The organism is Streptomyces sp. NPDC093109, from assembly GCF_040701725.1.
Lineage (GTDB): Bacteria > Actinomycetota > Actinomycetes > Streptomycetales > Streptomycetaceae > Streptomyces.
In genome coordinates this window covers 1-45,729 of the sequence record NZ_JBFBEZ010000055.1, presented here as the reverse complement: position 1 = coordinate 45,729, position 45,729 = coordinate 1, and the positions used below count along the sequence as shown (strand labels likewise).

The window sequence follows — 45,729 nt, the reverse complement described above, 5'->3', positions numbered from 1 at the left end:
CGAGCGCGTGCACACTTCAGGGATACCCGGGCGTCTCGCTCCTCGCGGGCGCCGGCGGGTATCTCCGCCGGCCGCCCGTCGGTCGTGGTCTGAGACCGACCGGCCTAAGCCGCTTCCATGACCGGCGCCGTCTCCGTCCCGTTCGCTGCCTCCGTCGCTGCCTCCGTCGCCGCCTCCGACTCCGCCTCCGACTCCGCCTCCGTCTCCGCCTTCGGCCACGGCGCGCCGGCCCCGATGGCCTGGCGCCACAGGCGGATCGCCTTGGGCGGCATCCCGATCGCGAGGGCCCCGGTCACCCGGTCCCCGGTGCGGTAGACGGCCACGAACCGGCGCTCCGCCAGGTCCCCGGCCACGACGGCCACCTCGTCATGGCCGCGGAGACAGCCGTACGCCTGGATCTTCATGTCGTACTGGTCCGACCAGAAGTACGGCACGGGCGCGAACGGCTTGCGCGCGTCCGGGCGCAGCAGGTTGCGGGCGGCGGCCATGCCCTGCTCGGCCGCGTGCGTACGGTGCTCGATGCGCATGTCCACGCCGAACAGCGGGTTGTACCAGCGGGCCACGTCGCCCGCCCCGTACACGCCGGGGCCCGCGGCACAGTACGCGTCGCACACCAGCCCGTTGTCGACGGTGAGTCCGCTGTCCGCCAGCCACTCCGTGTTGGGCAGCGACCCGACGGCGACCAGGATCTCGTCGGCCTCGACCAGGCTCCCGTCGGCGAGGAGCACGCCGTCCCCGGTGATCTCCCGGACCCGGACGCCGGTGCGCAGATCCACCCCGTTCTGAAGGTGGGCCCGTGCCAGCACCTCCCCGACCTCCGCGCCGACCGCGTGCGCCAGCGGTACGGGCGCGGGGTCGATCAGGGTCACCCGCGCGCCGAGCTGCCGCGCCACCGCGGCGACCTCCGCGCCGAGGAACCCGGCGCCGACCACGGCCAGCCGCCGCCCGGGACCGAGCCGGTCCCGCAGCGCGACGGCGTCGTCCACGGTACGCAGGACATGCGCGCGGCCCGTGCGGCCCGCGCAGTCCGCGCCGTCCGCGCCCTCCGCGCCCGGCAGCCGCCGGGGGCGTACGCCGGTGGCCACGATCAGCCCGTCGTACGGCACCCGCGCCCCGTCCGTGAGCCGCACCGTACGGGCCGCCGTGTCCAGCCCGGTCGCCGCCACGCCCAGCCGCAGGTCGAGGCCGAGGGCGTCGAGATCGGCGTACGGGCGGAGCGGAAGCCGCTTGGGGCCCCACTCGCCGGACAGGATCTGCTTCGAGAGCGGGGGCCGGTCGTACGGGGCGTGCGGCTCGTCGCCGATCAGGGTGAGAGCGCCGTCGTACCCTTCCCGCCGCAGGGTCTCGGCCGCCGCGAGCCCGGCGGCCGAGGCGCCCACGACCACCACGCGCTTCAGCGGCTCCGCCGGACTCACCGGACTCACCGGACTCACCGGCTCCGTCGCGCTCATCGCTCCACCAGCCGGATCGCGGCGGCCGGGCAGATCGCCACCGCTTCGCGCACGCCGTCGAGGAGGTCCTCGTCAGGGTGCTTCTCCAGCAGGATCGCGACGCCGTCGTCGTCCCGCTGGTCGAAGACCTCGGGGGAGGCCATCACGCACTGACCCGAAGCCACGCATTTCGGTACGTCCAGCTCTACTTCTGCTCGCATGGGGGTTCGCCTCTGTTCCTTCGTGGGGGGTATGTGCTGGGAGGGGGGAGCGTTACCAGGCGACCGGGAGGCTCTGTACGCCGTACGTCGTCCCCGTGTGGTCGAACTCCAGCTCCTCGACGGCCGCGGCCAGACGCAGCGTCGGAATCCGGCGGTAGAGCGTGCTGTAGACGACCTGGAGCTCCAGCCGGGCCAGGTTCTGCCCGAGGCACTGGTGCGGCCCGTACCCGAAGGCCTGGTGCATCCGCGCCGGCCTGGTGACATCCAGCCGGTCGGCCTCCGGGAACGCCTCCGGGTCCCAGTTCGCGGCGTGCAGATCGAAGATGATCCCGTCGCCCGCCTCGATGACCGTGCCGCCGATCTCGATGTCCTCCTTGGCGACCCGCCGGACACCGGTCTGGAGGATCGTCAGGTAGCGCAGCATCTCGTCCACCGCGTTCGCGATGACCTTCGGATCGTCGCTCTCACGCACCACGGCGAGCTGGTCCGGGTGGAGCAGGAACGCCAGCGTGCCCAGGCTGATCATCGTCGCGGTGGTCTCGTGCCCGGCGATCAGCATGGCCACGCCCATGTGCACGGCCTCGGTCCTGCTCATCTCGCCGGCCGTGACCCGCGCGCCCATCTCCGAGAGCACGTCCTCGCCGGGGGCGGCCATCTTCTCGCCGAGCAGGTTGTCCAGATACGCGGCCAGCGCGTCGCTGACCTCGCGCGCCTTCTCCGGCGCCACCGTGCTGTCCAGCACCAGACCGCTGCTGCGCTGGAAGAAGTCGTGGTCCTTGTACGGGACGCCGAGCAGCTCCGCGATGACCAGCGACGGCACCGGCAGCGCGAACGCCTGGAGCAGGTCCACCGGGTTCGGGCCCGCCAGCATGGTGTCGATCAGACCGTCGACGATCTTCTGCACCGGCTCGCGCATCTTCTCGATCCGCTTGACCACGAACGGCCCGTTGACCGTCCTGCGCAGCCGTGTGTGCTCCGGCGCGTCCGTGTTCGTGATCAGCCGCGGTGTGTACGGCGCCACCTCGGCGCGGTGGGCGTTCACATACGGGAACCCTGGGTCGAGATCGTCGTCGCTCACCCGGGGGTCGGCCATCAGTGCCCGCTGGTCGGCGTGGCGCGTGATCAGCCAGGGCGTGCCGCCGTTCCAGATGCGCACTTTCGTGATCGGTTTCTTTTCCCGCAGTTCCTGTACGGCAGGAGCCGGAGCCAGCGGGCATTCGGCGGCCCGCGGCAGTGGATATGCCAGTGGCTGTTCCGCCGCGCCACCGGCGGGGCAGGTCAGGGTATTGGTCATGGTCCCTCCTCGGAACGACGAGTCGAATTCACGGTGTTCCCCCTCAGTTACGAGGATCGAGAACTTCCGAGATCAACCATCACATCGCCCACCTGCCGCCGCGAGGGAGCTTTCTCCCGAACGCATGGTGTAGCGCTCTACACCCCTCGCCCGCACCCCTCGCCCACGCCCCGGGCGTACAACGGGCGCACCCCGGGCGCGTCCATGGGCGCACACCTCACGCACCCTTCGCGCGCTCATTCGTTCGAATTTCACGGCCCCCTGGCCCATTGGCCGTAAACCGGCTGCTTCGGGACTCGACTGCGAGTCTTTCGGCCGTTCCGCGTAATCGTGGCGACTGAAGAAGCGATTCTGCCTAGGTTGCCTGAGGCGCGCCGTCGTGTTTGTTCTCTTGTCGATCAATGGCGCGCCAGGATTTGTTCAGGAGGAATTCTCGGATGTCACTCTCCCCCGAAGGCAATGGCACTCCGTCCGCGCTGCGCGAGCAATTCACGGACTCCGGATTCATCGTCCTGCCCGGGCTCATTCCCGAGTCGTTACGGACGCGGCTCACGCCCGAAGTGGATCACTGGGTGGACGGCGGGCTGCGCTCACGCTCCATAGCCGCCTGCGTCGACCCCGCCCCCGGCCCCGGCCCCGGCCCCGGCCCCGGTAACGGCACCCGCCCCGACGCCGACCCGGGCCCCGAGCTCGACGGTCCCCCGCCGCTCATGGAGCTGGAGCTGCCCGCGCACGGTGAACTCCTCACCCACGAGCCGCTGTTGAGGATGATCGCGGACCTCATGGACGCGCCGTTCGTCTTCCACCATCTGCACAGCGACCGGCACGGCCCCGGGATCCCCGGCAAATCGTGGCACCACGACCGCGAGCCGAACGACCAGGACGATCCGAAGCTGCTGATGGTCCACGCGCTGCACTATCTCGGGGGCCTCGACGGCACGATCGGCAGCCTCGTGGTGGTGCCCGGTTCCCACCGGGAGCCCTGGGGCAAGTCCGCGCTCTCCCACCTCGGCAGCGCCGAGCTGCCCGGCGAGGTGGTGGTCGACGCGCTGCCGCCCGGCTCGACCGTACTCGTCAACTCCGGCCTGCTGCACGCCCGCAGGCCCGCGCCGAGCCCGCCCGGCGCCTCTCCCCGCTACTTCGTCGACGCGTGCTACTGCCAGACCGGGGCGCGCTGGCGGCCCGTGAAGCCGTACTGGCGGCACATGCTCGCCAGAGCCCGGGCTCTCGGCCTCGACGGCGGACGGTGGCCGGAGCTGTTCGCGGAGCGGCACTTCAGCCCGTACGCCCGGTAGGCCCGTACAACCGCTCATCGCGAGACGAAGCGCGAGACCGCCTGTGACAAGGAGTGGCGTTGGTACAGATCATCGGTCCGGTCACCTTCGACGAGGTGCTCACCGCCTTCCGCCGGGACCACCCCGCGGCGCGCGACCACGAGGCGAACACCAACCAGGAGGCGGAGAACATGCTGTCCCTGGCCGACCAGATCTTCGGCACCTGGTCGAAGGCGCGGCTGTCCCGCGCCGAGATCCGCGCGGTGATACTGCCGTGGCACCTCAGCGAGGGCGGTGCGTACGCGCTCGTACCGCGCACCGGGCTGACCATCGGCCAGGCCGCCGACCTGCTGCGCTCGCGCGCGGCGGAGCTGGCCGCGGCCAACCCCCGCTGCACGGCGAAGATCGACAGGTTCCGCGACTCCCCGTTCACCTCCGTCTACTTCAGCCGGGAGCCGGTGCCGCACAGCGACTACGCGGATCTCCGTACCGGCGAGGGCCTCGTCCACCTCGACGGCCTGCACCGGCTGCTCGCCTGGGAGCTGGCCGGGCGGCTCGGCGGGCGGCTGTCCGGGCGGCTGTCACGCGACGACGACGGGCCGATCGCGTTCATCGCCGGTACTCCCGCCCCGCATGCACCGTCCGGAGGTCGACGAACATGACGCAGCCGAACACGGATCACGCGACGCGCCCCCTCACCTCACTGCCCGAACTGCTCATACGCAACGCCCTCGCCCACCCCGGCCGCCCCGCCCTCGGCGACGGCACGCGCACCCTCGACCACCGCACCCTCGACACCGTCGCCCGCCGCGTCGCGGCCCGCCTCGCCGGCCTGGGCACCGGCCGCGGTGACCGGGTGGCGCTGCTCGGCGCCAGGGACGCCCGGGTCTGCGCGGTGCTGCACGGCATCCTGCGCTCGGGAGCCGCCGTCGTACCGGTCGATCCCGGGTGGAGCCCGGACGACGTACGGCGGCGGCTGGACGCCGTCGAGGTGGGCCGCGTGCTCAGTACGACCCCGGGGACGCACGCCCCCGCGCCGTACCGCACCGAGTTCGTCGATGTCGACGCGCTCGCCGCCGGAGCCGGTCCCTCCGTCGTACCCGCCGACGTACCTGCCGATATACCCGCCGATGTACCTGTCGGCGCATGGGCGCCCGACGATCTCGCGTATCTCTCCTTCACCTCCGGGTCGAGCGGGGAGCCGAAGGCCGTCGCCGTCACCCACGCCAACGCCGTGCACTACGCGCTCGCGCTGCGCGACCGGCTCGGCCTCACCGCCGCCGACGCGCCCCGCGTCGCCCACGTCACCACGCTCGCCGCGGACCTCGGGCACACCGCCTGGCTGCTCGCGCTGGCGACCGCCGGATCGGTGCACGTCGTCACCGACGACCGGACGCGCGACCCGGAGGCGTTCTGGGCCTCGCTGTACGACGCCGGGGTGACGGTGCTCAAGACCACCCCCTCGCACCTGACCGCGCTGCTGGCCGGCCGGCCCGCGCACGGCGGCGCCCTCGGCACCGTCATCCTCGGCGGCGAGGCGCTGCCCAGGTCGCTCGCCGCGGGCCTGCTGCGGGACGGTGTCGCCACGCGCGTCGCCAACCACTACGGACCGACCGAGACCACCGTCGGCGCGACCTGCTTCCTCGCCTCCCGCGTGGCCGAACTGCCCGCGGACGAGGCCACCGTGCCCATCGGCACCGCCCTCGGCGACGTACGGCTGCGCCTGGCGCCCGGCACGGACGAGGGCGAACTCCACATCGGCGGCGCGGGCGTGAGCGCCGGGTACTTCGGCCGGCCGTCGGAGACCGCGCACCGGTTCGTCACCCACGAGGGCGTACGGGAGTACCGGACGGGCGACGTGTGCCGCCGCCGGCCGGACGGCGACCTCGTCTACGTCGGCCGGTCCGACCGCCAGGCCAAGATCAGGGGCTTCCGTGTCGACCCGGTCGAGATCGAGCACATCATCGAGAAGTTCCCCGGCGTCCGCCAGTGCGCGGTGATCGTGCGCGCCACCCCGTCGGGCAGCCAACTGGTCGCCGCCGTACGGCTGGACGACCCGTACGAGGCCGGGTCCGAGGAAGCGGAGAAGACGCTCGCCGCGCTCCGCCCGTACCTCCGCGACCGGCTGCCGGGCCACTCCGTACCGCAGCCGCTCCTCGCGCTGCCCGACTTCCCTTACGGAGCGAACGGGAAGCTCGACCGCGAGCGGCTCGGCGCCACGGTCTCCGGCCTCATCCAGTCCCGCGCGCGTACGGCACAGCAACGCAGCACACCGTCAGCCCCCACCCGGACCCCGACCGGAACCCCGCACGGGAGCGCCACGGCGTCGCTGGCGCGCACCATCGCCAAGCTGTGGGCGGACGCGCTGGGCCTGCCGCTGGTCGATCAGCACGCCAACGTACTGGAGTTGGGCGGCGAGTCGATTCTCGCCATGCGCACCATCGCGTCCCTGCGCCGGCACGGCCACCGCGTCGCGTTCGAGGACTTCTACGAGCACCCGACACCCGCCCTGCTGGCAGCGGCGGCCACGGCACCGGCGCGGCACCTCCCGCACTTCCCGGACCTTCCGCGTACGCGCCCGCACACCGAGACTCCCCCTCCGGGCCGGCTCGCCCCCGCGCAGCGCTGGCTCCTCCGGCAGCCCCTCGACGCACCACGCCACTGGAACCAGTCCGTCCTGCTGCGCTGCCGGGTCCGCGTGGACGCCGGGGCCCTCGCGGCGGCGGTCCGAGCCGTCCTGCACCGGCACACGGCGCTGCGCCGGCCGCTCGGCCCGGGCGGCCCCGGAGCGCTCAGGCCCGCGGACGACCTGGACGCGGTGAGCCACTCCCGGCTGCCCGCGGGCCCCGCCGGTTCCTCGTCCGAGACGATCGGCGCGCTCTGCACCGAACTGCACCGCGGTCTCGACCCGGAGGCCGGACGGCTGCTGAGGGTGCACCTCTTCTCCGCAGGGCCCGGCGGGGACGACCGGCTCGCGCTGATCGCCCATCACCTCGTCGTCGACGGGCTGTCGTGGCGCATCCTCCTCGACGACCTCGCCGCCGCCTACCGGGCCGCTCTCGCCGACCGGCCCGCCGACCTCCCGCCGACCGCCGACTTCTATACGTGGGCCGCCGCCGCGCCCCCGCCCGGCAGCGCCGCACACCCGGCGGTCGCGCCCCGGCTCCCGGTGGACGACGCGGCCGGGCGTACGGAGCCGACGGCCCTCACCTGGTGTCTCGACGAGCGCGCTACCGGCCGCCTCCTCGCCCGCCACGGCCGGGCCCAGCGCCTCGAAGCCGTCCTGCTCGCGGCGTTCGCCGGGGCCACCCTGGCCTGGAGCGGTCAGCGGCGCCTCGGGGTGGAGGTGGAGACCCACGGCCGCGCCACCGAACGCGCCGGGACCGACGGCGGACCGGACCGCGACGGCGGGCAGTACCTGGACACCGTGGGCTGGTTCACCGCCGTCAAGTGGCTTGCCATCAACGCCACCGACGCGGCGGACGGCACACCGCGCGTGTCCGGGACCGAGGTCGAGGATCTCGTACGGCGGACGCCCCAGCTGCCGATGGACGCCGAAGGCCCGCGCCCCGAGGCCGCGTTCAACTTCCTGGGTACGTTCCGGCTGCCCGACGAACCGTCCCTGGGCTGGACGGTCGCGGACGAACAGGCCGGTACGGCCCGCTGTACCGACGGCGACACGCTCTACCGGCTCCGCCTCACCGCCCGGATCGTCGACGACAGGCTGGTGACCGACCTGGTGTACGCGTGGCCCCGGCTCTCCCACCGTACGGCGGAGCGGATCTTCACCGCCTTCTCCCGGGCGGTGTCCGATGCCGCGGGCACCGTCGCTGTCCCCCACTCCAGGGCAGCGGTGTCCACCTCCGGCCAGCTCCTGCACCGCGGCGCCGCCCCGTTCCGCGGCGGCCGGCTCGTGGTGCGCGAGCCCGCCCCCGTACTCCTGACCGGGGCGACCGGCTATCTGGGCCGCCATCTGCTCGCCGAACTGACCGGCCGGGGCGCGCGCGTGACCTGTCTGGTGCGCGGGGGAAGCGACGCCGAGGCGGCCCGGCGGCTCGCGGGCGCCGATGCCGAGACCGTCGTCGGCGACATCACCCAGGAGGGCCTCGGCCTCTCCCCCGCCGGTCTCGCCCGCGCCCGTACCGCCCGGATCGTCGTCCACGCCGCCGCGGACGTGCGGCTGGTGGGCTCCCCCGCCGAGCTGGAGCGCACCAACAACGCCGCCGTACGGCGGCTGCTCGACTGGATCGACGCCCACGCCCCCGGCGCCCGGCTGCACCACATCTCCACGCTGGCCGTCGCGGGCGGTGTCGCCGGGCCCGTACGCCGGTTCAGCGAGGCGGACCTCCGGATCGGCCAGAGCTTCCGCACCCCGTACGAGAAGGCGAAGTTCCGGGCGGAGGAGACCGTACGCGCCTGGGCCGCCTCCGGGCGCCAGGCCGCTGTCCACCGCAGCGGCCATATCGCGGCGCACAGCCTGACCGGGGCGTTCCAGCAGAACATCGCGGACAACCGGATCTACCAGACGGTACGGGGCTACGTCCTGGCCGGAGCGGCGCCGAGCCGGCCGTCGACCACGTTCGCGTTCTCCCACGTGGACACGGTGGCGGCGGGCATCGCGGCGATCGCGGACTGTCCGTACGCGGCGCCGGGCGTCTACCACGTCGAGTCGCCGCACACCGTCGCCCACGACGAGCTGGTGGGGTGGATCAACCGCCACGGCTATCCCGTCCGGCTGACGGACGACGCCACGTTCGCCACCGCGCTGGCCCGTGCCGAGCGGCACCATCCGGACATGGCGCGGCTCGCCTCGGCCTGGGCCCAGCTCGGCGACCGCAACGTCGCCGTCGACAGCGCGTGGACCCACGCGGTGCTCGACCGGCTCGGGGTGCGGTTCGCCGAGCCGACCGCCCGCTGGTGGTCGGCCGCGCTGTCCTGGGCGACCGGCACCGGCTTCCTCCCGGCGGCCGTCGCCTCCCCCAACGGCCCCGGCCCACAGGCCGGTTCACCGTGCCCGTCCCCCAGCCGCCCCTGACCGCGACACCATTCTCACGACACGAAGGGAAGCCATGACCCAGCTCTCCCCGGCCCTCAGACAGGCCACCCCCGTCATCGCCACCAGAGGCGAGGGCATGTATCTGTACGACGCCGACGACCGCCGCTACCTCGACTTCACCGCCGGCGTCGGGGTGACCGGCACCGGCCACTGCCATCCCCGGGTCGTCGAAGCCGTGCAGCGGCAGGCCGGCCGGCTGATCCACGGGCAGTACACCACCGTGCTGCACGACCAACTCCTCACGCTCACCGCGCGGTTGGGCGAGGTGTTGCCCGCCGGTCTGGACTCGCTCTTCTATCTGAACTCGGGCAGCGAGGCGGTGGAGGCGGCGCTGCGGCTCGCCCGGCAGGCCACCGGCCGGCAGAACGTGATCGTGTTCGACGGCTCCTTCCACGGCCGCACCATGGGCGCGGCGGCGATGAGTACGGCGGGCACCCGCTTCCGTGCCGGGATCGGCCCGCTGATGCCGGGCGTCGCGGTGGCGCCCTTCCCGTACGCCTTCCGGCTCGGCATGAGCGAGGAGGCGGCCGTCGCGCACGCGCTGCGCGGCCTCGACCACGTACTGGCCACCGTCAGCGCACCGGCCGAGACGGCGGCGATGTTCGTCGAACCGGTGCTGGGCGAGGGCGGGTTCGTGCCCGCACCGCCCGGCTTCCTGGCGGGGCTGCGGGAGCGCGCCGACCGGCACGGGATCCTGCTGGTGGCCGACGAGATCCAGGCCGGCTTCGGCAGGACCGGCGCGTTCTGGGCGCACCAGCACGCGCCCGGCGTCGTACCGGACATGGTGATCACGGCGAAGGGCCTGGCCAGCGGCTTCCCGCTGTCGGCGCTCGCCGCGCCCACCGAGCTGATGAGCCGCGCCTGGCCGGGCTCGCAGGGCGGTACGTACGGCGGCAACGCCGTGGCCTGTGCCGCCGCCCTCGCCACGCTCGATGTGATCCGCGACGAGGACCTGGTGGCGAACGCCGCCGTACAGGGCGGTCTGCTGGCGGACGGCCTGCGCAAGACCGCCGCCGACTGCCCGGCCATCGCCGATGTCAGGGGGGTGGGTCTGATGGCGGGCAACGAGTTCTGCCGGCCCGACGGCTCCCCCGACCCCGCGACCGCCCAGCGCGCCCAGCGGGCCGCCGCTGATCTCGGACTGCTGCTGCTCACCTGCGGGGTGCACGGCAATGTCGTACGGATGCTGCCGGCGCTGATCGTCACGGCGGAGCAGATCGACGAGGCGCTCGCGCTGTGGGCGGAAGCGGTCGCCACAGCAACCCGGTGAAACCCCCGAAAGGACTGATCACGCCATGACCGGATCAACAACGGGCACCACGACCGGCGATGTCGGCTGGACCAGCGAGTACCTCGAATCCGCCCGCGAGGTGTGGTCGATGTCGATCTCCGACGAGGACCGCCGGCTGCTGTGGACCGACGCCCTGGCCGAGCGCTGGGGCGGCGGCGAGGCCGAGAAGGCGTACGCGGCCGTGCGCGCGTTCATCGGGCGGAGCCTGGACGCCGTGGGCTTTGTGAACGTCCGCAACCTGCTCTCCCCGGCCGCGTCCGACGCCGACCTCATCACCGCCCTCTCCTTCCTCCTGACCGAGGTGGGCGGTGCCGTACCGCAGAACGCCCAGGGCGGCCTGTGGACCGTCCTGCGCGACCGCGACGGCGACGGGGCGACCGAGCTGGGCTTCCACTGCGACACCTGTGACCTGCTCGTCCTCCTCTGTCTCCAGCCGGCGGCCGACGGCGGCGGCAACACCAAGCTGGCCAGCGCCCGGCACGTCCACGACATCATCGAGCGGGAGCGGCCGGACGTGCTCGCCCTGCTCAAGGAGGAGTGGAGGTACGACAGGACCGGCCGCGCGGGGCAGCAGATCCTCGTCACGCCGATCCTCTTCACGCAGGACGACGGGACGGTCGGCTGCTACTACCAGACCCGGACGGTACGGGCGTCCGCCGACCTCGACGCCCGCCGCCTCGACGCCCTCGACTACCTCGACGCGGTGCTCTACCGCCCGGAGATCGCCTTCGGGCTGCGGCTGGCCGCCGGTGATCTGCTGATGATCCGCAACAGCCGTGTGCTGCACGGCCGTTCCCCGTACATCGACTCGCCGGGCCCTGACGCCCGCCGGATCCTGCGCGCGTGGATGAACGAACGGTGACCGGCGACGCTCTCCCCGAGACCGGGATGAGGATCGGGGTCGTCACCGGCGGCGGCAGCGGCCTCGGCCGGGCCGCCGCGCTGGCGCTGCTGGACCGGGGCTGGTCGCTCGCGCTGGCCGGCCGGCGCGCGAAGGCCCTCGACGAGACCGCCGAACTGTCGGGCGCGGGCCCTGACCGGGTGATCTCCGTACCCACCGACATCAGCAGCCCTGACGGGGTCGCGGCGCTCTTCGCGACCGTACGCGACCACTTCGGCCGGCTGGACCTGCTGTTCAACAACGCGGGCGCGGCCGTACCGCGCCGGCCGGTCGCGGAGGTGCCGTACGAGGAGTGGAGCCGGGTGATGGACACCACCGTCACGGGCACGTTCCTCTGCGCGCAGGAGGCGTTCCGCACCATGCGCGACCAGTCCCCGCAGGGCGGCCGGATCATCAACAACGGCGCTCCGTCCGCCCATTCACCCCGCCCGAACGCGATCGCCTACACCGCCGCCAAGCACGCGGTCCTCGGTCTGACCAGGGCGCTGTCGCTCGACGGCCGCCCGTACAACATCTCCTGCGGGCAGCTCGACGTGGGCAATGTGGCCCCGGTGGACGGCAGCCCGCAGCCGCCCGCGATGCAGGCCGACGGCACGATGGCGGTGGAGGCGACCCTCCCCGTGGCGCGCTTCACCGAGGCGCTGCTGCTGATGGCGTCGATGCCGCTGGACACCAATGTGCAGTTCCTGACGGTCCTGCCGACGACGATGCCGTACATCGGACGGGGGTGACGCGATGCTGGTCAGCGCACGCTCCTTCGACGAGTACCGGGCGATGTTCGCGCTCTCGGACGACGATCTCGCCCTGCGCGTGCTGGACTGCCCGGCCGGAGCGGCGAGCTTCGCGGCGGAGGCGGGGGCCCGGGGGACGGATGTCGTAGCGGTGGATCCTCAATACGGTCCACAGGCGGACCAGTTGGGGAAACTGGCGCTGCACGAGATCGAGCACAAGCACCGGGACGTGGCGGACCACGCGTCGCGGTACGAGTGGAGCTGGTTCGGCGGTCCGGAGCGGTACACGCGGCTGCGTGCCGGGTCCGCGCGCGCCTTCGCCGCCGATATCGAGGCCCGCCCGGAGCGTTACGTCGAGGCCGCCCTGCCCCACCTGCCGTTCGCCGACCGCTCCTTCGACCTCGTCCTCAGCTCGCACCTGCTGTTCTCGTACGGGGCGCGGCTGAGCGAGGAGTTCCACTTCAGCGCGCTGCTCGAACTGGTCAGGGTGGCCCGGCGGGAGGTGCGGATCTACCCGGTGGTGCAGCACACCAGCGACCGCCGCTACCCGGGTCTCGACCGGCTGCGCACCACGCTCGACGGTCTGGGCGTGGAGTCGCGGCTCGACCGGGTGGGTTACGCGTTCCAGCCGGGCGCCGACGAGACGCTCGTCCTCGACTGCGCCCACCACGGCCCGCTCCCCACGGCCAGACCAGGCGCCGCCGACCACGACCCGGTGCGCTGGCGCCACCTGGACGAGTAGCGGCCGGAATCGGCCGGAATCCGGGAGCCGCCTCTGCCCCCACCCCGGCGCGGGCGGAGGCGGCTCCGGGCGCCCGCCTCAGTACTGGGTGCAGTACGCGCCCTTGCCCGGCCCAAGGGTCGCGCCCGCCCGGCGCGTCGCTCTCCGAGCCGTGGGCCGCCAGAGACAGTTACGGTGCGCATAGCCTCTGGGTAGAACAGCTCATACGGTTAGACTCTCGCGACCGCACACGGGAGAGCACAGGGCACGGGGAGGCGCGCGACAGATGGGGCAAGCAAAGAAGATCGTGCTGTACGGACTCGCCGTGTTCGTGCTGTACACGATCATCACTTCTCCTAAGCGGTCCGCCGAACTCGTGGGGGTAGGGTTCGAGGGCATCGCGAGCGCCGCGCAGGGCGTCGGCGAGTTCATGACGTCGCTCGTCAATTAGCGCCGCGCCCGCCCCCCGCCGTACCGCAGGAGCACCCCTTGATCCGTCACCTGGTCCTCTTCAAACTCAACGACGGCGTCGCGCGCGACGAGCCCCGGGTGATCGCCGGGGTGACGGCCTTCGAGGAGCTGGGCGGGCAGATCCCCGAGCTCGCGTTCTGGGAGTGCGCCTGGAACATCAGCGACCGGCCGATCGCCTACGACTACGCCATCAACGCGGCGGTCGCCGACCCGGCCGCGCTCCAGCTCTATCTGGACCACCCGGCCCATCAGGCCGGTGTCGCGAAGTGGCGCGAATTCGCCACCTGGGTGATCGCCGACTACGAGTTCTGAGCGGTCCACGCCCCTCCCCCACACCGGTTCGGTGTGGGGTTTTTGGGTTTATTACCCCATCATGACGTCAACACGGTTTTTTCGGGTGCTTGCACAGAGTGGGCATGTCTTGTGATGCTATGACCGCTTTTGACGGATGAGTTGACCTAGTCGACCGCAAAGGGGTGGCGTTACCGTGCCGGCCAGTACGACACCACCCTGCGCGCCTCCCAGCGCACCACTCGCACCACTCGCGCCCCCTGCACCTCCCGCGCCTCCCTGCGCGCCCCCTCAGGTGCTGCCCCAGGCGGAACCCCCGGTCGAGATCCTCACCGAGACCGCGCCGCTCCCCGAGTCCGGGCCCCTGACCGGGGCGGGCACGCGCCCCACCCCGGGGAGCCGCGGCGCCGACACCAGGGCGCTCACCCAGGTGCTCTTCGCCGAACTGAAGGGCCTGGAGCCGGGCTGCCCGGCACACACCCGGGTACGGGGCGCCCTCATCGAGGCGAATCTGCCCCTGGTGCGCTACGCCGCCGCACGCTTCCGCAGCCGTAACGAGCCGATGGAGGACGTCGTCCAGGTCGGCACGATCGGTCTGATCAACGCCATCGACCGGTTCGACCCGGACCGCGGGGTCCAGTTCCCCACCTTCGCGATGCCGACCGTCGTCGGCGAGATCAAACGCTACTTTCGGGACAATGTGCGGACCGTCCACGTACCGCGCCGGCTGCACGAGCTGTGGGTCCAGGTCACCGGCGCCACCGAGGACCTGACGACCGCTCACGGCCGCTCCCCGACCACCGCCGAGATCGCCGAGCGGCTGAAGATCTCCGAGGACGAGGTGCTCGCCTGCATCGAGGCGGGACGCTCGTACCACGCGACCTCCCTGGAGGCCGCCCAGGAGGGCGACGGGCTCCCCGGGCTGCTGGACCGGCTCGGCTACGAGGACCCCGCGCTGGCCGGCGTCGAGCACCGCGACCTGGTGCGCCATCTGCTGGTGCAACTGCCCGAGCGGGAGCAGCGGATTCTGATGCTGCGTTACTACAACAACCTGACGCAGTCCCAGATCAGTCAGGAGCTGGGCGTTTCGCAGATGCATGTGTCAAGGCTGTTGGCGCGAAGTTTCGCGCGGTTGCGATCCGCAAATCGGATCGAGGCTTAACCCTCGCAGGTAAAAACCTGTCAGCTCAACCCCTCCCACGAAAAGCCACATACCCCCATATTCGCGGACGTTCCAAGCGGCAACTTGTCGACATGTCACTACAGCGTGTTGCCGACATGTGACATTCTGCTGGAACCGCGTTTGCCGCAGTCCCGCCGCCGGTATTCAGGTGGAGGCTGCGTTCCTCCGACGGGAGCGCCGCCGCGACCGTCCGCGACCTCAAGGGGGTGGCATGTCCGTAGAACAGGGCAGCTCGAAGGTGCTCACGCTCACGAAGACCGCGTCAGCGCCGACGCCGAATGCGCTCGACCACGTGGTCCCGCCAGTGCAGCCACGCGCGTCCCAGCCGGAAGCCATCGACACCCGTACTCTGTCCCGCTCCCTGTTCCTGCGGCTCGCCGTGCTCGAACAGGACAGTCCGGAGCGCGCCTACGTACGTGACACCCTCATCGAGCTGAACCTGCCGCTCGTGCGGTACGCGGCGGCCAGGTTCCGCAGCCGCAACGAGCCGATGGAGGACATCGTCCAGGTCGGCACGATCGGCCTGATCAAGGCGATCGACCGGTTCGACTGCGAACGCGGCGTGGAATTCCCGACGTTCGCGATGCCGACGGTCGTCGGCGAGATCAAGCGCTTCTTCCGGGACACCTCGTGGTCCGTACGGGTCCCGCGCCGGCTCCAGGAGCTGCGTCTCGCGCTGACCAAGGCCAGCGACGAGCTGGCGCAGAAGCTCGACCGCTCGCCCACCGTGCCCGAACTCGCCGCCGTGCTGGGCGTGTCCGAGGAGGACGTGGTCGACGGCCTGGCCGTCGGCAACGCGTACACGGCGTCCTCGCTGGACTCCCCCTCGCCCGAGGACGACGGCGGCGAGGGCTCGCTCGCGGACCGGCTCGGGTACGAGGACATGGCGCTGGAAGGCGTCGAGTACCGCGAGTCCCTCAAGCCGCTGCTGGCCAAACTGCCGCCGCGCGAACGGCAGATCATCATGCTGCGGTTCTTCGCGAACATGACGCAGTCCCAGATCGGCGAAGAGGTCGGCATCTCACAGATGCATGTCTCACGCCTGCTCACCCGCACACTCGCGCAGCTGCGGGAAGGGCTCATCTCCGACTGAGGAACGCCGAACCCCGCCCCTCGTCCGCGTACCAGTGCGGCACGAACGCCCGGGCGGGGTTCGGATACGTGCGATATGGGTCGTTCCGATACGGCTCGACGCCGTCAGAAGGCCAGCCAGGCCACCACGGCCAGAACCGCGACGGCCAGGACCACGCCGACGATCACTCCGGTCTTCGGCCCGCCCTGCTGCTGAGGCGCCTGTCGGCGCTCAGGCTCGCCGTCGTCGACAAACGCGCGGAACATCTGGGTGCTGCCCGCCGGGTCGGGATTTCCCTCGGGTCCCTGCGGGGCATGGGGGTTGTGTGCCATGTGGCAGGACCCTAGCGAACACGCGGCCCCCGCCCAACTCCGGGCCCCGGATCCCGGCCGCGACCTTGCCCGTACCCCCGGCTCACGCGAGCGGCGCGCCCAGGCGTTGACCTCGGCCATGCGAAGCTTTTTGGGTTCCTTTACCGCAGTAGGTCCGATTTAGTTTGCCTGTAACAACCAAATTCTTCTATGGTTTCATGGTTGCCCCAAGCAACGAAATATCGGGAGGGCCCATGACGGCGACGAGGAGCCGGTACACGGAACTGGCTCGGCAGCTCAGCGCCGTAGGTGCCGTCAAACGCGGTCTCGCCCGGGTCATGCCCACCGAGTGCCCGGCCGGCTCGGCCGCCGTACTGACCCTGCTGGACCAGCACGGCGAGATGCGGCTGGGCCGCCTCTCCGAACTGCTCGCCGTCGATACGTCGGTCACCAGCCGGCATGTCGCGCACCTGACCGAGCGTGGCTGGATCGAGCGCCTGCCCGACCCCGCCGACAAGCGCTCGCGCATCCTGCGGCTGACCCCCGTGGGAAGCGCCATGGTCGACGACCTGTCCCGGCGGGCGACCGAGCTGTTCGCACAGACGCTCGACGACTGGACCGACGACGAGGTCGACCGGCTGAACGCGCTGCTCGCGCGGCTGCGCCACGACTTCGGCGACCGCCGGGACCGGCCTTACGGGGACCCTCGTCCCCCGGCGCCGACCGCCGGTTCGCGCCCGTAACACCCGTAACACCCGTAACACCCGTAGACGACACAGACACGTAAGACAAGGAACATCCATGGCTACGACCACACCAACGGGTGTGCGGGGCGGCCACGCCAAGCACGGTGGCGATCCCGCCGCCGCGGCCGGCACGCCGATGACGCACCGTCAGATCATGGAGGCCCTCTCCGGGCTCCTCCTGGGCATGTTCGTCGCGATCCTCTCCTCGACGATCGTCTCCAACGCCCTCCCCCACATCATCTCCGACCTCGGCGGCGGCCAGAGCGCCTACACCTGGGTGGTCACCGCGGCGCTGCTGTCGATGACGGCGACCACCCCGCTCTGGGGCAAGCTCTCCGACCTCTTCAGCAAGAAGCTCCTGGTCCAGATAGCCCTGGTCATCTATGTCCTGGGCTCCGTCGTGGCCGGGCTCTCGCAGAACGCGGGCATGCTGATCGCCTGCCGCGTCGTCCAGGGCATCGGCGTCGGCGGGCTCTCCGCCCTCGCCCAGATCGTCATGGCCGCGATGATCGCCCCGCGCGAGCGCGGCAGGTACAGCGGCTACCTCGGCGCGACCTTCGCCGTCGCGACCGTAGGCGGCCCGCTGCTCGGCGGCGTCATCACGGACACCTCGTGGCTGGGCTGGCGCTGGTGCTTCTACGTCGGCGTACCGTTCGCGGTCATCGCGCTGATCGTCCTCCAGAAGACCCTGAAGCTCCCCGTCGTCAAGCGCGAGGTCAAGGTCGACTGGGGCGGCGCCGTCTTCATCAGCGCCGCCGTCTCCCTGCTGCTCGTCTGGGTCACCTTCGCGGGTGACAAGTACGACTGGCTCTCCTGGCAGACGGCCGCCATGGTCGGCGGCTCGCTGGTGCTCGGCGCGCTCTTCGTCCTCACCGAGACCAGGGCGAGCGAGCCGATCATCCCGCTGCGCCTCTTCCGCAACCGCACGATCACGCTGGCCTCGCTCGCCTCGCTCTTCGTCGGTGTCGCGATGTTCGCCGGCACGGTCTTCTTCAGCCAGTACTTCCAGCTGGCCAGGGACAAGTCGCCGACGATGTCCGGTGTCATGACCATCCCCATGATCGGCGGCCTGTTCGTCTCGTCCACCGTCTCCGGTCTGATCATCACCAAGACCGGCCGCTGGAAGGCATGGCTGGTCAGCGGTGGCGCGCTGCTGACCGCCGGGCTCGGCCTGCTGGGCACGATCCGGTACGACACCCCGTACTGGCACATCGGGATCTACATGGCGCTGCTGGGCCTCGGCGTCGGCATGATGATGCAGAACCTGGTGCTGGCCACCCAGAACCAGGTGGCGCCGGAGGACCTCGGCTCGGCCAGCTCCGTCGTCACCTTCTTCCGCTCGCTGGGCGGCGCGGTCGGCGTCTCGGCGCTGGGCGCGGTGCTCGCCAACCGGATCACGCACTACGTCGAGGAGGCCGCCCCGGGCCACAAGAGCACCAGCGGCGGGGGCATCCCCGACCTGGCGACGCTGCCGGCGCCGGTGCGGCAGATCGTGGAGTCGGCGTACGGGCACGGGGTGGCGGACGTGTTCCTGTTCGCGGCGCCGGCCGCGTTCGTCGCCTTCCTGCTGACGCTGTTCATCAAGGAGGTCGCGCTGCGGTCGCGGCACTCGGGCGCGTCGGACGCGTCGGGCGCGTCGGACGCATCGGGGTCGGAGCAGGCCGCTCCCGGGGCTTCCGTCGAAGCGCCGGTCATGGTCGCCACCGTGCCGGCCCCGACCTCCTACAGCGGTTCGCCCCAGTACGCGGGGGCCGCACAGAGCACAGCCGGAACGGTGGATCTCATGGAAGCCACAGCGGCCCCCACGTCCCCAACCCCCGGCACCCCCGTGCACGGGTCGGTGCTCGGCTCCGAGGGCGCCCCGGTGCCCGGCGCGGCCGTCACGCTGATCTCCCTGACCGGCCGTCAGCTGGCCCGCGCGGTCGCCCGTCCCGACGGCGGGTACTCCCTGGACGCGCCGGGCGCCGGTTCGTACGTCCTGATCTCCTCCGCCGACGGCTTCCAGCCGCAGGCGTCCACGGTGGTCACCGGCGACGAGCCGCTCCCGTACGACATCCGGCTCTCCGGTACGAGCGGCCTCGCCGGGACCGTGCGCGCCGCCGACGGCGGGCTGCCCGTGGAGGGCGCGATGGTCATCGTGACCGATGTCCGCGGCGATGTGCTGGCCAGCGGGAAGTCCGCCGGGCAGGGCGAGTTCGCCTTCGGCGAGCTGGTCCCCGGTGCGGTGACGGTCGCCGTCAACGCGAGCGGTTTCCGGCCGCTGGCGCTGCCGGTGGACATCGGCGGCCAGGGCGTGACCCGGATCGACGTGGCCCTCCGCGCCGGCGCCCTGCTCCAGGGCACGGTACGGGCCGGCGCCGGCCGGCGGCCCGCGCCGGACGCCCGCGTCACGCTGGTCGACGCGGCCGGGAACGTGGTCGCGTCGGCGACGACCGGCGAGGACGGCGCGTACGCCTTCACCGACCTGGACTCTGGCGAGTACACGGTCATCGCGACCGGATACCCTCCGGTGGCCGGTGCGTTGACGGTCGCCGGCCGGGGCGTCGACGGCCACGACATCGAACTCGCCCACCCCGGCGAGTAGTTCCCGTCCGTTGGTTCCCGTCCGTCCGTCGGGCGTGATGCTGGTGAGCTCGTGAGATCGAGGAGATGAACGGTATGGGGCTTCGCGGACAGGTGCGGACCCGGGACGGCTGGGCCGTGCCGCACGCGATCGTGACCATGACCGATATGGACGGCTCCCAGGTGCTGCGCGCCGGAACCGACGACGACGGTCACGTGCGCGACGACTCGCCGCTCAGGCCCGGCCCGTACACCGTCGTGGTGACGGCCGTGGGCTACGCGCCCGTCGCCGCCACCGCGATGGTCACCCGGACAGGGCGGGCGGATCTGGGCAAGGTGACGCTGGCCCGCCAGGGCGGTGTCGAGCTGCCGCCGCCGGGTGTCTGGAGCATCGACCCGGCGCACTCGTCGGTGGCCGCGGTGGCCCAGCACCTGGGCATCTCCAGCGTGCGCGGGCGGTTCACCGAGTTCGGCGGCCGGATCGAGATCGCCGAGACCGGGGAGGGCCGCGAACAGGCCACGGTCGAGGCGGTCATCAACGCGGCGACCATCGACACCGGCAACGGGCTGCGCGACAAGCACCTCCGCTCGCCGGACTTCCTGGACGTGGCGCGCTTCCCGGAGATCACGTACCGCGGTACGGGAGTGACCCCGGCGGGCCCTGACCGCTGGAAGGTGCACGGCAGTCTGTCGCTGCACGGCGTCACCCGGGACGTGGACCTCGACCTCAGCTATCTGGGTACGGGCCCCGACCCGTGGGGCGGGGTGCGGGCGGCGTTCCACGCGACGGCGGAGCTGCCGCGCGAGGACTTCGCCATCAAGTACAACCAGGTGGTGTCGGCGGGGATCGCGGCGATCGGGACGACGCTGCGGGTGGAGCTGGACATCCAGGCGGTCCAGGGCGAGACCGTGCCGGGGGCGGCGGAGGCGTAAGGGCCGGCGGGGGCGTAAGGGGCGGCGGAGGGTAAGGGCCGCGGCCGGGGGCCTGTCGGGGGGCCGGTTCCGGCCGGTGGACGCCGTAGGCTGCGGGCCATGGCACCGAATATCGCAACGAATACGGCCGTGGACCTCGAAGGTCTGCTGGAGTTCGTACGCCCCAGGCACCGGGCGATCCTGCTGACCACCCGCGCCGACGGCCGCCCGCAGGGCTCCCCGCTCTCGTGCGGGGTGGACGGATCCGGCCGGATCGTCGTCTCCACGTACCCGGAGCGCGCCAAGACGCGGAACGCGAAGCGGGACGAGCGGGTGAGCGTGATCGTCCTGTCGGACGACTGGAACGGCCCGTGGGTGCAGGTCGACGGGGTGGCCGAGGTGATCGACTCGCCGGAGTCGGTCGAGCCGCTGGTGGAGTACTACCGGAACATCGCGGGCGAGCACCCGGACTGGGACGAGTACCGCGCGGCGATGGTGAAGCAGGGCAAGTCGATCATCCGCGTCACCCCGGAGCGCTGGGGACCGCTGGCCACGGGCGGCTTCCCGGCGCATCTGGCACCGTAACGGCGTAACGGCGTAACGGCGTAACGGCGTAACGGCGTAACGGCGTAACGGCTGTACGGGCCGCAGGGGAGCGCGTGGTCCCGGTGCGTGCGTCACGCGCCGGGGCGCGCGCGCATCGCCTCGATGCCCGCGACGAGGAGTTCGAGCGCGAACGTGAAGTCCCGCTCGCGCATCTCCTCCACCGTCCCGCCGCCGCGCAGCTCCCGCGTCTCCTCCACGCCGGCGAACGCCCCGGCCAGCCGCGGCTGTTCACCGATGGCCCCCATCGCTCGTCGGAAGTACGCGTCCTGGCTGACCCCGGCCTCGGCGCAGCGCTGGACGAAGTGCCCCTCGACCGTGCTGAATCCGTACACGAACTGGAAGACGGCGGCGATCGCGCCCATCTGCCCCTGCGGGGAGAGGCCGGTGCGCGCCACGATCGCCTTGACGGCGGCGGAGAAGTCCATCGAGCGCGGGCCCACGTTCAGGTACTTGCCGATGAGCGGCGAGGCCCAGGGGTGGCGGACGAGCACCGCGCGGTAGCGGGCGGCGAGTTCGCGGAGCTGCGCGCGCCAGTCCGTCTCCTCGGCCTCCGGTACGGCGGGGACCTCGATCTCGGCAAAGACGGCGTCCAGGGCGAGTTCGAGGAGGTCGTCCTTGGTGTCGACGTACCAGTAGAGCGACATGGCGGTGACGCCCAGCTCGGCGGCAAGCCGGCGCATGGAGAACTTCGCCGGCCCCTCCGCGTCGAGCAGCCGCAGCGATACGGCGGTGATGCGGTCGCGGTCGAGGCCGGACGGATGGTCGGCGCGGTCGGCGCGGTCCGTACGGTCGGCGCGGCGGCCTCGGGCGGCGGGTCTGCCGTCCAGCCATACGCTCGTACGGGCGGGGGGCCTGGTGCTGTCGTCGGGCTCCGGGGTCACAGTGAGAGCCTCCTTCGTTCGTCCGGCCGGTTTCCGATGCTATGCCGCTGCTACTACGTAGTAGCGGCCACGTCGCTGCTCTCCGTCCGGTGGGCGCGCTCCGCCCGGCGCAGCAGCAGCGCGGCGAGCAGTCCGCCCGCGAGGACGGCCGCCGCGCCGGCCAGTTGGCTCGTCTCCAGGCCGGAGGCGAACGCGTCGGCGATCCGCAGCCGTTCCGCCTCTCCGTCCGCGGCGGCGAGCGCGGCGGGCAGCGACGCCGCGCCCACGGCGGCCGGTACGAGCGCGGCGAAGCGGGAGTTGAGGACGGCGCCCAGGACGGCGACGCCGAGGCCGTTGCCGAACTCGGCGAGCGTGCCGTTGATGCCCGCGCCGACCCCGGCCTTCTCCGGCGGGATCGCGCTCATGATCGCGTTGGCCATGGCGGGCATGGAGAGCGCGATACCGGCGCCCATGACGACGAGGCCGAGCAGCATCCCGCCGTATCCGTGCGCGCCGAGCAGCGCGATCGCGGCGAGCCCGGCGGCGACGAGGGTCATGCCCGTACCGATGGCGCCCGGGGTGCCGAGCTTCACGATCAGCCGCGCGCCGATGCCCGAGAGGTTGAGCACGACGACCGCGACGGCGAGCGGAGCCGTCCGCAGGCCCGCGTCGAGCGGACCGTAGCCGAGTACGAACTGGAGGTGCTGCGTCAGCAGGAAGAGCGAGCCGCTCATCCCGAAGGCGACCAGGATGACGCCCCCGACCGCGCCGGTGAACCGCTGGTCGCGGAAGAAGCGCATGTCCAGCATGGGGTGCGGAACGCGCAGCTCCCACCGGACGAACAGGCCCAGGACGAGCACTCCGGCGGCGGCCGGCACCAGCACCGGGGCCGAGCCCCAGCCGTGTTCGGGGCCGGTGATGATCGCGTACACGACGGTGGTCATCCCGGCCGTGGAGAGCAGCGCGCCGAGCGGATCGGGGCGGGTCCCCCGCTTGGTCCCCGACTCGGGTACGAGCGCGGCGACGGCGACGAGGGCCAGGACCGCGACCGGGATGTTGATGAGGAAGATCGCGCCCCACCAGAAGTGGTCGAGCACCACCCCGCCGAGCAGCGGTCCGGCCGCGAAGCCGAGGGAGTTGACGGTCGACCAGATGCCGATGGCCTTGACGCGCTCGGTGTCGTCGAAGATCTGGACGACGACGGCGAGGGTCGTGGTGATCAGCAGCGCGCCGCCGACGCCCATGCCGGCGCGGGCGGCGATCAACTGGCCGCTGGTCTGGGAGAGTCCGGCGGCGAGGGAGCCGATGCCGAAGAGCGCGAGCCCGATGAGCAGCAGTTTCTTGCGGCCGTAGCGGTCGGCGGCGTTCCCGGCGGTGAGCAGCAGGCCCGACTGGACGAGGGCGTACGCGTTGATCATCCACTGGATGTCGGTGGTCGAGGCGTGCAGCTCGCGGGTGAGGGAGGGGATGGCGACGCCGAGGACGGTGTTGTCGAGCATCACGGTGAGCTGGGCCAGCATGATGACGCCGAGGATGAGCCAGCGCTGGGGGTGCGGGGCGGGGGCGGGCGCGTGCGGGGCGGGGGGCGCGGCCGACATGAAAGGGCTCCTTGTACGGCGTATGGGACTTTCGTCGTCGTACACCGTACAAGGAGCCTCTTACGCTGTATAGCTACGAGCTATGCACTACGAGGTGTCACGCCTTCTGGGTGAGGTCGTACAGCGTGGTGCTGTCGACGGTGACCTTCTTGAAGTTGGCCTCCACCCAGGTGGTGATCTCGGAGCTGGTGCCGTTGGAGCCGCCGGGGCCGCCGCCGCTGCTGCCGAGGAAGTAGTGGATCTTTCCGTCGGCGACGTACTGCTTGAACTGCGCGAGGGTGGGTGACGGGTCGCTGCCGTTGAAGCCGCCGATCGCCATGACGGGCTTCTCGGTGGCGAGCTGGTAGCTGGCGGCGTTCTGGGAGCCGATGGCGGCCATGACCCAGGTGTAGTCGGACGCGTTCTTCTTGAGGGCGGTCTCGACCTTGGAGCTGACGTTCTGGCCGTTGAGGAGGCCGCCCATACCGCCGCCTCCCATGCCGCCCTCGCCCATGCCGCCGCCCATACCGCCGCCGGTCTGGCCGTTCTGGCCGGTCTGGCCCGTCTGGTTGTTCTGGCCCGTCTGGCCGTTGCCGCCGGTGGGGGGCTGGCCCATGCCGCCGCCGTTGCCGTTGCCGCCGGTGGGGGGCTGGCCCATGCCCTGGCCCGGGCCGCCCTGCGCCTGGCCCTGACCCTGGCCCGTACCCGTACCGTTGCCGTTGCCCGTGCCCGTGCCCGTCTGGCCCGGCGGGCGCATCCCGCCACCGCCGCCCATGCCACCGCGACCGCCGCCGCCCATACCGCCGCCAGGACCGCCCATGGAGGCCGGACCCGCCGTGACGATGGAGCCGGTGTGGGCGCTGTTGACGGTGGAGAGGGTGTACGCGAGCGGTGCCGCCAGCGAGGCAGCGAGCCCGAGACCCGCCGCGGCGAGCGCGAGCTGACGTCCCAGCCGTCCGGCGAGCAGCAGCCCGACCGCGGCGACGAGGCCGCCGATCAGCACCGCCCAGCGCAGCCAGGGCAGGTAGTCCGGGGTCCGGTTGAGCAGGACGTACGCCCAGACGGCAGTCCCCGCGGTCGCCACCGCCAGCGCGGCGGACGCCGCGATGTGGTTGCGCTCCTCCCAGAGCATCGCCACGCCCATACCGACGACGGCCGCGATGTACGGGGCCAGCGCCACCGTGTAGTACTGGTGGAAGATCCCGGCCATGAAGCTGAAGACACCCATCGTCATCAGCAGCGCGCTGCCCCAGACGAGGAACGCGGCGCGGGCCGTGTCCGTACGGGCGGCCTTGCGGGTGATCACGAGCCCGGCGACGAGCAGCACCAGCGCGGCGGGCAGCAGCCAGGAGATCTGGCCGCCGATCTCGGAGTTGAACATCCGGCCGATGCCGGTCTCGCCCCACTGACCGGTGCCGCCGCCACCGCCGCCGCCACCGCCACCGACGCTGCCGGTCTCGTTGCCGTTGATGCGGCCGAGGCCGTTGTAACCGAAGGTCAGCTCAAGGAAGGAGTTGTTCTGCGAACCGCCGATGTACGGGCGGGAGGACGCGGGCCACAGCTCCACGATCGCGACCCACCAGCCGCCGGCCACGACCATGGCCCCGGCGGCCAGCGCGAGCTGGCCCAGCCTGCGCCGTACGGTGGTGGGCGCGCAGACCGCGTACACCAGCGCCAACGGCGGCAGGATCAGGAACGCCTGGAGCGTCTTCGTCAGGAACGCGAAGCCGATCGCGACGCCCGCCCACAGCAGCCACTTGGTGCGGCCTGCCTCCAGCGCGCGCAGCACGCAGTAGATGGTGACGGTCATCAGCAGCGCGAGCAGCGCGTCCGGGTTGTTGAAGCGGAACATCAGCGCGGCGACCGGCGTGAGCGCGAGCACCAGGCCGGCGGTCAGTCCGGCGACCGGGCTGAAGCGCCGCCGCACCGCCGCGTACAGCACCGCGACCGTACCGACGCCCATCAGCACCTCGGGCAGCAGGATCTGCCAGGAGCCGAGGCCGAGGAGCCGGACGGAGAGCGCCATCGGCCAGAGCGCGGCCGGGGGCTTGTCGACGGTGATGGAGTTCGCGGCGTCGGAGGAGCCGAAGAAGAACGCCTTCCAGCTCTCGCTGCCGGCCTGGACGGCCGCCGAGTAGAAGGAGTTGGCGTAACCGGATGCGCTCAGGTTCCAGACGTAGAGCACGGCGGTGGCCAGGAGGAGGCCGAGGAGGGCCGGGCGTACCCAGCGCTCGTCCTCGGTCCTGCCCCGCCACAGACGCGCGGCGCGGCCGGGGGCGGCGGCGGGGCGGGGCGTATGGCTGTCCGCCGCCATCGGGGCCCCGTCGGGCTGAAGGGTCGTGGTCATCGTGCGTTCCTTGTGTAGAGGGCGGCGTCGCCGTGCGCGTCGATGTGCGTAGCTGTGGTGCCGTCGGTGCTCGTGGTGCTGCTGCTCGTGTCGCCTTCAGTGCTCGCGTTACGGCGCTCCGGGAAGACCCAGGCGCGCAGGAGCAGGAAGCGCAGCACGGTGGAGGCGAGGTTGGCGGCGATCAGGACGGCCAGTTCGGTGGAGTGCGCGGGGCTGCTCGACGCGGCGTCGAGCGCGGCCAGCGAACCGCTGGTCAGCGCGAGGCCGACGGCGAAGACCACCAGGCCCTGTGCCTGGTGACGGACCGCGCCTTCGCGGCCCTGTACCCCGAAGGTGAGCCTCCGGTTGGCGGCTGTGTTGGCGACCGCCGAGACCAGCAGCGCCGCCGCGTTGGCGAGTTGTGGACCGGCCATGGTTCGGAAGAGCGAATACAGGGCAAGGTAGAAGAGGGTGGACAGCGCGCCCACGACGCAGAAGCCGACCAGTTGCCGGGCGAGACCGCGCGGCACCCCATTGATCCGGCGGTCCCTCGGGTCGTCCCCGAAGGGCCTCGCCAGCCGGTCCAGCGGCAGCGCTCCCACCGCCAGTGCCCGCCCCACCCGCCAGACGCCCTTGAGATCCTCGGTCGCCGTCCTGACGATGTGCACCGTGCTGTTGGGGTCATCGACCCAGTCCACCGGCACTTCATGGATCCGCAGTCCGGCGCGCTCGGCGAGCACGAGCATCTCCGTGTCGAAGAACCAGCCGGTGTCCTCGACCATCGGCAGCAGCCGCTGCGCCACATCACCCCGTATGGCCTTGAAGCCGCACTGGGCGTCGCTGAACCGAGCCGACAGAGAGGACTTGAGGATGAGGTTGTAGGCCCGCGAGATGAACTCGCGCTTCGTGCCGCGCACCACCCGCGAGGAGCGGGCGAGCCGGGAGCCGATCGCCAGATCGGAGTGGCCCGAGATCAGCGGCGCCACCAGCGGCAGCAGTGCGTTCAGGTCCGTGGACAGGTCCACGTCCATATAGGCGAGGACGGGCGAATCGGAGTGCGACCAGACCGTGCGGAGCGCCCTGCCGCGGCCCTTCTCCTCCAGCCGGTAGGACCGCACCTCGGGGATCGACGCGTCGAGCCAGGCGGCCACATCGGGAGTGCGGTCGGTGCTCGCGTTGTCGGCGATCGTGATGCGGAAGGTGTAGGGGAAGGTACGGGCGAGATGGTCGTGCAGGCGCCGCACACATGGTTCGAGGTCCTGCTCCTCGTTGTAGACGGGGATCGTCACGTCAAGCACGGGGGCATCGGTCACCTCGACCGGGAGATGCTCCCGGGCCGGGAGGGTGCCCCATGAAGTGTCGGTTCGCATGATTCGAGATTCGCGATCCGCGCTGTCACGGTCGTGTGGTGAGCCTGTGCCCTGTCTGTGAGTCGGGCCCGGTTTCCGGCGTGTACGGCCGGGCCGGCGGCAGCGGCTGGGACTGCGGGCGCCGGTAGGGCTGAGGAGACGGGAAGGAGGAGGCCGCGGGCGCGCCGCTGGGACCGGGGGCGCCGTTGGGACCGGGGGCGCCAGTGGGCGCGGGCGCGGGCCTGCCTGTGGGACCGGGCGCGCCTGTGGGACCGGGCCTGCCCGTGGGCATGGGCGGAACGCCCGGCGCGAGGGCGGCCGGGAGCCGTACGGAGAAGACCGTCCGGCCGGGCACACTCTCGACGCTCACGGTGCCGCTGTGGGCCGTGACGACCGCCTGGACGATCGCGAGGCCGAGACCGGTGGAACCGGCCGCGCGGGAGCGTGAGGCGTCGCCGCGCGCGAAGCGTTCGAAGACATGGGGAAGGAGCGTGGGAGGAATACCGGGACCGTCGTCCTCGATGTCGAGCACGACCCACGACCCGGCGGGACCACCCGTGCCGCCGCCCGTACCGGCACCCGCACCCGCACCCGCACCCGCACCGACCCTGCGGACGCGGGCGGTGACGGTGGTGCCGGGCGGGGTGTGCGTACGGGCGTTGGCCAGCAGGTTGACGAGCACCTGCTGGAGGCGGGGCGCGTCGCCCTGGACGGAGGCCTCGGGCTCGTCCGGTTCGGGGAGTTCGAGGCGCCAGTGGTGGCTCTGGCCTGCGGCGTGCGCGTCGCTGACCGCGTCCACGACCAGCGGGGAGAGGTCCGTGGCCTCGTACGAGAGCGGGCGTCCGGCGTCGAGCCGGGCGAGCAGCAGCAGGTTCTCGACGAGACCCGTCATCCGCTCCGCCTCGGCCTCGATGCGCCCGAGGGCGTACCGGGTGTCCGGTCCTGTCTCCTCGCGCCCGCGGCGGGTCAGTTCGGCGTAGCCGCGGATCGAGGCGAGCGGGGTGCGCAGCTCGTGGCTGGCGTCGGCGACGAACTGCCGTACGCGGGTCTCGCTCTCCTGCCGGGCCGTGAGCGCGGATCCGACATGCCCGAGCATCCGGTTGAGCGCGGCGCCGACCTGGCCCACCTCGGTCCGGGGGTCGGCCTCGGAGTCCGGCACCCGTACCAGCGGGGCCACCTCCCCGCTGTGCAGAGGGAGTTCGGATACCCGGGTGGCGGTGTTGGCCACCCGGCGCAGCGGTCGCAGCGCCACGCTGACCAGGGCGCTGCCCGCGATCCCGGCGGCGATCAGCCCGGCGACGGTGACACAGATCTCGACGATCACCAGAGTGTTGAGGTTGTCCTGCACATCGGTGAGCGGGAGGCCCACGAGGAAGGAGCCGTTGGAGCCGGTGATGTAGAGAACGCGGTACTCACCGAGGCCCGGCAGGGTCACGGTGTGCTTGTCCCCGTCGTGGGCGACGGAGTTGAGGGCGGTCTTCTGGGCCGTCGTGAGCTCCCGCTCGGTGACCTTCGGCCCCGTGCTGTCGTTCTCGGTCGTCGCGAGACGCACCCCACGGCTGACCGTGTTGTCCGTGCCGACCTGGCCGCCGACCGTGCCGACCGGCGCACCGCCGCCCGTCACGATCTTCAGCGGGTCCTCGCCCTCCTGGGGCCCGCCGGGCGGCCTGCCGAGCCCGGCCTCGCCGACGGGCGGTCCCGCGGCCCGCTTGGCGATGGCGAGCACCTGGGTGTCGAGCTGGTCGTACAGCTTGGAGCGGAAGGCGATCGTGGTGACGGCTCCGATCACCGACGCCACCACCGCGATCAGCAGGACCGCGGAGACCACCAGCCGGGTCCGCAGCGACCAGCGCCGGCCGGCCCCGCCGATCCCCGTGTCCGTACCTCTGGTCCCACTCATCGCGGGGCATCACCGGGCTGCTCGCCGGGCTTGATCAGATAGCCCGCGCCGCGCCGGGTGTGGATCATCGGCGGGCGTCCGGCGTCGATCTTCCGGCGCAGATAGGAGATGTACAGCTCGACGACGTTGGCCTGGCCGCCGAAGTCGTACGACCACACCCGGTCGAGGATCTGCGCCTTGCTGAGCACCCGGCGCGGATTGCGCATGAGGTAGCGCAGCAGCTCGAACTCGGTCGCGGTCAGATGGATGGACTGCCCGGCGCGGGTGACGTCGTGGCTGTCCTCGTCGAGCGTCAGGTCCCCGACGACCAGCAGCGATTCACTCCGTACGTCGGCGGCGCCGGACCGGCGGATCAGTCCGCGCAGCCGGGCCACGACCTCCTCCAGGCTGAACGGTTTGGTGACGTAGTCGTCGCCGCCCGCGGTGAGCCCGGCTATCCGGTCCTCGACCGAGTCCTTCGCGGTGAGGAAGAGCACCGGCACCTGCGGCAGATCGCGCCGCAGCCGGCCGAGCACCGCCAGCCCGTCCATGTCGGGCAGCATGACGTCCAGCACCACGGCGTCCGGCCGGAACTCGCGCGCGGCCCGCGTCGCGCCGGCGCCGTCGCCCGCGCTGCGCACCTCCCAGCCCTCGTACCGCAGGGCCATCGACAGCAACTCCGTGAGCGACGCCTCGTCGTCGACGACGAGCACGCGGACGGGGCTCCCGTCCGGCCTGAGCATTTCGGTACGCCCCCGGGGCGAGGTGATGGTCATGGTGCTCACCCTGGGCAGGGACCCTGAGAGCGGCCTTTCGGATTCCTGTGAATTCGCTGAGAAAACTGCGGGGGCCCAGACCGACCGGCTCAGAAGAGCCCCTCCTGCACGCCGTCCCCGGGAGGCGGGCCGAGGGGCGTGACGGGCACGGTAACAGCGCTTCCTGTGCCTCCTGTGCCTCCTGCGCTTCCTGTCAACCGGGCCGTAGCCTGCGGCGCGCCGAGCGCCCATCCCGTCATGAGGCGCGTGTCGAGGACGAGCACCTCGGGCCGGCCATCTCCGCCTCCGGTGGCCAGATGCAGATCGGGCCCGGCGGCGGCGAGCAGCCGGCCGGCCACCTGTCCGCCGTCGGCCAGCCGTTCCACCACGCCCGTGGCGGGCGGCAGCCCGTCGAGCCCGAACGCCCCGGCGTGGTCCACCGCCTCGAACGCGATCCGCTCCAGCGTCGGCGGCCACCCCTCCAGGTCCACGGCCGCCCCGTACAGCCGCAGGATCTCCGCCGTCCGCGCGGCCCGCTCCGGCAGGCCGGCCCTGACGGCCCGCTTCCGCGCGTACGGGATACGGTCAGGCACGCCGAGCGCCCGCCGCAGCAGCTCCTCCGTACGGCGCGCGGCCATCAGCGGCCCGCGCCCCAGCCAGCCGAACGTGACCGCGCCCTGTTCCAGCAGCCGGGCGGAGCCGCGCGCCTCGGCGGTGATCCCGACCTTCACCAGCCCGGGGCCGAACCAGGCGAGGTAGACGCGGTAGGTGCGCGGGTCGTCGGCCAGGGTGTCGGCGGCGACGGAGTGCGCCCGCTCCAGCCGCGCGCACTCGGCGCACCGGCCGCCCGTACCGCGCGCCGGGATCTCCGCGCGCAGCGGGCACTCATGTCCGCGCGCGCCGGCGCACTCCCGGCTCCCGGAGGCGCGGAAGCCCAGCTCACGCCCGTATCCGAGCGCGCTCGTACGCCGCTCCCGCCCGCGCCGCCACACCAGCGCGGGCGCGCCGTCGGCCCACCGGATCCCCTCGCACCGCCAGCTCACCACGGCCTCACCACCATCTTCCGCACGATGGCACGATGACACCCATGACTGACACAGGCGAACCGGAACGCGACACCTACATACGCTTCCAGGGCACGGTCCGGGACCCCCGCGGCCACTTCCCCGGTGTCTTCGCCCTGACCAACGGCCTGGCGCGCGAGGGCGTCCTGACCGAGGAACAGCGGCGGTTCTGGCGCACCAACAACGACTGGTACGACACGCACTCCCCCGACCCGGCCGCGGTGGATCCCGCCGCGTACGACCCGGCTCTGAACCCGGGGGCGGTGACGTGGTTCAAGGCCTCGGCCGAGGACTTGATCAAGCGCGTCGACGGCTATCTGGACATCCTCGCGGCGCACGGCGTCGAGTGCCGCATGATGCGCTCGCCGGACCCCGGGCGGATCGTCTACGAGGACGACCACCAGATAGTCGTGGTCCCCCACCTGCAACCGCGCCGCCGGCCCGCCACCACACCCCGCACGCCCCCGCCGTCAGCCTGAGAAAGCTCCCTCGTCCCACACAACCACCCATATTCGCGGGCAAGTTGCTCGATCATGTTCATATGCCGGCCGGAAAACGCTGTTCCGGCCGCTGATCGGCGCCGGGGGTATCACGGGCGCGCCGGGTGCGCGCCCGGAGAGGTGTGAGGTCGCATGAGGAGAAACCCGGGAATGTGGGCGGTCGGCGCGTCGGCGGCGCTGCTGGCCAGCGGCGTACCACCACGACCAACGGGCTGACCGGGACGCGCGTCCCCATCACGGAGCTGTGGTGGGCGACCGGATCCGACCAGCTCAAGGACCGTACGATCAGCCGCGGCCCGTACACCGGGACGACGGTGTACACCTTCCGCGAGTGGCTCTTCGACGGGCCGGGCCGGCCCGTCGCAACGCCAACCCGGCATAGCGAGAAGCCCCCGGCGTCAGCCGGGGGAGGAGTCACCAACTGGTAATCCCCTAAAGGCGCCACGCCCCGAAACGCGACCGGACACGCGCCGACACAGCCAGCTCGGCCCGCAACGCGTCCTCCAGCACCACAAGGCCGTCCTCCACAGCCTGAAGTGGCCGCTCACCCGCCGTCGAGGCGCTGTCGAGCACCACGGTCTGGGCATCAACCAGCGCCCGATGCACATCAGTCACCGCGGAACGAACCCGGTCGTCGGCTATCAGGGACGTCTCAACGATCCACTTGTAGGCGATCGACCGGTTGTCGACCAGCTTCCCGTCGTCCTCGTTCCTCAGGACGGACGCCAGCGAGTCACGCCACCCGTAGAGCCTGATCAGCAGATCCCGGTACAGCCCCTTCTTGTCGTCCAACCACCGCACCTGCTCCGCGTGCACACGCTGCTCCTGCTGAATGCGCACCTGCCCCCGCTGAGCAACCCAAGCCCCCGCAAACCCCGCCACGCCACCCAGCGTTGTCCCCACAAGTCCCACCACGGCTGCGTCCATAACCACTTCCTAGCAGAAGGACCCCCAGCAACACCGGCCTGTTCCCGTAGGGAAACGCCCGGCCCACGTCAAAGGATCCCCAGATCTCTCCGGGGGACCCTTCGAACTGCCGTGCACTCGACAGGATTCGAACCCGCACCCCTCTGATCCACAAGTCGGGCCACGTTTGACTCGATTGAGTGGTTTGAACGTCGCTGACGGGCTGTTCACTTCCCCGGTGCCCAAACTGTCAAGGCCGCGACCAGCCAGCAAGGAAAGAAGAGATATGAGCAATAACGAATTCCCCGAGGGCCACTTCTTCATCCGGAACGTCTTCAGTGGCAAGGTGCTCGACATCGCGGACAGCGGCAATGAGCCCGGCAGCCAGGTCGTCGTGGCCGACAGGAAGAGCAGCGGCTTCGACAGCCAGCTGTGGAGGTATGACAGTGGTCTGATCATCAACAAGGGCAGCGGGCTCGTCCTGCAGGTCCCCGGGTACGAAGGCGGCGGACATATCGAGCCGGGAACGGCTCTCCGCCAAGCCGCAAAGCAGGAAAGGGCATTGAACCAGCTCTGGGCGTGCAACTACCAGATGCTGATGCCTTACGACCCTGCGGTCGCCATCACCGGCGAAGGCGGCAAATTCGTGCCGGGCACGAACGCTGTCGTCGATAAGTACGAGATGGGCGATTCCAAGGTCCAGTGGACGTTCGAAACACCCTGATCATCCGGGCACCGACGGAGTTGTCACCGGCCCCCGAACTCGGGCCGCCCACGTCGGGACCGAAGGACCAGCACGCCGCTGTCGCCAGATGACCAGGGCCGCAGCGGCGGCTGTTCCAAGCAGGGCATAACGGCCGCCGCGCAAGACCGACCGGCCACGGGGGGGGTGGGTGATCCCCCATCGCGCCTTCCCTGGCCGTTTCAACGCCGCTCCGGCGGCACAGCGCCCCAGGTCGGCCGGGAACCGCACGCCACCAGCCCGTCAAAGCCCCGTCGGCCGGTCCCCCGCTGCGCCGAGCGTGAGGCGTACAAACCCATGGCCGCGCCAGGTGTCCGCGAAACCCGACTGCCCGCGACATGAGGCGCCCCGGCCATCGGTGAGCCTCCCGTACCGCCCCACGCGAAAGGGCCCCCGGATTTCTCCGGGGGCCCTTTGGACTGCTGTGCACTCGGCAGGATTCGAACCTGCAACCTTCTGATCCGTAGTCAGATGCTCTATCCGTTAAGCTACGAGTGCCTGTCAGTGGCGTTGGCCGCTGGCTTGGCTTCTGGGGTTTTGCGCCCCGTCTGCGTTGCGAGAACAACATTACATGACCTCTGGCGCCAGGTGAAATCCATTAGTCGAACCGGCCCTGACCTGCGGAAACGTCTCGGAAACGCTTCGGGAACGGCCGAAGCCCCGGCCGTGGGGCCGGGGCTTCGGGGTGGGGCGGAGGCGGAGGGATTTGAACCCTCGATGGGCTTTAAGACCCAAACCGCATTAGCAGTGCGGCGCCATAGACCGGACTAGGCGACGCCTCCAGCACATCCACGCGGGCGCGGATGGTGCGTGCAGATGATGACACAGCCGGGTGTGGTGTCACCAATCGCTGCTCACGGTACTAGGAGGGTGGGCCCGAGGGCAAAGCACATGTCGGCGCGCAACGCTGGGGGCCGGTGGGCGTTAGGCAGGGGGCGGGGTGGTCCGGGGCCCCGTTGTTACCGCCAGTCACTTCTCGCCCCTCAGGAGCTCTCATGCCGCGTCGTTCCGCCGCCGTCACCGCCGCCATCACCGCCGTCGCCGTCACCGGTCTCGCCTCCCTCGTCGCGTTCGCCGGGGTTCCCGCTGCCGCCGCCTCGGCTCCCGAGGGCGATGTGTTCACCGTCACCGTCGCCGACAGTGGGGTCCCGGGGGCCGACGGGACGTTCCGGCTGAGCTGCCGGCCGGCCGGCGGGACGCATCCGAAGGCGCAGGCCGCGTGCGACCGGCTGGCGGAGCTGGGCTCGGGGGCCGCCTCCGGCGCGCGGGATCCGTTCGCGCCCGTACCCCGGGACACCATGTGCACCATGCTGCACGGCGGTCCCGCCACCGCCCGGATCAGCGGCACCTGGCGCGGCCGGGCCGTCGATGCCTCGTTCAGCAAGAAGAACGGATGTGAGATCTCCCGCTGGCGGACGCTGGAGCCCGTCCTGCCGGCCGCCCCCGCGTAGGCCCCCGTACAGCCCCTGTATCGCCCCCGCGCAGGCGCCGCGCACACGCCCCGCCCGGGCGCCGGAGCGGAAGCCGGAGCGGAGCGGGAGGGTCCGTATACGCCCCTTCGCGCCCTCCTCCGAGGGCGAACTCCCCCTCATCCGCCGTCGGGGGTACCCCCCAGCCTTTAGACTCCCTTCCAATGACAGGCCGGAACCCGAGAGGCAAGATGGGTCTGGCCGTCCGCACAGTGCAGCAGTAGGTCGGTCAGGGAGGAAGCGTCGTCGTGAGCAGCAGGCCATCCCGGGGCGCTGCTCGCCTCGCGGCGATACTCGACGCACTCCCCGACGGCTTGGTGCTCGTCAACGCCAACGGCACGATCGTCAACGCGAACACCATCGCGCTGGAGATGTTCGAGACCCCCGGCACGGCGCTCGTCGGGCGCGGACTGCTCGATCTGCTGCCCGAGTTCGACTCCAAGCTGATCCCCGGCTCGATGCGCCGCCCCGCCTCGGCCGATGCCCGCGGCCGTACGAAGCCGACGCGCATGGTCGCGCGGCGCACGGACGGCGGCGAGTTCCCCGCCGAGGTGACCAGCGCCAGCCTGGAGGACGGCCGGGACGCGTACAACGACTCGCACAGCTACACCGGCGACGAGCTGCTGATGCTGGTCGTCCGGGATCTGTCCGGGACGGTGGACACCGAGGCCGAACTCGCCCGCTCCCAGCGGCAGACCGAGATGATCCTGCGCGCCGCCTCCGAAGGCGTCGTCGGTACGGACACGGACGGCCGGGTCGTCCTCGTCAACCCCGCCGCCGCGCAGATCCTCGGCTTCCGCGCCAGCGATCTCGGCGGCCGTGAGCTGCATACGCTTGTCATGCACTCGCGCGCCGACGGCGAGCCGTTCCCGTACTCCGACTCCCCGCTCGCCGACACCCTCAGGTCGGGCCGCAAGCACCGGGTGCGCGGGCAGGTGCTCTGGGCCAAGAACGGCAAGTCGGTGCCGGTCGATCTGACGACATCGCCCGTACGGGACGGTGAACAGCTCGTCGGCGCCGTGATGACCTTCACCGACCGGCGTCCGTACGACGAACTCGTCAAGCAGCACGCCGCCGAACTGGCCTCGGCCGGGGAAGAGCACGCGGCGGAGCTGAAGGAGACCACGGACCGCCTCGCCGCCGAGATCGAGGAGACGACCGAACGTCTCAGCGGTCAGCTCAAGGAGACGACGCAGCGCCTCAACGCCGAACTGGCGGAGGCGTCCGAGGACCACGCGGCGGAACTCGCCGACCGCAGCGACCGCTACGCGGCCGAGATCGAGAAGCTGACCGAGCGGTACGGGGATGTCGCGGGCCGGCACTCCCAGCTGACCGCCGTGCTCGGAGAGTCGCTGCGCGGCCCGCTGATCGAGCTGCGCGACGAACTGACCACGCTCGCCGCCGACCCGGCAGGGCAGCTGTGGCCCGAGGCGAACCAGATCCTGCACCATCTGTCCGCCGGCTACGCGCGGATGACGACGCTCGTCGACAACGTCCTCGGCTATCAGCGGCTCGATGTCGGCGCGGAGCGGCTGGCCAAGACGAACACCCTGCTCGACGCGGTCGTGGCCGCCGGGGTCGAGGGCGCGATCGAGCTGATCGGGCCCGGCCGGGCGCAGTTCGCCGTGCACGCGCCGCCGATCGAGGCCGAGGTGGACCCGGGACGGCTGGCGACGGCGCTCGCGCATCTGATCGCCGATGTGGCCGGGGTCGACTCGACCGGCCGGGCACGGCTGATGCCGGACGGCGGTTACGTCGACTCGACGATCGTGGTGGCCGCCGCGCAGCGCGGTGATGTCGTACGGATCGAGGTACGGGGCCCGTTCGGCGGCGGCGATCCGGTGCACGAGCCGATCGTGCAGGGGATCGTACGGGCGCACTCCGGCGTACTCCAGACGCACGAGGTGCCGGGCATGAGCGGCAGCGCGTACGTGCTGGAGCTGCCGCTGGGGCAGGGCGCCGGTACGGTCGCGCCGCCCGTCGAGATGCCGATGTCCGGCCAGCCCGCGCTGCCCGCTCCTCTCGCGCTGTCGCAGGGCGGCGACGGTGCGGACGTGGGTACGGGGGCCGGCGCGCGTACGGGACCGGGGGCTCAGCGGGGGCCGGGCACCTCGGGCGGCGGCAGGCGGCGGGCGCGGCGGGCGTCCACGGACGCGTTCCTTGACTCGCCACTGGAGGACTCCGGCGAGCGTGAGCAGCCGCAGCTACAGCCGCAGCAAGAGCACCAGCAACAGCAACAGCAGGCGCTACAGGGGCAGCAGCAACAGCAGGCGCAGCCGGAACAGCGGCAGCTTCAGCCGGAGGCCGCCGCACCCGGGCCCGATGCTGGGGCTGGGCCCGCGTCCGCTCCCACGGGGCGGCGCCGGGCGCGCGCGGCGGACCCCGGGGCGGCCGTGGCCCTCTCGGGCACGGCCGCTGGCGCTGGTGCGGCAGCCGTGGACGGCGACTCCGGCGGCCGTACGGACCTGATCCCGGCCCAGGACAGTGGCGGCACGGGCGGCACCGGGCGCCGACGCGGTCGGCCGAGCCCGGCGGAGGACGCGGCGGGTGCCCCCGTACCCGCTGCCGTCTCGCCCGCGCCTTCCGAGGGGTCGGTCGTCACCGCCGCCGAGGGGGCGCATCCGACCGGGCGCGCGGCGCTCGGCCAGGCCGTACCGCCGCAGGGCGTGCCGGTGGAGGGCGGTCCGGCCGGGACCGGGCGCCGGGCGCGGCGGACCGAGCAGCGGGCGCTGCCCGCGCTGGCGGCGGGGCCCACGGCGGCTCCGGCTCAGCCCGCGCGGCCCGCCCCGATGCCCGAGCCCGCACCGTCCCCCATGGCCGCACCGGCCACCACCGCTCAGGCCCCGGCACAGGCACCCGCCACCGCCGCGGCCCCCGCTCGGGCCGCCGCTGCCGCGGCTGCCGCGATGCCGCCCTCCCCGCAGGTCTCCCAGCCCGCCCCGGCGGCGGGTGCCTCACCGGCCCAGCCCGGCGGACGGCGGGCCCGGCGGGCGCTCGCGCCGGCGCAGGAGCGGCACATTCCGGTGCCGCCGGAGGCGGAGAGCGCACGCAGCCCCTTCGCGCTGCCGCCCGCCGACGCCGACCGCGCCGCCGCGCCCGCCCAGCCGCAACGACAAGCCCAGGCGCAGCCCCAGGCTCACGCCCAAGTCCAGGCCGCCACCGCGCCGATGGCCACGCCCGCACCGGCGCCCGCACCGGCGCCGGCGCCGGCACCCGTGCCCGCGCCCATGCCGGACGCGTCGCCGCCGAGCCGCCATGACGCCGTACGGTCCGACCCGACCGCCGACCACACCCCGCCGCAGCCGCACCCGCTCCCGCAGGGGGGCCGCCGCAGGGCGAACGGGGACGCGCGGCAGTCCGGCCCCGTACCGGTCGGTCCGTATCTCGACGACCCGAACGCCTGGGGCAGCCCGCCGCCGCAGCCGGGCACGGGCGCGGGCGAGGGGGACCCGGCGTCCTCAGCCCCGGGCTTCGGCATGATGTCGGGCCCGCCCGGCTGGCCCGACGACCCGGCCCCGACCGAGTACGACGCGTACGGCAACAGCGGTACGGACGCCTCACGGGCCCCGAGCCCGGTCCCGGACCCGATGCCGGCACCTGCGCCGGTCCCGCCCCAGGCTCCCTCCCCGACCCCAGCCCCGGCACCCGCTGCTCCGGCACCGGTCCCGGATGTTCCCGTGCCGGCGGCGGCCTCGGTCGCGTCCGTGGCCACCTCGGAGTCCTCCGTGGAGTCCTCCGTCCCCAACCCCCGGCGCGGCGCCCACCAGCCGCTGCCGCCCGCCCAGCCGCTCCCGGAGGAGACCCCGGCTCCCGCACCGGCCCCGGCACCGGCCCCGGCCGCCGCTCCTGTCGCCGTACCCGCACCCGCACCCGCCCCGGTGCCGGTTCCTGTCCCGGCGGACTCCACCCAGGGACGCGCCTTCAGCGTGCGCACCCTCGGGCAGGGTGTGCCCTTCACGGCGCAGCTGCCGCAGCAGGCACCGGCCGCTCCGATCCCCACCGCGCCGCAGTCCCTCGGCTCCGGACGCCGTCGCAAGCTCGGCACGCCGCCCGACGGCACCCTGCGCCCCGAGCCCGCCACCGCCCCCGTCGGCGCCACCGCGTCCCCCGCCCCCGCGCCCGGCATCGGCACCACCCAGGGCGGTGGCCTGCGGCTGCCCGCCGCACAGCCCGCGGGGCGCTCGTACGCGATAGGCGCGCCCGACGAGGGCGCCGAGGGCCCCGAGCCGCTGGACGGTCCGGGCGGCGCGGTCGAGGTCGCCAACCGGCCCCAGCCGGGTCCCATCGACGACGAGCTGCCCCCGGAGCCGCTCGACAACCCGCGCCGGCTGCTGGTCTGGCCCGCGCCGGACGTCGCCACCGAGCAGGCGCTGAGCGACCGCGGCTACCGGCCGGTCGTCGTGCACTCCCGTGACGAGGTCGCGGCGCAGATCGCCGCCTTCCCCGCGGCGCTCTTCGTCGACCCGCTGACCGGGCCGATCACCCGTACCGCGCTCCAGTCGCTGCGCCAGGCGGCGGTCGCCGCCGAGGTCCCCGTCCTGGTGACGGCCGGGCTCGGCCAGGCGTCGCGGGAGGAGGCGTACGGCGCCGATCCGGCCGTACTCCTCAAGGCCCTCGCTCCGCGCGACAGCGAACAGCACCCGCCGCGCGTCCTGTTGCTCGAACAGCACGAGGAGATCGCCCTCGCCCTGACCGCGACGCTGGAGAGGCGCGCGATGCAGGTGGCCCGCGCGGCCACCGACAACGAGGCGGTCAGCCTCGCCGCTCAGATGCGGCCGAACCTGGTGGTCATGGACCTGATGCAGGTACGCCGCCGCCGGGCCGGGATCATCGACTGGCTGCGGGCGAACGGCCAGCTGAACCGGACCCCGCTGGTCATATACACCTCGGCCGGGATCAACCCGGCGGAGCGGCACCTGCTCACCTCGGGCGAGACCGTGCTGTTCCTCGCCGAGCGCTCGACCACGGCCGAGGTGCAGGAGCGGATCGTCGACCTCCTCGCGAAGATCGGAACGAACTGACCCCTCGGCCAGGGGATCACCCCGGCTGCGGCGGCCGTGTCCATGGCCGCCGTAGCCGTGTCCATGGCCGCCGCAGCAACCGCAGCCGTCGGCGGCTACAGCCGCGTCACATCCAACTCCCCCTCCGCGTACCACTGACGGATCACCTTCTTGTCGAACTTGCCCACGCTCGTCTTCGGCACCGCTTCCACCGCCGCCCACCGCTCCGGCAGCTGCCACTTCGCTATGCGCCCGGCGAGGAACTCCCGCAGTGCTCCGTAATCCGCCGTGGCGCCCTCCACGAGGACGACCGTCGCGAGCGGGCGCTCGCCCCACTTCTCGTCCGGTACGGCCACGACCGCGGCCTCGGCCACCTCCGGGTGTGCCATCAGCGCGTTCTCCAGAGCCACGCTGGAGATCCACTCGCCGCCGGACTTGATCACGTCCTTCGCCCGGTCGGTGAGCGTGAGATAGCCGTCCGGGCTGATGACCCCGACGTCCCCGGTCCGCAGCCAGCCGTCCTCGCTGAACTTGTCCGAGGGCCGGATGGGTTCGGCGCCGACGCCTCCGTAGTACGCGCCGGCGATCCACGGGCCGCGCACCTCCAGTTCGCCGGCGGACTCGCCGTCCCAGGGCAGGAACGAGCCGTCGGGCCCGGCGAGCCGGCCCTCGACGCCGGCCGGGAAGAGGCCCTGGGTGAGGCGGTAGGGCCACTCCTCCTCGGCGGTGAGGCCCATGGGCGGGTTGGCCGTGGTGCCGAGCGGTGAGGTCTCCGTCATGCCCCAGGCGTGGCAGAGCCGGACCCCGAGCTTGTCGTACGCCTCCATCAGCGACGGCGGACAGGCGGCGCCGCCGATGGTGACACGGGCCATGAAGGTCAGATCGCGCGGGCGGGCGGTGACCTCGGCGAGCAGTCCCTGCCAGATGGTGGGCACCGCGGCGGCGTGGGTGGGCCGCTCGCGCTCGATCATCTCGGCGAGCGGGGCGGGCTGGAGGAAGCGGTCGGGCATCAGCATGTTCACGCCGGTCATAAAGGTGGCGTGCGGCAGTCCCCAGGCGTTGACATGGAATTGCGGGACGACCATCAGGGTCGTGTCGTGGTTCGTCAGTCCCATCGACTCGGCCATGTTGACCTGCATGGAGTGCAGATAGATGGAGCGGTGGGAGTAGACGACGCCCTTGGGGTCGCCGGTGGTGCCTGAGGTGTAGCACATGGCCGCCGCGGCCCGTTCGTCCAGCTCCGGCCAGTCGAAGGTGGTGGGGCGGCCGGCGATCAGCTCCTCGTACTCATGCACCTGTACGGACACCCCCGCCGCGGCGAGCCCGGCGAGCGGGGCGCGGTCGCCGGGGCCGGCGACGACGATGTGCTCGACGGCCGGCAGATGGGGCAGGAGCGGGGCGAGGAGCGGCAGCACGGTGCCGTTCACGATGATCACGCGGTCGTCGGCGTGGTTGGCGACCCAGATCAGCTGCTCGGGGGGCAGCCGCAGGTTGAGCGTGTGGAGGACGGCGCCCATGGAGGGGATGGCGAGATACGCCTCCAGGTGCTCGGCGTTGTTCCACATCAGTGTCCCGGTGACACTCCCCTCCGAGATTCCGAGGTCCCGCAGCGCGTGGGCGAGCTGGGCGGCGCGGGCGCCGACCTCGGCGAAGCTCCGGCGGTGCGGCTCGCCGTCGCCCGTCCAGGTGGTCACCTGGGACTTCCGGTGTGCCTTCGACCCGTGGATCAAGATCCGCGAGACCAACAGCGGTACGTCCTGCATGGTGCTGAGCACGGCGTCCTCCCAGTGGCGCTGGCGCTTCCTGCGCGGCGTTGGAGAGATTCTGCTCACGTACCGCGTGGTATGTCACTACCCTCGGCAATCCGGAACTACCCGGCGGTAGAGAAAGGTCGGGGACGGCTCGGGGATGACCCCGAACGGACCCGGAGACCAGGGGCGTTGCGGCTCCGGTGAGCCCCGGGGTCAGTGCGCCGGGGAAAGCTCCGGGTCCTCACGGAGTTTGCCGAGCGCGCGCGACACCGCGCTCTTGACCGTACCGACCGAGACACCGAGCACTTCCGCCGTCTGGACCTCGCTGAGGTCCTCGTAGTACCTGAGGACGACCATGGCGCGCTGCCGGTCGGGCAGCCTCATCACCGCGCGCCACATCGCGTCGTGCAGCACCTGGCGCTCGGCGGGATCGGGCTCCGGGACACCCGCGGGTTCGGGCAGGTCCTCGCAGGCGAACTCGTCGACCTTGCGCTTGCGCCACTGCGAGGTGCGGGTGTTCAGCAGGGCGCGGCGGACATAGCCGTCCAGGGCGCGGTGGTCCTCGATCCGGTCCCAGGCCACATAGGTCTTGGTGAGCGCCGTCTGGAGCAGGTCCTCGGCGTCGCACGGGTTGGCGGTGAGCGAGCGCGCGGTCCGCAGCAGCACGGGCCCCCGCGCCCGTACGTACGAGGAGAACGACGCGTAGGGCGGCAGATGCGGGTACGGCGGATGCGCGGCCGGCTTGGCGGCCTGCGAGGCGCTCGTGCAGACAGGCGTGGTCATACCTCCACGCTAGGAGCGAGACCTGCTCCTCGGGATCGGCCCCAGGTCCCGAAGCCGTGTCCGCCTCAGGGTGTAGGGGTGGTGCTGCCTCCACCTCCTGAAGGTGGAGGCAGTGGTGCCGAAGCATCAGGGTCGGGCGCACCGCCCACTCACACACCGCCACCCCGTATGGGGCGGGCGTACCGCCGGCGCACGTGCCCGACTGCGCACGCGGAGGCGTCCCGCGCGGCGGCACGCTCAGTGCCACCGCGCGGGACGCCGTATCCCGGTCACCCCTCGGTCCCGCCCCCGTCGGGCCCGATTCCTACCACCAGAAGGGGATGTTGTACGCCACGGAGATGTTGTGGTTCGACTGGTCGATGTCCGTAAGGCCGGAGCCGACCACACTCGCGGTATTGCTCTGGTTGGACGCTCCGGCGCCGGTCGCCACCTGCTGTGTCGTGGTCGAGTTGCCGAAGTTGGCGCCTCCCACCCCGCTGCCCTTGATCGAAGCCGCCGACGCGTTGGATCCGTTGTCGGCGATGGCGTGGTCGTCGGCCTGGGCCACCCCGGTGAAGAGCGCGGCGGCGAGAGGCAGAGCGGCGACCACGGCGATGGCGCGGGCGGTACGGAAGCTTGCCATATCAATTCCTCCAGGAACCAGATGTACGAACTTGAGCCGGAAGTAAGGCTTTTTCCGAGGCAGTTGGCCGGCCGCCTCGGTCGTGGTGACGACGTCGCGCTCTCAGAGTTGCCCACCACATACCTCCCGAACCAGTCAGGAGGGCCTGATTCCCTCGCAAGCGTGAGGACAAGTAGATAAACCCCTTATGCGCCCCCAAAACTCCGGCTCGACCGGCATCCGTCCCCGTGCCCCCTCCTCGCGCCGATGCAAGCCCTTTCCGCCACCGCGCCCCGGCCGCCAATCCCCTCCGGAACGCCGTGAGCCCCCTCACTTTCATCGAGCACCTGTACGGAAATAACCTCATAACCGCCAAGCCCGAACAGGGAAAGTCGTATCCGGTCGGAAAATCTGTACATCCCTTCGGCGTACTCACGCGTCTCGTATCGGGACCCTTTTCCATAAGCGGTCCGACTTCGTCGCACTTCAACGCATTTGTGAACTCGGAGTGTTCCTTTGATATCCAGCCACCCGGGTGCGCGCAGGGCCGCCGTGGTCGCGCTCACCGCCGGCGCACTGCTCTCCGTCTCCGCCCTGGCCGCACCGGCCCAGGCGGCCACCAAGCCGACGGTCGGCAGCAAGGGCGCCTACCTGCTGAACGACGCCGGCACCGCGCTCTTCAGCAAGACCCCCGACACGCGCCGTCAGATGGCCAGCACGACGAAGATCATGACGGCCGCCGTGGTGCTCAGCACCAAGGACGTCAACCTCGACCGCAAGGTGACGATCAAGAAGGCGTACCGCGACTACGTCGTGAAGCAGGGCGGTTCCACCGCCGACCTCCAGACCGGCGACAAGGTCACCGTCCGCCAGCTGCTGTACGGCACGATGCTGCCCTCCGGCTGCGACGCGGCCTACGCGCTCGCCGACACCTTCGGCACCGGCACCACCAACGCCGCCCGCACCAAGTCGTTCATCGCGAAGATGAACGCCAAGGCGAAGGCGCTGAAGCTCAAGAACACGAACTTCGACTCGTTCGACGGTATTTCGAGCGCCGGGAAGAACTACACCACCCCGAGCGACCTCGCGAAGATCGCCCAGTACGCCATGAAGACGTCCACCTTCCGCACCGTTGTGAAGGCCACGTCGTACAAGGGCACCGCGCCGACCAGCAAGGGCGGCAAGCGCACGTACACCTGGTACAACACGAACAAGCTGCTCGGCTCCTACAAGGGCGCCGTCGGCATCAAGACCGGCACCGGCACCGCCGCGGGCCCCTGCCTGGTCTTCGCGGCCACGCGCGGCGGCAAAACGCTCGTCGGTGTCGTCCTGAACGGCTCCACCCGCTACACGGACGCGGCGAAGATGCTCGACTACGGCTTCGGCTCGACCACGGCGAAGACGATGCAGCTGCGCTCGCTCCCGACGGCCGCCCAGCGCGACTGATCCGGAACCTGCCCGGCATGGTCCGCGGCCTGGTCCGGGAAGAGCCCGCCGAGATGGGGCCGCTCGGGAACGCCGAACACCGACGTTCCCGAGCGGCCCCTTTCTCCGCCTGCGACAACCCTTCCGCCCGCCCAGGGCGTTCGGCCACCCGCGGAACCGCCCTCGCCACCTTCGTAGTCGCCCCTCCGGCGCGGGCGCCTCGTACGCCCTCGCCGACACGTTCGGCACCGGCTCCGTCAAGGTCACGCAGTACTCCGCCGGCGCCCTCGCCGCGAACGGCGGTACGCGTTACTACACTTGGTACAACACCAACCGGCTGCTCGGCTCGTACAGCGGCGTCACCGGCATCAAGACCGGCACCGCCACCCCCGCAGGGCCCCTGCCTGGTCTTCGCCGCCACACGCGGCACCACGACGCTCGTCGGAGCCGCCCTCAACAGGTGCGAACAGAGAACCGGGGGGCACCCGCGTGGTCGCCCCCAAGGAGCCCACGGCGACGAGGTACCAGTGACTCATAAGAGAGAAACCCCCGACCCCCGGCGCAGGCGCTTCCGCCCCTGGCACTGGCTCACACCCCGCGGCTCCCGCACCCTGATCCTCGGTATCTGTGCGGCGGTCGGCGGGCTCGCGGGGGCGGTGCGGGCGGTGGCGGACGGGGCGGGGATCCTGTCCGTTCTGGTGCTGTTCATGATCGGCGCGTTGGGCGTACTACTCGCGATCGCTTACATCGTGGCCTACTCCAGAGAGAATTAGCATCGCCACCAGCTCACCGTCGGTCGGCATCTGACCACCGCTCGCCGCACACTGCCCGCGCCCGCTGCCCGCTGCCCGCAGAGAGACGCGCCATGCTTGCTCCATGAGCGAAACGATCACCCTTATGTCCGACCCCCGTGTCGCGGCCATACCCGTCGAGGAGTGCGGCGAGGAGTTGGTGAACGTACGGGCGGCAGGATCCCTGCTCGTCGATGTCCGCAAGGAGGACGGGACCGGAGCCTTCCACCACCTCAGGTCGGGCGTTCTCGACCGCCTCGTCGAAGCCCACTGGGCCCTGTCCGTGGGTGCGAGAACGGCGCTGTACGGCCCGCGCGAATCCGTCGCGCCGGAGCGGGTGGGCTGACCCGGGCCGCCAAGAACGGACCGATGGCGCGGGTTTGAAGCCGACGACGTCAAGAGGCGAGGGGTCCGTGCGCGGGCCCGCCGTCCACGGGCTTGTGCTTCGTGGAGGCGATCAGGAGCGCGACAATGCTGGTCGCGACCAGGCTTCCCACCATGACCATGCCCACACCGATCACGAAGAGCCCGCTCGCATCGTCCGACCAGTCGTAATAGGCCGCAACGGTCAGCCCGACGGTGGTGCCGAGCACCGCGCCCACGACGTACTGCCGGGAAGCCGCCCAGTACACCAGTGGCAGCAGGGTCACCACGAGCCCGATCACCTGCCACGCCTCGTAAGGGCCGGTCGTCGAGCCGTCCGGGTGCTCGTCACGGAGCTGGTCCCAGCCCAGCCAGGCCGCCCACAGCGCCATCGTCAGCCCAGCCAGCACCAGGGTCACCAGCGGCTGGGGGACAGCGTTCCGCAGTTCTTTGCTCATGGGTTCATCGTTCCGGCTCACCCTTCGGCGCGGTGCGGGTCCCGTCCTCGGGGACCC

General features: G+C 71.8%; 38 protein-coding genes, 2 tRNA genes and 2 pseudogenes. 24 read left to right on the top strand and 18 right to left on the bottom strand.

Going from position 1 to position 45,729, the window contains the following annotated elements:
* Window positions 1-104: 104 nt before the first annotated feature.
* From AB0389_RS33860 to AB0389_RS33850, 3 genes are read right to left on the bottom strand one after another with little or no spacing between them, the layout of a single operon-like run.
* Window positions 105-1,397: an FAD-dependent oxidoreductase gene (locus AB0389_RS33860; protein WP_366399386.1), complete on the bottom strand. Its 1,293-nt coding sequence runs from the start codon at window positions 1,395-1,397 to the stop codon at window positions 105-107.
* A gap of 50 nt (window positions 1,398-1,447) precedes the next feature.
* Entirely contained in the window at window positions 1,448-1,651 is a 204-nt protein-coding gene (locus tag AB0389_RS33855; protein WP_366399379.1) for a ferredoxin, read from the bottom strand.
* Between the two features lie 52 nt (window positions 1,652-1,703).
* Window positions 1,704-2,945: a cytochrome P450 gene (locus tag AB0389_RS33850; protein WP_366399378.1), complete on the bottom strand. Its 1,242-nt coding sequence runs from the start codon at window positions 2,943-2,945 to the stop codon at window positions 1,704-1,706.
* A gap of 437 nt (window positions 2,946-3,382) precedes the next feature.
* On the opposite strand from AB0389_RS33850, the gene AB0389_RS33845 reads away from it, so the two are divergent.
* The 11 genes from AB0389_RS33845 to AB0389_RS33795 all read left to right on the top strand — a co-directional run bounded on the left by AB0389_RS33845 (window position 3,383) and on the right by AB0389_RS33795 (window position 15,957).
* Window positions 3,383-4,240 carry a phytanoyl-CoA dioxygenase gene (locus AB0389_RS33845; RefSeq protein WP_366399377.1) on the top strand — a complete coding sequence of 286 codons (858 nt, stop codon included), beginning with the start codon at window positions 3,383-3,385 and terminating at the stop codon, window positions 4,238-4,240.
* A gap of 59 nt (window positions 4,241-4,299) precedes the next feature.
* Window positions 4,300-4,881 carry a DUF6309 family protein gene (locus tag AB0389_RS33840; protein ID WP_366399376.1) on the top strand — a complete coding sequence of 194 codons (582 nt, stop codon included), beginning with the start codon at window positions 4,300-4,302 and terminating at the stop codon, window positions 4,879-4,881.
* Window positions 4,878-9,254 (top strand): AMP-binding protein, encoded by a 4,377-nt coding sequence (locus tag AB0389_RS33835; RefSeq protein ID WP_366399375.1) that lies wholly within the window; start codon window positions 4,878-4,880, stop codon window positions 9,252-9,254. Before AB0389_RS33840 ends, AB0389_RS33835 begins: the two co-directional genes overlap by 4 nt.
* Before the next feature lie 34 nt (window positions 9,255-9,288).
* Window positions 9,289-10,545, top strand: coding sequence for an aminotransferase class III-fold pyridoxal phosphate-dependent enzyme (locus AB0389_RS33830; protein WP_366399374.1), 1,257 nt, complete (start codon window positions 9,289-9,291; stop codon window positions 10,543-10,545).
* A 25-nt stretch (window positions 10,546-10,570) separates the two neighbouring features.
* Window positions 10,571-11,428: a TauD/TfdA family dioxygenase gene (locus tag AB0389_RS33825; RefSeq protein WP_366399373.1), complete on the top strand. Its 858-nt coding sequence runs from the start codon at window positions 10,571-10,573 to the stop codon at window positions 11,426-11,428.
* 26 nt (window positions 11,429-11,454) lie between these two features.
* Window positions 11,455-12,198 (top strand): SDR family oxidoreductase, encoded by a 744-nt coding sequence (locus AB0389_RS33820; protein WP_366399385.1) that lies wholly within the window; start codon window positions 11,455-11,457, stop codon window positions 12,196-12,198.
* 4 nt (window positions 12,199-12,202) lie between these two features.
* Window positions 12,203-12,940: a methyltransferase domain-containing protein gene (locus AB0389_RS33815; RefSeq protein WP_366399372.1), complete on the top strand. Its 738-nt coding sequence runs from the start codon at window positions 12,203-12,205 to the stop codon at window positions 12,938-12,940.
* Window positions 12,941-13,205: 265 nt separating this feature from the next.
* Window positions 13,206-13,370 (top strand): hypothetical protein, encoded by a 165-nt coding sequence (locus AB0389_RS33810; protein ID WP_366399371.1) that lies wholly within the window; start codon window positions 13,206-13,208, stop codon window positions 13,368-13,370.
* A 38-nt stretch (window positions 13,371-13,408) separates the two neighbouring features.
* Window positions 13,409-13,702 carry a Dabb family protein gene (locus tag AB0389_RS33805; RefSeq protein WP_366399370.1) on the top strand — a complete coding sequence of 98 codons (294 nt, stop codon included), beginning with the start codon at window positions 13,409-13,411 and terminating at the stop codon, window positions 13,700-13,702.
* A gap of 343 nt (window positions 13,703-14,045) precedes the next feature.
* Complete coding sequence (locus AB0389_RS33800; RefSeq protein WP_366399384.1) at window positions 14,046-14,843, top strand: RNA polymerase sigma factor SigF; 798 nt, start codon at window positions 14,046-14,048, stop codon at window positions 14,841-14,843.
* A gap of 232 nt (window positions 14,844-15,075) precedes the next feature.
* Window positions 15,076-15,957: an RNA polymerase sigma factor SigF gene (locus AB0389_RS33795; protein WP_366399369.1), complete on the top strand. Its 882-nt coding sequence runs from the start codon at window positions 15,076-15,078 to the stop codon at window positions 15,955-15,957.
* Window positions 15,958-16,061: 104 nt separating this feature from the next.
* Here AB0389_RS33795 and AB0389_RS33790 read toward each other — a convergent pair whose 3' ends face one another.
* Entirely contained in the window at window positions 16,062-16,268 is a 207-nt protein-coding gene (locus tag AB0389_RS33790) for a hypothetical protein (RefSeq protein ID WP_366399368.1), read from the bottom strand.
* A gap of 233 nt (window positions 16,269-16,501) precedes the next feature.
* On the opposite strand from AB0389_RS33790, the gene AB0389_RS33785 reads away from it, so the two are divergent.
* The 4 genes from AB0389_RS33785 to AB0389_RS33770 all read left to right on the top strand — a co-directional run bounded on the left by AB0389_RS33785 (window position 16,502) and on the right by AB0389_RS33770 (window position 21,052).
* Complete coding sequence (locus AB0389_RS33785; protein WP_366399367.1) at window positions 16,502-16,990, top strand: MarR family transcriptional regulator; 489 nt, start codon at window positions 16,502-16,504, stop codon at window positions 16,988-16,990.
* A gap of 58 nt (window positions 16,991-17,048) precedes the next feature.
* Window positions 17,049-19,577, top strand: a complete 2,529-nt coding sequence (locus AB0389_RS33780; protein ID WP_366399366.1) for an MFS transporter — start codon at window positions 17,049-17,051, stop codon at window positions 19,575-19,577.
* A 74-nt stretch (window positions 19,578-19,651) separates the two neighbouring features.
* Window positions 19,652-20,488, top strand: a complete 837-nt coding sequence (locus tag AB0389_RS33775; protein WP_366399365.1) for a YceI family protein — start codon at window positions 19,652-19,654, stop codon at window positions 20,486-20,488.
* Between the two features lie 99 nt (window positions 20,489-20,587).
* Complete coding sequence (locus tag AB0389_RS33770) at window positions 20,588-21,052, top strand: PPOX class F420-dependent oxidoreductase (RefSeq protein ID WP_366399364.1); 465 nt, start codon at window positions 20,588-20,590, stop codon at window positions 21,050-21,052.
* 92 nt (window positions 21,053-21,144) lie between these two features.
* Here AB0389_RS33770 and AB0389_RS33765 read toward each other — a convergent pair whose 3' ends face one another.
* The 7 genes from AB0389_RS33765 to AB0389_RS33735 form a co-directional block, all read right to left on the bottom strand.
* A complete protein-coding gene (locus AB0389_RS33765) occupies window positions 21,145-21,954 on the bottom strand; it encodes a TetR/AcrR family transcriptional regulator C-terminal domain-containing protein (RefSeq protein WP_366399363.1) in 810 nt (269 codons plus the stop codon).
* A 53-nt stretch (window positions 21,955-22,007) separates the two neighbouring features.
* Window positions 22,008-23,531 (bottom strand): MFS transporter, encoded by a 1,524-nt coding sequence (locus tag AB0389_RS33760; RefSeq protein ID WP_366399362.1) that lies wholly within the window; start codon window positions 23,529-23,531, stop codon window positions 22,008-22,010.
* A 97-nt stretch (window positions 23,532-23,628) separates the two neighbouring features.
* Complete coding sequence (locus tag AB0389_RS33755; RefSeq protein ID WP_366399383.1) at window positions 23,629-25,824, bottom strand: glycosyltransferase family 39 protein; 2,196 nt, start codon at window positions 25,822-25,824, stop codon at window positions 23,629-23,631.
* Window positions 25,825-25,853: 29 nt separating this feature from the next.
* On the bottom strand, window positions 25,854-27,206 hold the full coding sequence (locus AB0389_RS33750; RefSeq protein WP_366399361.1) for a bifunctional glycosyltransferase family 2/GtrA family protein: 1,353 nt from the start codon (window positions 27,204-27,206) through the stop codon (window positions 25,854-25,856).
* Window positions 27,207-27,231: 25 nt separating this feature from the next.
* Complete coding sequence (locus AB0389_RS33745) at window positions 27,232-29,085, bottom strand: ATP-binding protein (protein ID WP_366399360.1); 1,854 nt, start codon at window positions 29,083-29,085, stop codon at window positions 27,232-27,234.
* Complete coding sequence (locus AB0389_RS33740) at window positions 29,082-29,840, bottom strand: response regulator transcription factor (RefSeq protein ID WP_366399359.1); 759 nt, start codon at window positions 29,838-29,840, stop codon at window positions 29,082-29,084. The genes AB0389_RS33745 and AB0389_RS33740 overlap by 4 nt, the downstream gene beginning before the upstream one ends.
* 89 nt (window positions 29,841-29,929) lie before the next feature.
* Window positions 29,930-30,862 carry a DUF2797 domain-containing protein gene (locus AB0389_RS33735; protein ID WP_366399382.1) on the bottom strand — a complete coding sequence of 311 codons (933 nt, stop codon included), beginning with the start codon at window positions 30,860-30,862 and terminating at the stop codon, window positions 29,930-29,932.
* A gap of 44 nt (window positions 30,863-30,906) precedes the next feature.
* Between AB0389_RS33735 and AB0389_RS33730 the strand changes: the two genes are divergently transcribed.
* Window positions 30,907-31,362, top strand: a complete 456-nt coding sequence (locus AB0389_RS33730) for a hypothetical protein (RefSeq protein WP_366399358.1) — start codon at window positions 30,907-30,909, stop codon at window positions 31,360-31,362.
* A gap of 173 nt (window positions 31,363-31,535) precedes the next feature.
* Complete coding sequence (locus AB0389_RS33725; RefSeq protein WP_366399357.1) at window positions 31,536-31,811, top strand: hypothetical protein; 276 nt, start codon at window positions 31,536-31,538, stop codon at window positions 31,809-31,811.
* A 4-nt stretch (window positions 31,812-31,815) separates the two neighbouring features.
* Here AB0389_RS33725 and AB0389_RS33720 read toward each other — a convergent pair whose 3' ends face one another.
* Window positions 31,816-32,175, bottom strand: coding sequence for a hypothetical protein (locus AB0389_RS33720; RefSeq protein ID WP_366399356.1), 360 nt, complete (start codon window positions 32,173-32,175; stop codon window positions 31,816-31,818).
* A gap of 400 nt (window positions 32,176-32,575) precedes the next feature.
* Between AB0389_RS33720 and AB0389_RS33715 the strand changes: the two genes are divergently transcribed.
* Window positions 32,576-33,013 (top strand): RICIN domain-containing protein, encoded by a 438-nt coding sequence (locus AB0389_RS33715; RefSeq protein WP_366399355.1) that lies wholly within the window; start codon window positions 32,576-32,578, stop codon window positions 33,011-33,013.
* A gap of 443 nt (window positions 33,014-33,456) precedes the next feature.
* On the opposite strand, the gene AB0389_RS33710 is transcribed toward AB0389_RS33715, so the two are convergent.
* Window positions 33,457-33,529 (bottom strand) — tRNA-Arg (locus AB0389_RS33710).
* 193 nt (window positions 33,530-33,722) lie between these two features.
* Window positions 33,723-33,813, bottom strand: a tRNA-Ser gene (locus tag AB0389_RS33705).
* Between the two features lie 213 nt (window positions 33,814-34,026).
* Between AB0389_RS33705 and AB0389_RS33700 the strand changes: the two genes are divergently transcribed.
* Both AB0389_RS33700 and AB0389_RS33695 read left to right on the top strand, forming a co-directional pair.
* Window positions 34,027-34,482, top strand: coding sequence for an SSI family serine proteinase inhibitor (locus AB0389_RS33700; protein ID WP_366399354.1), 456 nt, complete (start codon window positions 34,027-34,029; stop codon window positions 34,480-34,482).
* A gap of 266 nt (window positions 34,483-34,748) precedes the next feature.
* On the top strand, window positions 34,749-39,521 hold the full coding sequence (locus AB0389_RS33695) for a PAS domain-containing protein (RefSeq protein WP_366399353.1): 4,773 nt from the start codon (window positions 34,749-34,751) through the stop codon (window positions 39,519-39,521).
* Between the two features lie 95 nt (window positions 39,522-39,616).
* Here AB0389_RS33695 and AB0389_RS33690 read toward each other — a convergent pair whose 3' ends face one another.
* The 3 genes from AB0389_RS33690 to AB0389_RS33680 all read right to left on the bottom strand — a co-directional run bounded on the left by AB0389_RS33690 (window position 39,617) and on the right by AB0389_RS33680 (window position 42,656).
* Window positions 39,617-41,275, bottom strand: a complete 1,659-nt coding sequence (locus AB0389_RS33690) for a long-chain fatty acid--CoA ligase (RefSeq protein ID WP_366399381.1) — start codon at window positions 41,273-41,275, stop codon at window positions 39,617-39,619.
* Window positions 41,276-41,464: 189 nt separating this feature from the next.
* A complete protein-coding gene (locus AB0389_RS33685) occupies window positions 41,465-42,034 on the bottom strand; it encodes a SigE family RNA polymerase sigma factor (protein ID WP_366399352.1) in 570 nt (189 codons plus the stop codon).
* Window positions 42,035-42,338: 304 nt separating this feature from the next.
* A complete protein-coding gene (locus AB0389_RS33680; RefSeq protein ID WP_366399351.1) occupies window positions 42,339-42,656 on the bottom strand; it encodes a hypothetical protein in 318 nt (105 codons plus the stop codon).
* A 498-nt stretch (window positions 42,657-43,154) separates the two neighbouring features.
* Here AB0389_RS33680 and AB0389_RS33675 point away from each other — a divergent pair, with 498 nt between their 5' ends.
* The 4 genes and pseudogenes from AB0389_RS33675 to AB0389_RS33660 form a co-directional block, all read left to right on the top strand.
* Window positions 43,155-44,081, top strand: coding sequence for a serine hydrolase (locus AB0389_RS33675; RefSeq protein ID WP_366399380.1), 927 nt, complete (start codon window positions 43,155-43,157; stop codon window positions 44,079-44,081).
* A 268-nt stretch (window positions 44,082-44,349) separates the two neighbouring features.
* A pseudogene (locus AB0389_RS33670) lies at window positions 44,350-44,485 on the top strand (D-alanyl-D-alanine carboxypeptidase); the annotation flags it as partial.
* A gap of 102 nt (window positions 44,486-44,587) precedes the next feature.
* Window positions 44,588-44,833: a hypothetical protein gene (locus tag AB0389_RS33665; RefSeq protein WP_366399350.1), complete on the top strand. Its 246-nt coding sequence runs from the start codon at window positions 44,588-44,590 to the stop codon at window positions 44,831-44,833.
* A gap of 103 nt (window positions 44,834-44,936) precedes the next feature.
* Window positions 44,937-45,119: pseudogene (locus AB0389_RS33660) on the top strand (dipeptidase); the annotation flags it as partial.
* Between the two features lie 127 nt (window positions 45,120-45,246).
* On the opposite strand, the gene AB0389_RS33655 reads toward AB0389_RS33660, so the two are convergent.
* Window positions 45,247-45,672, bottom strand: coding sequence for a hypothetical protein (locus tag AB0389_RS33655; RefSeq protein WP_366399349.1), 426 nt, complete (start codon window positions 45,670-45,672; stop codon window positions 45,247-45,249).
* Between the last annotated feature and the right edge of the window lie 57 nt (window positions 45,673-45,729).

Coding starts and splice junctions, on each gene's coding strand:
- AB0389_RS33855 (WP_366399379.1), bottom strand. CDS start 1,651: ATGCGAGCAGAAGTAGAGCTGGACGTACCGAAATGCGTGGCTTCGGGT.
- AB0389_RS33850 (WP_366399378.1), bottom strand. CDS start 2,945: ATGACCAATACCCTGACCTGCCCCGCCGGTGGCGCGGCGGAACAGCCA.
- AB0389_RS33845 (WP_366399377.1), top strand. CDS start 3,383: ATGTCACTCTCCCCCGAAGGCAATGGCACTCCGTCCGCGCTGCGCGAG.
- AB0389_RS33835 (WP_366399375.1), top strand. CDS start 4,878: ATGACGCAGCCGAACACGGATCACGCGACGCGCCCCCTCACCTCACTG.
- AB0389_RS33830 (WP_366399374.1), top strand. CDS start 9,289: ATGACCCAGCTCTCCCCGGCCCTCAGACAGGCCACCCCCGTCATCGCC.
- AB0389_RS33825 (WP_366399373.1), top strand. CDS start 10,571: ATGACCGGATCAACAACGGGCACCACGACCGGCGATGTCGGCTGGACC.
- AB0389_RS33820 (WP_366399385.1), top strand. CDS start 11,455: ATGAGGATCGGGGTCGTCACCGGCGGCGGCAGCGGCCTCGGCCGGGCC.
- AB0389_RS33815 (WP_366399372.1), top strand. CDS start 12,203: ATGCTGGTCAGCGCACGCTCCTTCGACGAGTACCGGGCGATGTTCGCG.
- AB0389_RS33810 (WP_366399371.1), top strand. CDS start 13,206: ATGGGGCAAGCAAAGAAGATCGTGCTGTACGGACTCGCCGTGTTCGTG.
- AB0389_RS33795 (WP_366399369.1), top strand. CDS start 15,076: ATGTCCGTAGAACAGGGCAGCTCGAAGGTGCTCACGCTCACGAAGACC.
- AB0389_RS33790 (WP_366399368.1), bottom strand. CDS start 16,268: ATGGCACACAACCCCCATGCCCCGCAGGGACCCGAGGGAAATCCCGAC.
- AB0389_RS33785 (WP_366399367.1), top strand. CDS start 16,502: ATGACGGCGACGAGGAGCCGGTACACGGAACTGGCTCGGCAGCTCAGC.
- AB0389_RS33780 (WP_366399366.1), top strand. CDS start 17,049: ATGGCTACGACCACACCAACGGGTGTGCGGGGCGGCCACGCCAAGCAC.
- AB0389_RS33775 (WP_366399365.1), top strand. CDS start 19,652: ATGGGGCTTCGCGGACAGGTGCGGACCCGGGACGGCTGGGCCGTGCCG.
- AB0389_RS33770 (WP_366399364.1), top strand. CDS start 20,588: ATGGCACCGAATATCGCAACGAATACGGCCGTGGACCTCGAAGGTCTG.
- AB0389_RS33760 (WP_366399362.1), bottom strand. CDS start 23,531: ATGTCGGCCGCGCCCCCCGCCCCGCACGCGCCCGCCCCCGCCCCGCAC.
- AB0389_RS33755 (WP_366399383.1), bottom strand. CDS start 25,824: ATGGCGGCGGACAGCCATACGCCCCGCCCCGCCGCCGCCCCCGGCCGC.
- AB0389_RS33750 (WP_366399361.1), bottom strand. CDS start 27,206: ATGCGAACCGACACTTCATGGGGCACCCTCCCGGCCCGGGAGCATCTC.
- AB0389_RS33745 (WP_366399360.1), bottom strand. CDS start 29,085: ATGAGTGGGACCAGAGGTACGGACACGGGGATCGGCGGGGCCGGCCGG.
- AB0389_RS33740 (WP_366399359.1), bottom strand. CDS start 29,840: ATGACCATCACCTCGCCCCGGGGGCGTACCGAAATGCTCAGGCCGGAC.
- AB0389_RS33730 (WP_366399358.1), top strand. CDS start 30,907: ATGACTGACACAGGCGAACCGGAACGCGACACCTACATACGCTTCCAG.
- AB0389_RS33715 (WP_366399355.1), top strand. CDS start 32,576: ATGAGCAATAACGAATTCCCCGAGGGCCACTTCTTCATCCGGAACGTC.
- AB0389_RS33700 (WP_366399354.1), top strand. CDS start 34,027: ATGCCGCGTCGTTCCGCCGCCGTCACCGCCGCCATCACCGCCGTCGCC.
- AB0389_RS33685 (WP_366399352.1), bottom strand. CDS start 42,034: ATGACCACGCCTGTCTGCACGAGCGCCTCGCAGGCCGCCAAGCCGGCC.
- AB0389_RS33680 (WP_366399351.1), bottom strand. CDS start 42,656: ATGGCAAGCTTCCGTACCGCCCGCGCCATCGCCGTGGTCGCCGCTCTG.
- AB0389_RS33655 (WP_366399349.1), bottom strand. CDS start 45,672: ATGAGCAAAGAACTGCGGAACGCTGTCCCCCAGCCGCTGGTGACCCTG.